The following is a 56,955-nucleotide window of genomic DNA, read 5'->3' as shown; positions in this document are numbered from 1 at the left end:
CACGTACATCGACATCGGTGACGAGAAGGCCAAGCAGCGGCTCGACCGCCTCGTCGCGCGCCGGGACTTCGACACCTTCTGCATCAACGACACGGTGGTGCCCGCGGACCCGGACGCCCAGGAGCGCATGGTCACCGCCTTCCTGGAGGCGTACTTCCCCGTCCCCAGCCCCTACGAGATCCCGGGCGCCACCGGCCTCCCGGTGCGCCGCCTCAACGAGTTGGGACGTGTACAGGCATGAGCGCCCTACGAGCCCGACTCGGCGCCGTGCGCAGGAGGCTCCGCAAGCTCGATGCCGCCCGCCGCGCCATGCGGATCATGGTGCCCGTCCTGGTGCCGATGAAGGCGAAGCGATCCGCGCACCTGCTGTACGCCGCCGTGCTCGACGGGCAGACCGTGAACCTGCACGCCGAGCTCCCGGCGTCGGCCGGCACCCCGCAGAGCGCCGAGATCGTCGTCGGGAGCGGCCGCAGCAGCCACGCCGTCCCCGCCCGCATCCGCACCGACCGCGACGGCCGCGTCCTGGTGGACGCCGCCGTGCTGCTCGGCTCCGAGGTGGGCGGGGTCCCGGTCACCCCGGGGCGCTGGAAGCTCCGGCTGCGCACGAACGCCGGCCGTTCCTCGCGCAGCCTGCCGCTGATGCTGGCCGACGTGCCCCCGGCGTACGAGGGCGGGGCGACCGGGCCGATGGCCTTCTCGCCCGTCACCGGCAGCCGCCACCGCATCGTCCGCAGCGCCACCGGCGAGGCACGTATCATCTGCAGTGCCCCCAAAGCGGGGGTGGAGGTCATCCAGCTGCATATCGGACATTCCGGCATTCAGGTGGAGTTCCGCGTCCTCGGCATGCAGGCCGGGGGCGCGTGGTGCGAGTTCGCCGCGTCGGGCCGCCGGATCACCGCCTGGCCCGCCGAGGTGGAGCCCGGTGTGTGGCGCGTGGCGGTGCCGCTTTCGGAGATGGCTCCGGGAGGGGACCGCAGCGAGCACTGGGACGTCCTCCTCTGCTCCGAGGGCCGGCGCTCCGTGCGCGTGGCCCGCAAGTTGCACGACGTGCGTGACCCGCAGCAGGTGTTCGCGGCGCGCAAGATCGTGGTGGCGCCCGGGCCAGAGAATTTGATCATGGTCGAATCGCGCTACACGGCGGCCGGGAACCTCCGGTTCACGTGCAGTACCGCGGCCGGGTGAGGAAAAGTATGAAGGTCACGTTCCTGCTGACCGCGGCAGACGCGATGAGCGACGCCGAACGCGCCGTCTTCAACCAGGCGGGGGAACTGGCCGCCCTCGGGTACGAGGTGTCCGTCCTCAGCGTCTTCAAGGTCCGCCGCCGCCGCTTCGCGGTACCCGACGACCGGGTCGGCTGCGGCTTCCTCATCGAGGCCGCGGGCGCGACCCACCGGCCCGTCCGTGAATCGGGCCTGGACGAGGCGCGCTCCGCCGCGCTGGCCTCCGTACCCAGCGCGATCGTCGAGCGCCGCTGCGACAACCGGTTCAACCGGCTCGCGGACGTCGAGCTCGAATACGCGCTCCAGAACCTCGACACCGACGTGCTCGTCACCACCTCGCCGGGGCTCATGGCGTACGCCGCGGCGTTCGTGCCCAGCGACGTGCTCACCGTCCACCACGAACAGCGGGCCTCCGAGCTCGGCGGCCCCGAGGGCGAGCCGCTGCTCAGGCACACCCCGCGGTTCGACGCCGTCACCTTCCCCAGCCCGCGCTCCTACGAATGGTTCATGGAGACCTTCGGCGCCGGCAACCCGCAGCTCGACGTGATCCCGCCGGCCCCGCTCGCGGGCTTCCGCCCCCGCTCCACGCTCCAGACCCGCATCGTCGTGCTCAGCGCCCCCCTGGTGGAGCGGGCCGGGGTCACCGACGCCCTCAAGGCCTGGGCGGCCATCGCCCCGAACCACCCCACCTGGTCGCTGCGCGTCATCGGCGAGGGCCCGCAGATCGGCCTCCTGCGCCGCCGCCGCGACCAGCTCGGCCTGCACGGCAGCGTGCACTTCATCAGCGAAGCCCCGTACCTCGCCGAGGAGTGGGCCAAGGCGAGCATCGCCCTGTGCACCTCCGAGTCCGAGGCGGGCGGCCTGTCCCTGATGGAGGCGCAGACGGCCGGCGTCCCCGTCGTCGCCTACGACTGCCCCAACGCCCCCCGCGACGTGGTCCAGGACGGCCGCACCGGCATCCTGGTCACCCCCGGCGACACCGACGCGCTCGTCGGCGTCCTCACCCGGCTCATCGAGGACGACCAGCTGCGCCACGCCCTGGGCGGCGCCGCCTTCGAGGCCGCCCACCGGTTCGAGGCCGCCGCCATCACCGCCCGCTGGGACGGCCTCTTCCGGCTGCTCGCCGAGGGCCGCGCCTCCGGCTCCCGCTCGCAGGCCAAGGCCGCCCGGCTCGCCGCCCACGCACTCCACGCCGGCAACGACGGCGCCGCCCGGGCCGCCGCGGCCGCTCCGGCCAGCACCTCCCGCACCAAGCGACTGCGCGCCACCGAGGAACGCATCCTCAAGCACGACCGCTCCCTGGTGCGCGACGGCGGCCAGATCTGCCGGATCATCGACTCCGAGTCGCCCTTCGAGATCTCCGCCACCAACCTCGCGCTGACGGCGGACGCGCTGGACCGGGCCCGCATACCGTATTTCGTGGTGCGCGACACCAAGGTGCGCCACTCGGTCGCCGTCCACACCGAGTACCGCGACGAAGTCCTCAAGGTGCTCGCCGAGACCTACCCCGGCGCGCCCGTCTACATCGCGCTGCTCAACGACTCCGACTCGCCGACCCTCACCACCCTCGCCGAACTGGCCGCCGACCACATCGGGGCGGCCTTCGCCGGAGTGCGGATCTACCAGAGCGCCGTCGCCGCCTCCCGCACCCTGCGCCTGAGCGCCGCGTACGGCTGCACCGTCTCCTTCTGGGAGGAGGACCCGGAGGACCCGGAGTTCTTCGTCTCCCCGACCCGTACGCTCATCGGCGCGCGCGTGCCCCGGCCCGCGCTGCGCCAGGCGTCCCTGCTCCTCGGCGGCCGGACCTACCCCTCCATCGAGCCGTACGCCCAGACGCTCCACCACGACTTCACCTTCCCCGTCGACGCCGTCTACACCTGGGTCGACGGCGCGGACATGGCCTGGCTGGAGCGGAAGAACGCCGCCCTGGGCGCGATGGGGATCGTCACCGAGGACGCCGCCACCAGCGCCGCGCGCTTCCGCAACCGCGACGAGCTGCGCTACTCCCTGCGCTCGATCGACATGTACGGGCCGTGGATCCGCAACATCTACCTGATCACCGACCAGCAGGTGCCGGCCTGGCTCGACACCAGCCACCCCCGGGTGCGCGTCGTGGACCACAGCGAGATCTTCGGAGCGTCGGGCAGCCTCCCGACCTACAACTCGCACGCCATCGAAAGCCGCATGCACCACATCGAGGGGCTCGCCGAGCACTTCCTCTACTTCAACGACGACATCTTCCTGGGCCGCCCGGTCCAGCCCAGCCTGTTCTACCTGAGCAACGGGCAGGCGAAGCACTTCACTTCGTCGAACGCCATTCCCATGAGCGCCATCACCGAAGGCGACGAGTTCAGCCGGATGGCGGCGAAGAACAACCGCGAGCTCATCCGCCAGATGTTCGGACGGACCCTGGTGAACTCCTTCGTCCACGCCCCGCACCCGCTGCGGCGCAGCATCATGTTCGACCTGGAGTCGCACTTCCCCGAGGCGATGCAGCGCACGGCCCACGCCCAGCTGCGCAGCCCCACGGACGTGTCGACCGCCTCCTCGCTGCACCACTACTTCGGGTACTACACCGAGCGCAGCGTGCCCGGCGGACTGAGCGCCGGATTCGTGAACGTGGGCCTCAGCGAACAGCTCCCGAAGCTGAACACGATGCTCACCGCGAGATCGAACGACACCTTCTGCCTGAACGACTTCCATGACGGCGACGTCTCGGAGGACGAGCAGGACGCGATCCTGGCCGGATTCCTGCCGAGCTACTTCCCGATCGCAAGCCAATTCGAATTCGGATCGCCAAGGAACCAGCGTTACCACGCCGGCCGGCTTCCCGGGTATCCGCTGTAGGAATCAGGATCAGACGATGAGCAAGATCTGCATACTCGGGAACTCCGTCGCGAAGTCCCGGAAGCCCGACGAAGCGCCGATGGCGGGCTGGGGCCAGTACGTACGCGAGTTCGTGGCGCCGTACCACGAGGTGCGCAACTACGCCCGCGACGCCATGACCGCCCGGAACTACTACGAGGACCGGCTGCCCACGCTCCTGAACCTCCTGGAGCCCGGCGACGTCGTCCTCGTCGCCTTCGGCGGGGTCGAGCAGCGCATCGACCACCCGCTGCGCTACCACGGCCACCGCGAGTTCAAGGAGTTCCTCCACCTCTACGTGGAGGGGATCCGGGGCGAGGGCGCGATTCCGGTCCTGGTCACCCCTCCCGACCGGTGTGCCTTCGAGGCCGACGGCAGCGTCGCGAACACCCGCGAGGAGTACCCCCAGCTGGTGCGCGAGGCCGCGGCCGAGACCGGCGCGGCCCTGGTGGACATGCACGCCTTCAGCGCGCAGATGCTCCGCGAACTCGGCCCCCACCGGGCCCGCCAGTACTTCCGCTGGATCGACGCGGGGGAGCACCCCAACCACCCCGCCGGCATGATCGACTCGACGCACTTCAACCAGGTCGGCGCCCGCGAGATGGCCCGTATGACGGCGATCGCCCTGCACAACTCCCCGGGCGTGCCGAGGGGCTTCATCAACGCCGAGGCCTGCGCGGTGGCCCCGGAATTCCCGCCGCCGGCCGCCGAGTTCACCGTGGAGAAGCCCGAGTTCGCCCTCTACGCCGACATGCGGTTCGGCGACGCGCCGGTCTTCGCGTCGCCCGCGCCGGGCAAGCTCGTCAGCGCCATGGGCAAGTTCTCCGGCACCGCGGCCCCGGGCACGAGCTACCTGCTGTTCTTCGACAACGGGACCTACGTCGGCGGCACGCGCGTCAGCCCGGAGGGCAAGTGGCAGTGGCGCAGGGTGGTCAACTGGGCCGCCGGCGAGCACCTCCTGCAAGCCGTCGGTCTCACGGAGCAGGGCCCGACCCCGGTCGCCCTGTTCTCCTTCACCGTCAAGACCTGGGTCGCCCCGCCGACCGTCACCTCCCCGAAGGAGGGGGCGTACACCACGGCCAAGCCCCGCTTCTCCGGCACCGCCGAGCCCGGCGTCGGCAAGGTCTCCGTGCTGGAGAACGAGCGGCTGATCGCCGTCGCGGTGGTGGGCGAGGACGGCGCGTGGAAGGTGAGCCACGCGCACACCTGGAAGCCCGGCACCTACACGCTGGACTTCGTCTCGGTCTTCAGCGCCATCCACTCCGTGTCCACCCGCGTCACGTTCCGGGTCCACGGCGTACCGGAGGGCAGCTGGATCAGGCAGTCCGCGCTGGCCGCGCGCCTGCCCTGCTCCGACGACCCGTGCGAGCACTACCCGTTCGGCGGCGGCCGCTGACACCTGGCCGCTGACACCGGGCCGCCGACACCGGGCCGCCGTACCGGACACGGCGAAGGCCCCGCACACCTCTCGGTGCGCGGGGCCTTCGCCGTATCGGTGCCGGCCGTGCGTCAGACCGGAACGCTCGCCAGGCCCGGGGCCAGGAACTTCTTGCCGTTCACCCGCTCGGAGACGCCCTCGCGGTCCAGGTACGGAGTGACGCCGCCCAGGTGGAAGGGCCAGCCCGCGCCCGTGATGAGGCAGAGGTCGATGTCCTGGGCCTCGGCCACGACACCCTCCTCCAGCATCAGGCCGATCTCCTGCGCCACCGCGTCCAGGACGCGGTCGCGGACCTGCTCCTCGGTCAGGACGACATCGCCCTGCACGAGGAGGGCGGCGACCTCGGGGTCCAGCTCCGGCTTGCCGGAGTCGTACGTGTAGAAGCCGCGCTTGCCGGCCTTGACGACCGCAGCGAGGTTCGGGGAGACGGTGAAGCGCTCCGGGAAGGCGCGGTTCAGGGTCTCGGAGACGTGCAGGCCGATCGCCGGGCCCACGAGCTCCAGCAGCACCAGCGGGGACATCGGCAGGCCGAGCGGCTCGATGGCCTTCTCGGCGGTGACCACCGGGGTGCCCTCGTCGATGACGTTCTGGATCTCGCCCATGAAGCGGGTCAGGATGCGGTTCACGACGAACGCCGGGGCGTCCTTGGTGAGGACCGCGGTCTTCTTCAGCTTCCGCGCGACACCGAAGGCCGTGGCCAGCGAGGCGTCGTCGGTCTGCTCACCGCGGACGATCTCCAGCAGCGGGAGGATCGCGACCGGGTTGAAGAAGTGGAAGCCGACCACGCGCTCCGGGTGCTGGAGCTTGGAAGCCATCTCCGAGACCGACAGCGAGGAGGTGTTGGTGGCGAGGATCGCGTGCGCCGGGGCGACCGCCTCGACCTCCGCGAACACCTTCTGCTTGACGGACATCTCCTCGAACACGGCCTCGATGATGAAGTCCGCGTCCGCGAAGCCCTCGGCCTTGTCCAGGACACCCGTCACCAGGGCGGTCAGGCGGTTGGCCTTGTCCTGGTTGATGCGGCCCTTGCCGAGCAGCTTCTGGATCTCGGCGTGGACGTAGCCCACACCCTTGTCCACGCGCTCCTGGTCGATGTCGGTGAGGACCACCGGCACCTCCAGGCGGCGCAGGAACAGCAGCGCCAGCTGCGAGGCCATCAGGCCCGCGCCGACGACGCCGACCTTGGTGACCTGGCGGGCCAGGTTCTTGTCCGGGGCGCCGGCCGGGCGCTTGGCGCGCTTCTGGACCAGGTTGAAGGCGTAGATGCCGGAGCGCAGTTCGCCGCCCATGATGAGGTCGGCCAGGGCCGCGTCCTCGGCGTCGAAGCCCTTCTGCAGGTCGCCGTCCTTGGCAGCCTCGATGATCTCCAGCGCGCGGTAGGCGGCCGGGGCCGCGCCGTGCACCTTGGAGTCGGCGATGAAGCGGCCGCGGGCGACCGCCGCGTCCCAGGCCTCGCCGCGGTCGATCTCGTCGCGGACGACCTCGGTCGTGCCGTTCAGCACGTTCGCGGTCCACAGGAGCGACTGCTCCAGGAAGTCCGCACCGTCGAACAGCGCGTCGGCGATGCCGAGCTCGAAGACCTGCTTGCCCTTGAGCTGGCGGTTCTGGTTCAGCGAGTTCTCGATGATGACCGAGACCGCGCGGTCCGCGCCGATCAGGTTCGGCAGCAGGGCGCAGCCGCCCCAGCCGGGAACCAGGCCGAGGAAGACCTCGGGCAGCGAGAAGGCCGGGATGGCCTTGGAGACGGTGCGGTAGGTGCAGTGCAGGCCGACCTCGACACCGCCGCCCATCGCCGCACCGTTGTAGTACGCGAAGGTGGGGACGGCCAGCGCCGCGAGGCGCTTGAAGACGTCGTGGCCGCCCTTGCCGATGGCGAGCGCCTCGTCGTGCTTCTTCAGCAGCTCGACGCCCTTGAGGTCGGCGCCGACCGCGAAGATGAACGGCTTGCCGGTCAGGCCCGCACCGACGATGGAGCCCGCGAGGGCCTCCTGCTCGACCTGGTCGATCGCCGCGTTCAGGTTGGCGAGGGACTGCGGGCCGAAGGTGGTCGGCTTGGTGTGGTCCAGGCCGTTGTCCAGCGTGACGAGCGCGAAGCGCCCGGCGCCGAAGGGCAGGTCGAGGTGGCGTACGAGCGCGCGCGTGACGACCTCGTCCGGGAACAGCTCGGCAGCGCCCTTCAGGAGCTCAGTGGTGGTGGTGCTCACTTGCTGTCTCCCTCGGCGGTGAAGTTCGGGTTCTCCCAGACGACCGTGGCGCCCATGCCGAAGCCGACGCACATGGTGGTCAGGCCGTAGCGGACCTCCGGCTGCTCCTCGAACTGGCGGGCCAGCTGGGTCATCAGGCGCACGCCCGAGGAGGCGAGCGGGTGGCCGAAGGCGATGGCGCCGCCGTACTGGTTGACGCGGGCGTCGTCGTCGGCGATGCCGTAGTGCTCCAGGAACGCGAGGACCTGGACCGCGAAGGCCTCGTTGACCTCGAAGAGGCCGATGTCGTCGATCGTCAGACCGGCCTGCGCCAGGGCCTTCTCGGTGGCCGGGATCGGGCCGTAGCCCATGACCTCCGGCTCGACACCCGCGAAGGAGTACGAGACCAGGCGCATCTTGACCGGGAGGTTGTTCGCGCGGGCGAAGTCCTCGGACGCGATGATCGCGGCCGTGGCGCCGTCGTTGAGACCGGCGGCGTTGCCCGCGGTGACGTTGCCGTGGACCCGGAACGGGGTCTTGAGGCCCGCCAGGTTCTCCAGGGTGGTCCCCGGACGCATCGGCTCGTCGGCGGTGACCAGGCCCCAGCCCGTCTCACCGGCCGCCTCGTTGTTGTTGCGCACCGAGATCGGCACCAGGTCCTGCTGGATCTTGCCGTCGGCGTACGCCTTGGCGGCCTTCTCCTGCGAGCGCACGGCGTACTCGTCGGCGCGGAGCTTGGTGATCGTCGGGTACCGGTCGTGCAGGTTCTCGGCGGTCATGCCCATGAACAGGGCGGACTCGTCGACCAGCTTCTCGGAGACGAAGCGCGGGTTCGGGTCCACGCCCTCGCCCATGGGGTGGCGGCCCATGTGCTCGACACCGCCGGCGAGGGCGACGTCGTACGCACCGAAGGCCACGCCGCCCGCGACGGCGGTCACGGCGGTGAGCGCGCCGGCGCACATGCGGTCGATCGAGTAGCCCGGGACGGACTGCGGGAGGCCCGCGAGAATGCCGGCCGTGCGGCCCAGCGTCAGGCCCTGGTCGCCGATCTGCGTGGTCGCGGCGATGGCGACCTCGTCGATCTTCGCGGGGTCCAGGTCCGGGTTGCGGCGCAGCAGCTCCCGGATCGCCTTGACGACGAGATCGTCGGCGCGGGTCTCGTTGTAGATGCCCTTCGGGCCCGCCTTGCCGAACGGGGTGCGGACGCCGTCGACGAAGACGACGTCCCTGACGGTACGAGGCACGTTGGCTCTCCTCCAGGTGCGGGTGTGCACTGCTGCGCGGGGGGCGTGCCCATTACTGAGCGCCCGCTCACCTCTCCATGCTACTTGTCGGTAACCGGCATGCACAGCCCCCACGGGAGGAGCGGCGAAGGTCACACTCCGCCGGGGTGCTGTCCGGCCAGGTCCGCCGCGAGCTCGTCGCGCCAGCGTACGGACAGGCGCAGGTTCAGGACCTTCTCCGCCGCGCCCGGCAGGGGCAGCAGCAGGAACGCGCGCACGGCCCTGGCAGCCGCGTCCCGTGCGGACCACGCGGCGAGGTCGGCCGCGGTGACGGGCGCCGGTTCCGGCTCGCAGCGGGCCGAGTCCAGCAGTCCCCGGGCCGCCCGGGCCTCCGCCGCCAAGGTCCTCATCCGCAGGTCCAGGTCCCCGTCGGCCGTCAGGTCCACCGGCTCATCCCGGCGGATCCGGTCCAGTGCCCGCGCGATCTCCGGGTGGCCGTCGATGCCGGTCTCGGACGCGAGCCGGGCGAGCTGGGCCGCCATCGCGGAGCGCAGCAGGTCCGGCGGAGTCCGGTCGACGAGGGCGCCGAGGTCGAAGTCGCGCACCGAGGAGACCGGGTACGGATCCGGCTCCAGGTCTTCGAGGACCGGCAGCAGCAGGGCGCTCGCCAGCTGCGCTTCGCCGTCGTCCGCCGGATCCCAGGTGATGCCGTACTCCGCCGCCAGGCCGGCCAGCAGCCGGGCGTACGCGGCCGTCGAGCCGGGCCAGGGATCGCCGCCGCTCAGCCGCCAGTACTGCCCAGCGGGCCCGAGCACGGGCTTCTCCTGGGGTCCGGCTGCGTAGTCCTCGCGGTCCGAATCGACCAGACGGGCCGCCGCCGGCCGCTCCACGCCGTCCTCCACGAGGGCGACGCGCACCTCGGACCCCTGCTTCGCCAGCAGCACGACCCGAGTCCCGCGCGACAGCCGGCGCAGCACCTCCGGACGGCCGAACTGGGCGTCACCGCCCTCGTGGGTGGCGTACGACCACCCGCCACCGCACGACCCGGCCCGGACCATCGGGCGGCACGCGGCCCAGGGCGAGGTGGCGGAGTGCCTCGCCTGCTCCCGGCCGCGCGGCGCGATGGTCGCGGGCACGGCGCCCAGCCTGTCCAGCAGCTCCCCGGGCTCGATGCCCGCCACGAAGACGACGTCGGGCTGCACGGGTGGCGCGGGCCCGTCCGGCGATCCGAAGCTCGTGAAGGTGACGACGGCGTACGCCCCGTCGTGCTGCGGGGATGGCGGGGCCGGCGGGATCGGCTCGGCCGCGGGGGCCGGGATCCGCGGTTCGGCGGCCCCGGCGGCCAGGCCGAGGGGAGAGAGGGGATCGGGGATGATCGTCCTGTCGTCGTCCCAGATCAGCCGGCCTTCGTGGGTGAGGGGCGTCCGTCCGTAGAAGGGCGTGCCGTTCTCCAGGGCCGCGGCGAAGTCGGCGAGGAGCTGCCACAGTCCCGGCCAGGCGGTGAAGGTCGAGCCCGTCTCGTCGAAGTACCGGCCGATGCGCCCGTGATGCGGGCCGGGGCGGGTGGCCAGGAAGAGGCCGTCGGAGGACTGCCAGCCGATGCCCAGGGTGATCAGCAGCCGCTCGCGCTGCCAGTACGCGCACTCGTCGCGCTCCTCCTCGTGGAGCTCGGCCTCGGCCTCGGCCTCGGTCTCGGCGAGATCCGCGTCCACGGCGATCTCGCGCAGCTGCTCGGTGCTCCGGACGATGTCCTCGACTCCGGACGGCGGCCCGTAGTAGTCGAGTAAGAGCGTGCCCTCCTGGAGCTCCACGCCGTCGTGCCGCAGCAGCGACTCCCGCAGGTCGGACGGGAACGTCACCCCGAGACGGAGTTCGGCCGCCGCGATGTCCTGCGGCAGGGCCGGCGGGCGCAGCAGCCCGTGGGTGACGGCGGCGTGCCGTGCGAGCCAGGCCTCGATACGGGCCCAGGACTGGTCTACAGACGGCCTTGTAGTCGGCTCTGGGGTCGGTTCTGCGGTCGGCGTGATCATGTCGGCACCCTAAGCGCGGCCACCGACAGCACCCGCGAGGTGCCGGCGATGCCGGCCGCCATGGCCGCCGAGGAGCGGACGGTGTCCGCCACGAAGGTGCGGCGGCGGACGCCCAGGGTGCGCAGGGCCGGTCCGTGGTCCGCCGCGACCACCACGGCCGCGGCGGCGAGCGCGGCCCGCCAGGCCTTGACCGCCGATCGGCGGACGGGGGCGGGCAGCGGCGCCAGGGCCTCGCGCAGGCGCAGGCAGTGGAAGGGGACGTGGCGCTCCTCGTCGGCGAGGATCAGCCCCGCCACCTCCGAGGCCAGCGGATCGGCGGCCCCGTCCCGCACGGCCCGGTAGTACCGCAGGGCCACGACCTCCGCCACCATCAGCACCAGCAGTTCGACCCGCAGCCCCAGCAGTCTGCGCAGCCGTACGAAGGCGGTGTCGCTCCAGTGGGCGTCCAGGGTCCCCGCGCCCCCCGCCTCCAGGAGCAGGGCCAGCATCCGCGCGTGGTTCTGCTCCTCCGCGACGAAGAGGCGTACGGCCCGTGCGTACACCGGATCACCGGCCCGGTCGGCCTTGCCGATCAGTGCGGAGCCGTCCCCGTCCTCGCCCACCTGGAACCGCTGCAGGCTCCGGACCAGCTCCGCGGGGAGCGTCGCGCCCCGGGTCCACTCCGGATCCCCCCGCCGGGCGCGCCGCTCCCGTTCGGTCTCGAAGTCGGTCACCCAGGTCTCGTATCCCCGCCCATGTTTGATCACGTTCAAAAGTTAGGCGTCTTTGAGCGTGTTCAAAAGGAGTCCGGGCCGGCTGTAGCGGAACCGGGACATGGGCGCGGACATGGGGAAGCCCCCGGCCTTTCGGCCGGGGGCTTCCCCATGTCGAGCGAGCCCGAGCGCGTCGGGCGACCGGTCAGTCTTCGGTCTCGGTCTCCGGTTCGGGCACGATCACCGGCGGGGTCGCGGCCAGGGCCGTGACCAGGGCGTCCGTCACCTGCTCGATCTGCCACGGGCGGGCTCCGTAGCCCGCCAGGGCCTCGGCCACCGCGTCCGCCTCCAGGCGCTCGGGCGGCTCCCAGCACAGCCGGCGGACCGTGTCGGGGGTGATCAGGTTCTCCTGCGGGAGGTTCAGCCCCTCCGCCAGCGCCGACACGGCCGTCCGGGCCGCGGCCAGCCGCGCCGCGGCCGCCGGGTCCTTGTCCGCCCAGGAGCGCGGCGGCGGCGGACCGGCCGGGGTCGCCCCCGGCTGCGGCAGCTCCGCCTCGGGCAGGGCCTTGGCCCGGTCCACGGCGGCCATCCACTGGTCCAGCTGGCGCCGGCCCATGCGCTGCCCGTAGCCGGGCAGGGCGGAGAGGGCCTGCACGTTCAGCGGCAAGGCGAGCGCGGCCTCGACGATCGCGGCGTCACCCAGCACCTTGCCCGGCGACACGTCACGGCGCTGCGCGATCCGGTCCCGGGACTCCCACAGCTCCCGGACGACGGCCATCTGCCGGCGCCGGCGCACCTTGTGCATGCCGGAGGTGCGGCGCCACGGGTCCTTGCGGGGCGGCGCGGGCGGTGCGGCGCAGATGGCGTCGAACTCCTGGTGGGCCCATTCCAGCTTGCCCTGCCGGTCCAGCTCCTTCTCCAGCGCGTCCCTCAGGTCCACGAGCAGCTCCACGTCGAGCGCGGCGTAGCGCAGCCACGGCTCGGGGAGCGGACGCGTCGACCAGTCGACGGCGGAGTGGCCCTTCTCCAGCACGTAGCCGAGGACCCCCTCGACCATCGCGCCGAGTCCGACCCGCGGGAAGCCGGCGAGGCGGCCGGCCAGCTCGGTGTCGAAGAGGGAGGTGGGCGCCATGCCTATTTCGCGCAGGCACGGCAGGTCCTGGGTGGCGGCGTGCAGGATCCACTCGGTGCCGGACAGGGCCTCGCCGAGCGAGGAGAGGTCGGGGCAGCCCACCGGGTCGATCAGTGCGGAGCCCGCACCCTCGCGGCGCAGCTGTACGAGGTAGGCGCGCTGGCCGTAGCGGTAGCCGGAGGCGCGCTCGGCGTCCACGGCGACGGGGCCGGTGCCCGCGGCGAAGGCCGCGACCACCTCGGCGAGCGCGGCGGCGTCGGCGACCACCGGGGGGATGCCCTCACGGGGTTCTAGCAAGGGAATCGGCAGCCCGTCGGACGAAACCTCGTCGTCCGGGGGGCCGCCCCCGGTGGTGGTGCGCAGGCCTGCTGCGGTTTCTTGGGCGTCGGTCACCGGTCAAGGGTATCCGTGGATACGACGCGCCCGTCGCCGGAACGTTCCGGCGACGGGCGCGAGGGGGGAGTACGGACGTTTCCCCGGGTTCTCCGGGAGTTTTCCCGGGGGACTTCGGGGGATATCGGCCGGGTCAGTGGATGATCCCGGTCCGCAGGGCGACGGCGACCATCCCGGCCCGGTCGCCGGTGCCCAGCTTGCGGGCGATCCGTGCGAGGTGGGACTTGACGGTCAGGGCGGACAGGCCCATCGAAACGCCGATGGCCTTGTTGGACTGGCCCTCCGCGACGAGGCGCAGGACCTCGACCTCGCGGCCGGAGAGCTCTCGGTAGCCGCCCGGGTGGCTCGGGGAACCCGGGGGGCGGCGGTGCATACGGGCCGCGGCGGCGCCGATGGGGGCGGCGCCGGGCCGGGACGGGAGCCCGATGTTGGTCCGGGTGCCGGTGACGACGTAGCCCTTCACTCCGCCCGCGAGGGCGTTGCGTACGGCGCCGATGTCGTCGGCGGCGGACAGGGCCAGGCCGTTCGGCCAACCGGCGGCGCGGGTCTCGGAGAGCAGGGTGAGACCGGAACCGTCGGGCAGGTGTACGTCGGCCACGCAGATGTCGCGCGGGCTGCCGATGCGTGGACGGGCCTCCGCGATGGACGAAGCCTCGATCACGTCGCGTACTCCGAGGGCCCACAAATGGCGGGTCACGGTGGAACGCACGCGCGGGTCGGCCACGACGACCATGGCCGTCGGCTTGTTCGGGCGGTAGGCGACCAGGCTTGCGGGCTGCTCGAGAAGAACGGACACCTAGGCCTCCTGGGGGGAGTGGCGGGACGGCCGGCTCGGGGAAGGAAGCCGGTGCGAACCGTGCGGATGGTCTATGACTCCTTCGGCACGTCACCCGCCCGGCTTTAGGGAATGATCACGATTTGGTTAGTAACAATTCGGGCAATTCGGACGCACGATCGATCATAGGGTGATCAGAAGCCCGCAAGGGGCGCCCCGTAACGACATCCGGCCCCGAAATCGGGGCACGGGTCGGCACGGATCGGTGCAGGTCGGCGCGGGCTGACGCGGGTCCGCGCCGCCCCCGGCCTTGCGGAATCACCCCTGGGGGTGATGGGGGCCGCGCCGCTGGGGCAGCGAGACCACCCCGGTGACCGTCTCGGTCGGTCCGACCGGCGGCAGCCCCGCGATCTGACACAGCAGTTCGCACCAGGCCGACAGGTGTGCGGCGGTGTCCGGCACCCCGCCCACCCCCTCGCGCGGCGTCCACGAGGCCCTGATCTCGATCTGTGTCGCCGGCCGCCGCTCTCCGAGCCCGCCGAAGTAGTGCGAGGCGGCCATGGTCACGGTCCCGCTCGCCTCCCCGTACGTCAGCCCGCGCGCGTCCAGCGCACCCGTCAGCCAGGACCAGCACACCTCCGGGAGGAGCGGGTCCACGGCCATCTCCGGCTCCAGTTCCGCCCGTACGAGCGTCACCAGCCGGAAGGTGCCCTGCCAGGCGTCGTGCCCGGCCGGGTCGTGCAGGAGGATCAGCCGGCCGTCGGCCAGGTCCTCGTCACCGTCCACGACGGCCGCTTCCAGCGCGTACGCGTGGGGTGCCAGTCTCTGTGGCGGTTTGGTGGGATCGATCTCGATCCCCTGCCGCAGCCTCGCCTTCTTCAAGCCGTCGACCGCCCGCCGGAACGGGAGTGGGACGGAGCTGTCCTTCGCGCTGTCCGTACCGTCAGCGCCATCTGAAAATCGTCCCTGAGCCGCAGCCATGCGGGGAAGACTAGGCGGAACGAGCGCCCGTACGGCGCAGGGACACCCGCGCCGGGCCGGGCACTTCTTCATACGTGCGAAGATTTGAGTCGTGAGCGCCAACACCCGCCCCACGGGCACGCCGAGCCAGACGTACGATTCCGCCTTCCTGAAGGCGTGCCGGCGCGAGCCGGTACCGCACACCCCCGTGTGGTTCATGCGGCAGGCGGGACGCTCGCTCCCGGAGTACCGGAAGGTGCGCGAGGGCACGCAGATGCTGGAATCCTGCATGCGGCCCGACCTGGTCACCGAGATCACCATGCAGCCGGTCCGGCGCCACAACGTGGACGCGGCCATCTTCTTCTCCGACATCGTGGTCCCGCTGAAGGCCATCGGCATCGACCTGGACATCAAGCCGGGCGTCGGCCCGGTCGTCGCCCAGCCGATCCGCCGCCGCGAGGACCTCGCACAGCTGCGCGACCTCACCCCGGAGGACGTCTCGTACGTCACCGAGGCGATCGGCATGCTCACGGGTGAACTGGGCTCCACGCCGTTGATCGGCTTCGCCGGCGCGCCCTTCACCCTCGCGAGCTACCTGGTCGAGGGCGGCCCGTCCAAGAACCACGAGCACACCAAGGCCCTCATGTACGGGGACCCGGAGCTCTGGGCCGACCTGCTGGACCGCCTCGCCGAGATCACCTCCTCTTTCCTGAAGGTCCAGATCGAGGCCGGCGCCTCCGCGATCCAGCTCTTCGACTCCTGGGTCGGCGCGCTCGCCCCGGCGGACTACCGCCGCTCGGTGATGCCCGCCTCCGCGAAGGTCCTGGAGTCCGTGGCCTCCTACGGTGTCCCGCGCATCCACTTCGGCGTGGGCACGGGTGAGCTGCTCGGCCTCATGGGCGAGGCCGGCGCGGACGTCATGGGCGTCGACTACCGGGTCTCCCTGAACGAGGCCGTCAAGCGGGTCGGCCCCGGCAAGGCGCTCCAGGGCAACCTGGACCCGGCCGTCCTCTTCTCCACCACCGAGGCCGTCGAGACCAAGACCCGCGAGGTCCTGGACGCCGCGGCGGACCTGGAGGGCCACATCTTCAACCTGGGCCACGGCGTCCTCCCGACGACGAACCCGGACGCCCTGACCCGCCTGGTGGACTACGTCCACACGCAGACGGCGGTCTAGGACCGGGACTGCGCCAACGTCGGTACCGTGCCGTGCATGACATGGCACGGGCCGACGTTTCGCATATCCGACGGAGAAACCATCGACGGGGCCTGGCGCCTCGTGTGGTGGAAGTACGAACGGCAGGACGACTACTACCCCGGGGAGCTTTTCGTCTACGCGGACGGAAGGATCAGCCGCGGGCGCTACGGGGCGACCGATCTCGCCGGGCTGGCGGGACTCCTGGCTTCGGGGAAGGTGGCGCTCGCCCGGCCGGACGGCCGGGAGTGGACTCCGGAGCCTTCGAAGTGGCTCGCCCGCTACCCCGAGCCGCTGACCGAGGAGAGCTTCCTCGGGGAAGTGGCCGACGAGATCTCCCGGCTGGCGGGCCGGCCCACGACCGAAGACCTGCTGATGGAGGCCGTCCGGGCCTACCGCCGCGAGACGACGGAGGCCAACCGGTCCCTGCTCCGGGACGCGTACCTGGCCGTCCCGGCCCACCTGCGGGTCTATGTCCTGGGGGACATGGACCGCCAGGACCGGCCGCTGCGGATCCTGGTGACCGACCTCGGCTCGCCCGTGGACGGGGACGGACCCGTGGCCACGCCGGAGATGCACCAGGACGCCCTCGACTACTTCGCCAACGGGGACAAGGGCGTCGAGCGGGCCGAGCGGGAGCGGGCCGTCCTCTACGCGGACGCGCCCGCCGGTGACCCGCAGCCCCCGGTCGTCCTCCACGAGTCCGTGCATCCCCGGGGATGGCCGGCCGAGCTCGGAGACTTCGCGCTGCGCAACGACTACGACGCCCCCTTCACGTACGCGGGGGAGACCTACTCCAGCGTGGTGCACGGCTATTGGGCCCTCTACGCCGCAGAGCGGGCCGACCACGACCGGATCCGCTCCGCCGCCAGCGCCCGCGAGGCGCGGGAACTGGGCGGAGCGGCCGAGGGGCGCGCGGACTGGGCCGCCCGGAGGGTCGCCGTCATGGCGGCGCTGCTGCGGGCCAAGTTCGGACAGCACCCGCGCCTCGCGGAGCTGCTGGTCGCCACCGGGGAGGGCGCGATCCTCTACACCGGCATCTCCGACGCCCCCTTCTGGCGCGACGGCGGCTCCCGCGGCGGCCGGAACTGGACGGGCCGCCTGCTGGAGCTGATCCGCTCTGAACTCGCCGCCGCCGGCGCGGCCCCGACCGGCTAGACCCCCGCCGCCCGCACCGCGGAGACCGCCTTGCGGGCGGCGACCAGCACCGGGTCCCACACCGGGGAGAACGGCGGGGCGTAGCCCAGGTCCAGGGAGACGATCTGGTCCACCGTCATGCCGGCCGTCAGGGCCACCGCGGTGATGTCCACCCGCTTCGCGGAGCCGGCGCCGCCGACGATCTGGCAGCCCAGGAGCCGGCCCGTGCGGCGTTCCGCGAGCATCTTGACCGTCATCTCCGCCGCCTCCGGCATGTAGCCCGCCGTGTTCGTCGAGCGGATCGTCGCCGTGACGAAGCGGAGCCCGACGGCCAGGGCGTCCCGCTCGCGCAGCCCCGTACGCGCGATCTCCAGGTCGCAGACCTTGCTCACGGCCGTGCCGACCACGCCCGGGAAGGTCGCGTAGCCGCCGCCCACGCCCGAGCCGATGACCTGGCCGTGCTTGTTCGCGTGCGTGCCCAGCGCGATGTGCCGCATGCGGCCCGCCACCAGGTCCAGGACCTCCACGCAGTCGCCGCCCGACCAGATGTTCTCGTGGCCGCGCACCCGCATGGACAGGTCGGTCAGCAGACCGCCCGACTCGCCCAGCGGCAGACCCGCCGCGCGGGCCAGGGCCGTGCGCGGCTCGACGCCGATGCCGAGGACGACCACGTCCGCGGGGTACTCGTCCCCGGCCGCGGTGGCCACCGCGCGGGCCCGGCCCTCCGCGTCGGTGAGGATCTCCGTCACCTCGGCGCGGGCGACCGTACGGATGCCCATGCCGTTCATCGCGCTGTGGACGAGGCCGCCCATGTCCGGGTCCAGCGTGGACATCGGCTGCTCGCCCCGGTGCAGCACGGTGACCTCGAAGCCCCGCCCGAGCAGGGCTTCCGCCATCTCCACGCCGATGTAGCCGGCGCCCACGACCACCGCCCGGCGGCCCGCCGTCCGTTCCAGGTCCGTCATCAGCCGCTGACCGTCGTCCAGCGTCTGGACGCCGTGCACCCCGTGCGCGCCGATGCCGGGCAGCCGGGGGCGGACCGGCCGGGCGCCGGTGGCGAGGACGAGCTTGTCGTACCCCGTCCAGTACTCGGCGCCCGATTCCAGATCCCGGGCGCGCACCCGCGCTCCCGCGAGGTCCAGCTCCACGACCTCCGTCCGCGTCCGCAGGTCGATGTCCCGCGCACGGTGCTCCTCGGGTGTCCGGGCGATCAGCTCGTCCCGGCCGTCGACCAGGCCGCCGATCCAGTACGGGATCCCGCACGCGGAGTACGAGGTGAAGTGCCCCCGCTCGAAGGCGGTGATCTCCAGCTCCGCCGGGCCCTTGAGCCGCCGGGCCTGCGACGCGGCGGACATCCCCGCCGCGTCACCGCCGACCACCACCAGCCGTTCCGTGCCGTTCCCCATGTGCCCGTACCGTCCTTCCCCGCCGTCCGTGCCTGCGGGCCCCACGCTACGGGCGCACGGGTGATCAGTCCTGGACCGGCGGCGGCGGCGTAGCGTTCTGATGCGTCGGATCCGCCGGAGTGGCGGCCGTGTGCCCCGGCCAGGCCGGCCCGCCCTGTGCGGGCAGGCGCCGCGCGGCGCCGGGCTTCGCCTTCGCCGGCCGCCACTTGCGGTACAGCCGGAAGGCGAGCAGCAGGAACGCGCCGCTGAGCAGGAACGGCGAGGCCGCGGCGAGCGCCATCAGCAGGTACAGGACCGCGGCGGCGAAGACCTTCCAGCCGCCGATCAGGGCGTCGGAGAAGCCCGGATCCGGCTTCTCCTTCTCCTTGACGGGCTGCTTCCCCGGCTCCGTGAACGTCAGCGTGATCGTGCCGAGCGAGGTCTGGTCCTTCAGCGCCGTCTGCTGCGCGAGCAGCGACTCCAGATCGGCCTGGCGCTTGCTGAGTTCGGCCTCCAGCGTGACCACCTCGGACAGCCCCGAGGCCTTCTCCATCATCTCGCGCACCCGCACCACGCTCGCCTGCTGGGACTTGACCCGGCTGTCGACGTCCGCGACCTTCTGCGTCACGTCCTGCGCCTCGACCTTGCGCTCGAGCAGCTTTCCGGCGCCCTCCATCGCGGCCAGCACCGCGTCGAAGCGCTCGCCCGGCACCCGCAGGGTCACCGTCGAGGTCATCGACCCGTCGGGTGCGCGGGTGGTGCCCTCGTTGCCGACGTACCCGCCTGCGTTCTCCGCCGCCGTCCGGGCGCCGGCCGTCGCCTTCTGGACGTCGGCCGTCTCCACGCCGAGCGACGCCGTCCGGATGATCTGCGTGCGGGCGGCGGGAGCCTGAGGCTGGCTCTTGTCGGCGCCCGGGGCCGGAGCGCCCGACGCGGCCGGGGCCGGAGCCGCCGCCCCGCCCTGTCCGGCCTCCAACTGCTGGGTGGACGCCGCGTCCGCCTTGCCCATCGACTTGTCGTCGGCACTGGAGCCGCAGCCCGTGAGGACGAGCGCCCCGGTCAGGGAGATCGCCGCCAGGACCGTCGCCGAACGCCGTCCGTACCGCCCGTAACGTCTGTGCTGGGTATGCATCGTTGGGTCCCCCTGGTCAGTGTCCGAATCGCCGGATGCGCATCTGTCAGTGCCTCGACGTTCTGACGTTCTGACGTCCAGGGTCCCCTTCCGGGTTTCGTACGCGCGGTTCCGAGGTGATCCCGAAGCGGTCACGGTCAGGCCTCGGCGATCGCCCGATGAGCGGTCTGAGACGATGTGTCCATGCACGAAGCGGACACGCGTACGGACCGGCCGGCCCCCGCCGGGCACGTCGTCGTCATCGGCGGCGGGATCGCGGGCCTCGCGGCGGCCCACCGGCTGCTCGCCGAGGGCCTTCGCGTCACCCTCCTGGAAGCCGGCCCGCGCCCCGGCGGCAAGCTGCGCTCGGGCGAACTGGCCGGCCTGCGCGTGGACCTCGGCGCCGAATCCGTACTCGCCCGCCGCCCCGAAGCGCTCGAACTGGCCCGCGCCGTGGGCCTCGGCGAGGCCCTGCAGCCGCCCGCCACCGCCACCGCCCGCCTCTGGACCCGCGGCGTGCTGCGCCCCCTGCCGGGCGGTCACGTCATGGGCGTCCCGGGCGACCTGGGCCCGCTCGCCGCCTCCGGGGTGCTCTCCGCCGAGGGCCTGGCCCGCGCCGGAGCCGAACACACCCTGGCACCCGAGGAGATCGGCGAGGACGTGGCCCTCGGCGAGTACGTCGCCGCCCGCCTGGGCCACGAGGTCGTCGACCGGCTCGTGGAACCCCTCCTCGGCGGGGTCTACGCCGGCAACTCCTACCGCATCTCCATGCGCGCCGCCGTCCCCCAGCTCTTCGAGGCCGCCCGCAGCCACGCCTCCCTCGGCGAGGGCGTACGGGAACTGCAGGCCCGGGCGGCCCGCGCGGGGCAGACCGGTCCCGTCTTCTCCGGCATCGACGGCGGCATCGGCAGGCTCCCGCTCGCCGTCGCCGAGGCCTGCCGGGCGGCCGGAGCCCGCATCCTCCTCGACACCCCCGCGCGCGAGCTGACCCGTACTGCCACCGGCTGGCGCGTGGTCGCCGACGCACCGGGCGGCGCCGAGGTCATCGAGGCCGACGGAGTGGTCGTGGCCGTCCAGGCCGGACCCGCCGCCCGGCTGCTCGACCGGATCGCGCCCGCGGCCGCCACCGAACTGCGCGGGGTCGAGTACGCCTCCATGGCCCTGGTCACGATGGCGCTGCGCCGCTCCGACCTGCCGGCCGGTATCGCCGACGGCGGCGCGAGCGGGTTCCTCGTACCGCCCGTCGACGGCCGGACGATCAAGGCCTCGACCTTCTCCAGCAACAAGTGGTCCTGGGCCGGAACCGACCCCGACCTCTTCCTGCTCCGCACCTCCGTCGGCCGCCACGGCGACGAGGGCGACCTGAAGCGCTCCGACGGGGAACTGGTCGAGGTCTCCCTCGCCGACCTCGGAGCGGCCGTGGGCCTCGCGCCCACCGCCCGCCCGGTGGCCTCCACCGTCACCCGCTGGGACGGCGGCCTGCCCCAGTACCCCGTCGGCCACCTCGGCCGGGTCGCCCGGATCCGCTCCGCCGTCGCGGCCCTGCCGGGCCTCGCGGTGTGCGGAGCCGTGTACGACGGGGTCGGCATCCCGGCCTGCATCGCGAGCGCGGGCAAGGCCGCCGACGTGGTGATCGCCACGTTGGGGACCGCTGGGGCACCCCTGGCACCGACCACTGATCAGCACACGGGACAATAGACACATGACTGCACCAGAGAAGATTCCCAACGCGGGGAAGAAGGCGAAGGACCTCAACGAGGTCATCCGCTACACCCTGTGGTCCGTCTTCAAGCTGAAGGACGTGCTCCCCGAGAACCGCGCCGGCTTCGCCGACGAGGTCCAGGAGCTGTTCGACCAGCTGGCCGCCAAGGACATCACCGTCCGCGGCACCTATGACGTCTCCGGCCTGCGCGCCGACGCGGACATCATGATCTGGTGGCACGCGGAGACCTCCGACGAGCTGCAGACCGCGTACAACCTGTTCCGCCGCACCAAGCTGGGCCGCGCGCTGGAGCCGGTCTGGTCGAACATGGCCCTGCACCGCCCGGCCGAGTTCAACAAGTCCCACATCCCGGCCTTCCTGGCCGACGAGACGCCGCGCGACTACGTCAGCGTCTACCCCTTCGTGCGCAGCTACGACTGGTACCTGCTGCCCGACGAGGACCGCCGCCGCATGCTCAAGGACCACGGCATGATGGCCCGCGGCTACCCCGACGTGCGCGCCAACACCGTCGCCTCCTTCTCGCTCGGCGACTACGAGTGGCTGCTGGCCTTCGAGGCCGACGAGCTGTACCGCATCGTCGACCTCATGCGTCTCCTGCGCGCTTCCGAGGCCCGCATGCACGTCCGTGAAGAGGTGCCCTTCTACACCGGACGCCGCAAGTCCGTCGCCGATCTGGTGGCCGGACTCGCCTGATACCTCCCCTGGGGGGAAGGACCGGAGGACCGCCTGACCGGCGTCCTCCGGTGATCGGGAGGCCCTGCCCCCGAATCGACGCAGCCGGAGATCCCGCCCGGAAGTTCAGACGACTGGCGGCAGCAGTGCCCTGGGGTGCCCCGGGGCGGTCGCTGCCCGGTCGTCCAGCGACACCGGTGCGGGCTCCGGATGCGGCGCACACGTGACACGCCACCCCGAGGTGTCACCCGTCAGCAAGTACCGCTCCACGTGAGCGTCCACGCAGCCATTGCGTCCGCCGACCACCCCGTGGGTGCCGGCCCCCTCCTCCGTCACCAGCCCGGCCCGCGGCCCGAGCCGCCGCTGGAGCTCCAGGGCGCCCCCGTACGGGGTGGCGCCGTCCCGCTCGGCCGCGACGATCAGCGTGCCGGGGAGCGGGGATCCCGGCCGGAGCCCCACGTCCACCGGCCGCTGCCGCTCGCGCACCGGCCAGAAGGCGCAGGGCAGGTTCAGGAAGGCGTTGGTCCAGGTCTCGAAGGGGGCCGTGCGGGCCAGTTCGGTGTTGTCGCGGTCCCAGGTCTCCCAGTCGGCGGGCCACGGGGCGTCGTTGCACAGCGTCGCCGTGTAGACGGCCGTCGCGTTCTCGCCCTCGACGGCCGCCGCCGGATCCGGGGCGGCCAGCGAGACCAGCGGGCGCGGATCGCCGCGCAGGAACGCCGCCAGGGCCGCCGCACGGCCCGGCCAGACCTCGTCGTAGTACGCCGCCCGCAAGTACGCGGAGTGCAGCTGCCCCGTGCCGACCACCCCGCCCGCCGGTTCGCGGGCCAGCGCCGCCCGCACCCGGTCGTAACTCGCCTGCACCGCCTCGGCGGTGGAGCCGAGCCCGTACGCGGCGTGGTGGCGGGCCGCCCAGGCGCGGAAGTCGGCCCAGCGGCGCTCGAAGCCGGGGGCCTGGGCGAGGTTGTTGCCGTACCAGACCTTGCGCGGATCGGGGTCGACGGCCGAGTCGAAGACCATCCGGCGGACGTGCCCGGGGTACAGGGTGGCGTAGACCGCACCGAGGTACGTGCCGTACGAGGCCCCCATGAAGGTCAGCCGGCCCTCGCCGAGCGCGGCGCGCAGCACGTGCAGGTCGCGGACGTTGTTCAGGGTCGTGTACGAGCCGAGGTCCGCCCCGGCCCGCTCCGCGCAGCCGCGGGCGTAGGCCCGCGCGGCGGTGATCCGGGCCTCCTTGGCGGCGGCGTCCGGCCGTGCGCCGGCGGCCTCGGCCGGAGCCCGGTCGTACCGCTCCGGGTCCTGGCAGGACAGCGGGTGCCCCGAGCGGCCCACGCCGCGCGGGGCGTAGCCGACGAGGTCGTAGGCGGCCCCGACGCGGCGCCACTCGGGCAGGTCGGCGACGAGCGGGAAGAACAGCCCGTTCCCGCCCGGCCCGCCGGGGTTGTACACGAGCGCACCCTGCCGCGGGGCCCCGCCCGCGCCGGAGGCGGCGACCCGGCTGACGAGGATCGAGGTCTGCGGCCCGTGGGGCCGGGCGTAGTCGACTGGGACGCGGAGCGCGGCGCACCGCACCTCCGGCCCGAGCCCCTCGGCGACGGGACACGGCCCGAACTCCAGCCCGTCGCGGGCACGCTGACGGTCCGGGGGCGAAGCCCCGGCCGGGCCCGGGAGCCCCGCGAGCGCGGCGGCGGCAGCGGCCCGCCGGGCCACGAGCTCGGCCCCGGCGGTCTCGGCGGCCGCCCGGGCGGTGGCGGGGCCCGGGGGAGCGGTCCCGGCGGCGGCTTCGGCGCCGGAGGTCACCGGCAGGGAGGCGGCCAGCGCCAAGGCGGCCAGCGCGACCGTGGCGGACACCCGGGGCATGCGCATGGCGGGCCTCCCATCTCAACGGACCTTCCGATGAGATCCGGCGGGCGGCCCCCTGTACAGGACCGGCGGCCGGTGTCGCGCTCAATGCCCCCGTTGCCGCGGAATCCGTCCCCGCTTGCCGTACGTGAGCGCCGCCCGCAGCTCGGGATCGGTGACCGCGCGCAGCCCCCGCAGCGCCACCGCGGTGAGCGAGCCCCGCACGCCCCGCTCCCGGCCCAGCTCCACGAGGAGCCGCCGGCCGGCGGGGGAGGCCCACTCGGACTGCGCGTGCCCCTCGACGCGGGCTATGGCCAGGCAGCCCAGCGCGAGGATCAGCGGCAGCGCGAACCAGCACAGGATCATGGTGGTCGTGGTCCCCGGCTCGGGTACGCACAGCGCGGCCCCCAGCATGCCGAGGACCAGCAAGGTGGCCTGCCGGACCGCCCGGACCCCCGCGTAGACCTCCTGCTGGACCCCCTCGCGCAGCGCGAGCCCGGCCTCCGAGAGCCGGTCCGCGAGGGCCCGTACGGCCGGATCCCGCGCCGCGACCGCCCGTACGGAGGTCACCGGCTCCTGCCCGTCCGGCCCGAACGCGCCGAGCACCGAGCACTCGTGCGGATCGCGGCCCACCGGGTCGACCACCGTCGCCCAGCCGGTGTACGCGAGCAGCAGCCGCCGCTGGCGCTGCATCGACAGCAGCGTCAGCTCGGCCACCCGCTCGGGGCCGCCGGCGAGGTAGGCGGCCTCGTACAGGTTCAGCTCGTCGTGGTGGTGGTCGTGGCGCACGGCGCTGCCCGGGGGCTCCGCCAGTTCGGCGGCGGCCCTCAGGAGGCGGGTGCACGCGATCAGCAGCCCTGCCCAGGCAAGGAGGAGGAACAGGACCCAGAACATGTCCGAGTTCTACAAGATGTGGAACCGGCCGGTACAGGGCTCTGCCGAGGTGTGAGCAGCTCGTGACGGGGCCGTGATGGACGGTCAGGAACTGCTGCCACAGCTCGAACTGGACGAACTGCTACAACTCGAACCGCTGGAGCCGCTGGAGCCGCTGGAGCAACTCGAGCCGCCGGAGCTGCCGGCACAGCTCGAACCGCTGGACCCGCCACCCCCGCAACCGCTCCCGGAGGACCCGCAGACCGACCCCGAGGATCCGCAGCCCGATCCACCGGACCCGCCGGACCCACCGGACCCGCCACCGTCGGAACCCGCGCACCAGACGATCGGGATCACCTCGGCCCCGGACGCCCAGGACGAATCGGAGCCGCCGGTACGCCCGCGGGACTGGGCCGCCGCCAGCCGGGTCCCGCGGGCCGCCGGCACCAACTGCTCGCGCAGGTACGGGTCCCGCAGGCCCCGCAGCCCGAACAGCGAGGTCTGGACGTACGGGTTCTGGTCGGCCCCGTAGTGCGCGCGGATGGCGCGCAGCGCCGCGGCCCCCGCCGGGGTGATCCGCTGCCGGGCCCGGGAGGCGCCGACGGTGCCCACGACGATTCCGCCCAGCAGGACGGGCAACACCTCGGCGATGAACGGCACGCGGACGGATCCGGCCCCCTCCTGGAGCACGAAGGCGACGAAGGACAGCGGAAGCGAGAGGAACAGTGCCACCCCGCACACCACGGCCTGGATCACCCCGTGGCGCAGCCAGCGGTGCCGGCCGCCGGGGGTGGCGATCAGGCCGCGGGCGGCCAGCGCGTCACCGGTCTCCTGCACGGCCGGATCCCGCATGGCGGCGTAGCGGATCTGGTACAGCCACCCGGACGGGGCGCCCTGACAGGCCTGGAGCACGGCCCGCTGCGCGGGGTCGCCGCCCCGCACCCCGGGCCGTACCTGGACGATGCCCGGCCCGCCGACCAGCATCCGGCCGTCGCAGAGCAGCGAGACGAGCGCGGCGTCCACCACCGCCCCCGGCCCGCCGGCCATGAAGGCGGCCTCGGACAGGTCGTGCAGGCGCGGGGCGGGGCCGAGGGTGGGCGGCCGCGACTGCCGCAGGCCGCGCACGAGGACGACGCCGGAGGCGATGACGCCGATCCAGACGGCCACGGCGAGGAAGTCGAAGAAGTTCATGCCGCCCTCCCCACCAGGGCACGGGCCCAGCGCGCGGCGCGGCCAGGTGGCCTGGCCCCGGCCCGGTCCCGCCACCAGAGCGTGAGCCGGCGCCGGGCGGCGGGGTCGGCGGGCAGGTCCCGGACCAGCAGGTGCTCGGCGAAGTCCAGCGCGTCGCGGCGGTATCCGGCGGTCATGGGCCGCTGCCGGGCATAGCCGAGGAAGGCCTCCCGGTACGCGTCCTCCCCGCCCAGGATCCCGGTCAGCTCGGGCGCGACCTTGGCCACGACCCCGGCCCGCTTGGCCGCGAGCGCCCGCGCCTGTACGCGGACCCGCTGCCGGTCGAACCCCTCGGGCACGGGCGTCCCGGCAACGAGCGCCGACAACAAGGCGGCCTGCCCGATCCCGACCCGCGTCCGCACGGAGTCCGGCACACCCCCGTCACCGGCTCCGCCGGCGTCCGTGGCGCGGTCCGGGCCCGAGCCCGTCCCCGCCCCGTCGGCGCCGGAGGCGAGGTCCGGGCCGGACCCCGATCCAGCCCCGCCGGCGTTTGAGGCGCGGGTCCGGGCAGCGCCCGGCTGGGGGTCCCCCCGGACGGAGTCTGGGGGATGGTGGAAGGGCGGGTAGGGGAACTCCGCCCCCGCAGGGCCGCCCAGCACCCCGCGGATCGCGGCCAGCTCACCCGCCAGCTCGGCGTCGGCCGGAAAGTCGTCGTCCCGCTCCAGCAGCACCCCGGGCGGGTCCACGCGGGCCCGGAGCTCGGCGAGAACCTCCAGCACCACCGCCGGCACGGGATGCGCATGCGTGTCGTGCCACACCCCACCCCGCTCCACGCCCCCGGCGACGTGCACGTACGCCAGCGCCTCCAGCGGGATCCCGTCCAGTACGGCGAGCGGGTCCTCCCCCCGGTTGACCCGGTTGGTGTGCAGGTTGGCCACGTCGATGAGCAGCCGCACCCCGGTCCGCTCCACGAGCTCCGTCAGGAACTGCCCCTCGGTGAGTTCCTCCCCGGGCCACGACACCAGCGCCGCGATGTTCTCCAGCGCGAGCGGCACCGGCAGCGCGTCCTGCGCGATCCGCACGTTCTCGCAGAGCACGTCCAGCGCGTCCCGGGTCCGCGCCACGGGCAGCAGGTGCCCGGCTTCGAGCACCGGTCCCGGCGCCACCGAGGAGGTCCGTACGAAGGCGATGTGCTCGGTGACCAGCGGAGCCCCCAGGGCCACCGCCCGCTCCCCGAGCGCGGCCAGCTTGGCCGGGTCCGGCCGGTCGGCGCCGCCGATGCCCAGCGAGACCCCGTGCGGCACCACGCGGACCCCGCGTGCGAGCAGCCGCTCCAGCGACTCGGGCAGGTGGCCGGGGCAGATGTTCTCCGCGACGACCTCGACCCAGTCCAGGCCCGGAAGCCCTTCCACCGCCCCCGCGATCTCCGGCCGCCAGCCGATGCCCACCCCCAGGTGTGCCATGGGCTTCATGTCCCCTCGCCCCCTCTCATCGGTCCGTGTGCCGATGTCATGACCCCGACGGAGCCGGGCCAACCCGCCCAGAGGGACGTTCAGAGCAACATTTGAGGTTCCCGGCCCGGACCACCTTCCGGACCACCGTCCGGACCGCTTTCCCGACCCCTCCCAGATGCCGGGACGGCTACAGCCGCGCCCGCAGCGCCGGATGGTCGGCGACCACCGTGCACGACCCGGGCGCGATCTCGGTGAACCCCGCGTCCCGCACCACCGGCAGCCCGCTCCCCGACAGCTCCGCCCACCGCTCGCGCGCGGCCGTCCGTACGGCCAGCCGGAAGCCCGACTCCCGCCACGCGGCCCGCTCCGGGCCGGTCAGCTCCCACCACGCGAGCTGCGCCGCGTGTCCGGCCTGGGCCATGGCCTTGCCCGCCGACATGTCCAGAGCGGGGTTGAGCCAGAGGACCGGCAGCCCGGCCTCCGCCGGAGCGACCGGCTCCGGGTCGTCCAGGTCGGTGCCCGACACCTGGAGCTTGGCCAGCTCCTTGGGCCAGCCGTCGAGCGGCACCGGCGGGAAGACCCGTACCTCCGAGTCCGCACCGTGCACCGTGAGGCCCGGCAGGCTCCCGGCCTTGCGCCACTCCGCCCCGCGCGCCCTGCGCACCACCTTGCGGATCCGCGCGTCCTGCCAGTCCCGGACCGCCGCCGCCCACTCGCCCTCGCCGGCCGACCGCTCGTCGGTGAGCAGGACGAGCACCGCGCGGGCGGCCGTCTCCAGGGCGTCGGTGCGGGCCGGCGGCTCGGCCTTCTCGATCCGCACGACCAGCGGGAGGACGTACTGCGGTGCGTCGTCGCGGGCGATCCGCTCCTGCCGGAAGGGGCTGTCGGACCCGACGGCGGGTACCCGGGTGTCGTGGCGCGTGTCCTCGGTGCTCATCCGGCCAAGGATGCCAGCGTCCGCCTCCAGGCTGATGCCCGAGGGGTCCGGGACGGGCGAGGATCGACGGCATGAAGAGTGACCTATTCGCGTCCGGGAACCTGGCCGAGGCGTCCGCCGTGCCCGGGATGACCCTGCAGAACGCCAAGTCCGTGAAGTACACCGTCGACGGTGAGATGTTCGCCCGGCAGGGCTCCATGGTCGCCTTCCGCGGGAACCTGCGGTTCGAACGGAAGGGGGAGGGCGTCGGCCGCCTGCTCAGGCGCGCCGTCACGGGTGAGGGGCTCCCGCTGATGTCCGTACGCGGGCAGGGCGAGGCCTGGTTCGCGCACCGGGCGGGCCACTGCTTCGTCATCGAGTTCGAGCCCGGTGACGCGCTCACCGTCAACGGCCGCAACGTCCTGTGCTTCGACCCCTCCCTCGGTTACGAGATCAAGATGCTGAAGGGCGCCGGCATGGTCGGCGGCGGCCTCTTCAACAGCCTCTTCACCGGCACCGGAAAGCTCGCCGTCGTCTGTGACGGGAACCCGATCGTCATCCCGGTCACCCCGCAGGCCCCGGTCTACGTGGACACCGACGCGGTGGTCGGCTGGAGCGCCCGCCTGGAGGCGGCGCTGCACCGTTCCCAGTCCTTCGGCTCGATGATCCGGGGTGGCTCCGGGGAGGCGGTCCAGCTGGGGCTCAGCGGCGAGGGCTTCGTCATCGTCCGCCCGAGCGAGGCCGTCGAGTCGGCCGCTGCCCACTGACCGCGCACCGACCACCTGCTGACCGCCCACGCCGCGGGCGCGGCGCGGGTGAGTAGGCTCGTACGCATGGACCAGACGGAGCAGCACGCCACCGACTCCTCGTACTGCCCCGCCCCCGCGGCCCCCGCCGGGCGGGTGGCCGGGCCGCCCTATGCCGACTGCGTGGAGTGCGGGAAGCCCACCGAGTACGGGGTCGCGACACCGGGCGTGGTGCTGTGTCCGGTGTGCGAGTGGCAGGACGCGCAGCGCACGGCCTGCTCCGGCTGAGGCCGGAGCGGGGGCAGTAGCCGGGGCAGGGGGGCCGCGGGCCGCGGGCTACTTTCCGATCAGGTCGGAGACCTTGACGAAGCGGTAGCCGCGCTTGCGCAGCTCCGGGACGATCTTCCGGATGGCCTGCTCGGTGACCGGGGCGGCGCTGCGCGTGCAGTGCATGACCACGACCGAGCCGGGCTTCACCCCGGCCAGCACCTGCTCGGCCACGGCGTCGGGATCCGTCGCGAACGCGTCCCCGCTGACCACGTCCCACTGGACGGCCGTGACCTTGGCCGTGGAGATGGCCCGCAGCGCCTGGTCGTCGTAGCAGCCGCCGGGGAAGCGGAAGTACGGGACGGTGTTGACCGCGCCCGCCTTGCGGAAGGCCTCGAAGGCCCGGTCCACGTCGGCGCGGGCGGCGGCCCCGTCGAGGGTGGGGAGTCCGTAGCAGGGGGACTTGAAGGCGTGGTGGCTGTAGGAGTGGTTCGCGATCTCGAAGTTCGGGTCGGTGCCGATGGACTTCGCCTGGTCCGGGTATTCCTCGGCCCAGCGGCCCGTCATGAACACCGTCGAGGGCACCTTGAGGGTGCGCAGCGCGGAGATCAGCTGCGGGTTGTCGAAGCGCTCGCCGCCCGCCGCGCGCGGCCCCTGATCGGAGGTCATGTCGGCGTCGAAGGTCAGTGCCACCGTCTTGTCGGTCGCCTGCTTCGCGCGGTCGAAGACGGGGGTCAGACCGCCCGGACCAGGTGCCATGGTCGGTGCCTTGCCCGGGGCGCCGGGCTGCGGGGTCACCGGCGGACTGCTCCGGGGGCTCGCCGGCGGGGCGGCGGACCCCGCGGTGGAGGGGGAGGCCGAGGCCGGAGCGGAGGGGGCCGCGGAGGCTCCCATCCGGGCCCGGCCGCCGGCGTCCGGCGTACTGGTGCCGCCCCCGCACGCGGCGAGGGCGGCACTGAGAGCTGCTACGGCCGCGACGGCAGCCGTCCTGCGCACTGAGATGGTCACATACGCAAAATATATGACTATGTGGCAAGCAAGCGGGTGCGGCACTCCTCCACGTCGAAGTCACCCTTCGGGTACTGCGGCGCGATGCCCTCCAGGTGCTCCAGCAGCAGTTTGCTGATCGCCCAGTTGCGGTACCACTTGCGGTCCGAGGGGACCACGTACCAGGGCGCGGCGTCCGTGGAGCAGCGCTCCAGGGCCAGCTCGTACGCCTGCTGGTACGCGGGCCACATGGAGCGCTCCTCGATGTCGCCCGCGTTGAACTTCCAGTGCTTGTCCGGGTTGTCGAGCCGCTCCAGGAGCCGCTTGCGCTGCTCCTCGTAGCCGATGTGGAGGAAGACCTTCACCACGGTGACGCCGTCGTCGGCGAGGGACTTCTCGAACCGGTTGATCTGCGCGTAGCGGCGGCCCAGCTGACTGCGCGGCACCAGGTCGCGGACGCGGGCGATGAGGACGTCCTCGTAGTGCGAACGGTCGAAGATGCCGATCTCGCCGGGCTGGGGGAGCGCCTTCATGATGCGCCAGAGGAAGGGGTGGTTCTGCTCCTCGGACGTGGGCGCCTTGAAGGCCTTGATCCGGCAGCCGGAGGGGTTGAACAGGCCGATCACGTGCTTGACGGTGCCGCCCTTGCCGCTGGTGTCCATGCCCTGGAGCACGAGCAGGACGCGGCGGCGGTCGCCCGCGGTGCTGGCGGCGTAGAGCCGTTCCTGGAGGGAGGCGAGCCGTTCACCCATCTGGGCGGTGGCCGCCACGCCGGCCGTCTTGTCGGTGGGACCGGCCGGGGTCGCTCCGGTGTGGAAGGCTCCGAGGTCGACGCGCTCGCCGGAGGGGACGCGGAGCAGGGGGCTCAGGGGGGTGTCGTAGCCGTACTCGAAGCCGAGTCCGTGACCGTGTCCGTGGCCTCCGGCCTTGCGGGTGCCGCCCTTGGAGCCCTTGGAGTTCTCGGCGGAGATGCGGAGCAGCTCGCGGAGGGAGAGGGGCTTGGACTTCGGCTTCCCGCCGGTGGAGGCAGAGGCGGAGGCGCCGGCATCGGGCTCGGCCTTCTTCTCGCCCTTGGCGGGCGCGGCCGGCTCCGCGGGCTTCTCGGGGGCGGACTTGGTGGCCTTGGCCGCCTTGGCCGCCTTGGTGTCCTTGGGGGCCTTGCGTGCCTTCGGTACCTTGGCGGGCTTCTCGGAGTCGGCGGCCTTGGCCCTTGCCTTGGCCTCGGCCTTCTCCGCCTTCTCCGTCTTCTCCGCCTTGGCCGACACGCCGGCCTTCGCCTTCTCGCCCTTGCCGGGCTCGGTGCCCTTCCCGGACTTCGCCGTCTCCGTCGGCTCGGCCGACCCCTTCGGCTTCCCGCTGTCCTTCTTGGCCACCGCTACCTACCTCGATCCGTCGACTCCATACGATCCTCCACCACAACGCAGTGGACCGCGACGTGGCGAAAGACCGGGCCGGGCGGGCCGGAAGGCGGTACGGACGGGCCGTAAGGCAGTACGGATCAGTGCCATGGACCCGTCACCGCGAAGGTGGTCCCGGGCATGTACGCGTTCACGTACATGGTCCGGGCGTCCGGGGAGAAGGTGACTCCGGCGAACTCGCCCCACTCCGGCGCCCCCGGTTTCCCGATGTCGGCCGCGTTGCGGGCCACCGGGTAGACCTCGCCGCCGGGGGTCACGCCGAAGACGTACTGCGCGCCGCCGCCGTCCTCGCACACCATCAGGCCGCCGTCGGGGGCCAGGCAGATGTTGTCGGGGGAGTCGCCGGGCAGCTGGATGTCGGCGGCCGGGCCGAAGACCACGTCCAGCCGGAGCCGCGCGCGCAGCGGGTCGTAGAACCACACCTGGCCGTGGTGGTCGGCGGGGGAGCCCTCGCGGGTGCGGGAGTAGCTGGAGACGAAGTGGACGCCGCCGTCGCCCCAGTAGCAGCCCTCCAGCTTCTGGGCGTGGGTGATCCCGCCGGGGCCGAAGTCCTGGAGCCGGATCGGGGTCCCGGACGCGGACGGGTCCGGCACGGGCACCCACTCCACCGGGAACTCGGACCCGGGCTCGTCCACCACCGCCAGGTTCGCCAGCCCCGGGACGCGCAGGGCCTCCAGCTCGCCGCCGGCGCGCAGGGAGCCGGGGCCGCCGAGGGGGCGGGCGGGCAGGAACCGGTAGAAGAGCCCGAAGGGTTCGGTGAAGGCGTCCTCGGTCTCGTAGACCACACCGAGGTACGGGTCCACGGCGACGGCCTCGTGTGCGAAGCGGCCCATCGCGGTGAGCGGGACGGCGCCGGAGCGGTGGGGGTCGGCGGGGTCGACCTCGAAGACGTAGCCGTGGTCGCGGGTGTAACCGGCGGTGCCCGCGCGGTCCTCGGTCTCCTCGCAGGACAGCCAGGTGTTCCAGGGGGTACGGCCGCCCGCGCAGTTGACGGCGGTGCCGGCGAGGGCGACGCGCTCGGCGGTGACCCGGCCGGCCGGGTCGAGGCCGAGGAGGGTGCAGCCGCCGAGGGCGTACGGGTCGTAGGTGAGCCCCTCGACGGGAGGGACCCGCAGGGCGGCGGTGGTGCGGTTCTCGTGGTTGCGCACCAGCCGGACGCGGCCCTGCCCGGCGTCGAAGGCGGCCATGCCGTCGAAGTTGCCCGGGATGCTGCCCTCGCCCGAACGCAGGGGGGCGCCGGCGCGGGAGAGGACGCGGTACGTGAACCCGGCGGGCAGATCGAGCAGTCCGGCGGGGTCGGGCACGAGCGGGCCGTAGCTGCGGGTGGAGGCGGCCGCCGTACCCCCTGTGCTGTTGCTGCGCGCGGTCGGGCCCGCGCCCGCTCCCGGTGCGGCTCCGGCGAAGAGGGCGCCGAGCGATCCGGCGAAGGAGATGGTGGCGGCCGCCATCAGACTGCGTCGGCTGAGGTTCATCGGCAACTCCGGGTGCGGGGCGGTCTTCGACGGGCCCGTGGTACCACGCCGGCCTGCCGTCCTCGCCGCGCCGCGCGGGCACCGGTCCCGGCCGGGGTGCGGGGCCCGCTGCGCGGGGCGAAGTCCCCGCGGCGACCGTTGCCGCTGCGCGGGGCGAAGTCCCCTACCCGCCCTTCGCCCGTTCCCCGGGGCTGCGCCCGGACCCCCTGGGGCTCCGCCCCGGACCCCGCGCCTCAAACGCCGGCGGGGCTGGATTTGCCCGCGGGGCTCGATGTGGCCGCGCGGAGCTGCTGGGGCTTCGCCCCGGACCCCGCGCCTCAAACGCCGGCGGGGCTGGATTTGCCCGCGGGGCTCGATGTGGCCGCGCGGAGCTGCTGGGGCTCCGCCCCGGACCCCGCGCCTCAAACGCCGGCGGGGCTGGATATGGCCGGGCGAGGCTGGAAGGGGCCGGGCGGGCCTGGTTCGCCCGCCCGGCGGCAGCAGCTAGGCCAGCTTCGCGCTGAGGGTGATGGTCGTGCCCGTCAGGGCCTGGCTGACCGGGCAGTTCTTCTTGGCGTCCTCGGCCGCGGCGACGAACGCGTCGTTGTCCAGGCCCGGCACCTCGCCCTCGACGGTGAGGTGGATCCCGGTGATGCCCTTGCCCGGCACGAAGGTGACGGCGGCCGAGGTGGTCAGCTTGGCCGGCGGGTTGCCCGCCTTCGCGAGACCGTTCGAGAAGGCCATGTTGAAGCAGCTCGAGTGCGCGGCGGCGATGAGCTCCTCCGGGCTGGTCCGCCCGTTCGCCGCCTCGTCGGTGCGCGCGGGCCAGGAGACGGGGTAGCTGCCGAGGCCGGAGGAGTCGAGGGTGACCTCGCCCTTGCCCTCGAACAGGTCGCCTTCCCAGACGGCGTGTGCATTGCGGGTGGCGCCAGCCATGGTGGATCCCTTCGCAGAAGTGGAAACGGCCGGCCCGCGGAACGGGCCGGCGTCTCCAAACCTACTGGGACACCAGGGGCTTCGCGTCGCGTGCCAGCGCGGTGAGCCGCGAGATGGCCCGGAAGTACTTCTTGCGGTAGCCGCCGTTCAGCATCTCGTCACTGAACAGCTTGTCGAAGGGGACGCCCGCCGCCAGGACCGGGACCTCGCGGTCGTACAGCCGGTCGGCGAGGACCACGAGGCGCAGCGCCGTCGACTGGTCCGGGACCGGGCCGACGTCGGTGAGGCAGACGGCCGTTATGCCGTCGGTCAGGGCCCCGTACCGGCTGGGGTGGACCTTGGCCAGGTGCTCCAGCAGCCCCGGGAAATCGTCGAGGCTCGCGGCCTCGGTGGCGTACGCGGCCTTCGCCACCTGCTCGTCGGAGAACGGCGCGGGGGCCTCGGGCAGGCCGCGGTGGCGGTAGTCCTGGCCGTCGATGCGCAGCGGACGGAAGTGCGCGGAGAGCCCCTGGATCTCCCGCAGGAAGTCGGCGGCGGCGAAGCGGCCCTCGCCGAGCTTGCCGGGCAGGGTGTTGGAGCTGGCGGCCAGCGCCACGCCCTGCTCGACCAGGCGGCTGAGCAGGGAGGAGACGAGGACGGTGTCGCCCGGGTCGTCGAGCTCGAACTCGTCGATGCAGAGCAGGCGGTGCCCGCCGAGGGTCTGCACGGTCTGCTGGAAGCCGAGCGCGCCGACGAGGTTGGTCAGCTCCACGAAGGTGCCGAAGGCCTTGAGGGCCGGCTCGGCCGGGGTGGCGTGCCAGAGGGAGGCGAGCAGGTGGGTTTTGCCCACGCCGTAGCCGCCGTCGAGGTAGACACCGCGCGGGCCGGTGGGGGCGACAGGCTTCTTCGAGAACCAGCGCTTCTTGCCCGAGCCGCTCGCGTGCGCCCCGCCGAGGCCCGCGGCGAAGTCCGCGAGGACGGTGACGGCCTCGGACTGGCTGGGCTGGGCCGGGTCGGGGTCGTAGGTGTCGAAGCGCACCGAGTCGAAGCGCGGCGGCGGCACCATCTCGGCCACGAGCCGCTCTGCGGGCACCCGCGGCTCGCGGGCACACAGGGACTGCGGTCCCGCGTCGGCTATCGGGGGCCGCCCGGAGGCTGACGCTGAGGGCGAGAGTGATGTTGACACAGCTCTTAACTCTACGGGGCGTGGCACACTGCACCGATGCGACGCCTGTTCCCTGTGACCGATCAGACATCAGCGGACCAGAACGACCGTGAGTGGTCGCTGGACGAACTCGCCGAGGCGTACGAGTACCCGGAACTCGGCCCGGACGGCCACTGGCTGCGGGCCAACATGGTCTCCACCCTGGACGGCGCGGCCCAGCACGACGGGCGCTCCCAGCCCATCTCCAACGAGACCGACATGCGGATCTTCGGCACCCTGCGGGCCCTGGCCGATGTGGTGGTCGTCGGTGCGGAAACGGTTCGCCAGGAGGGCTACCGCCCGGCGCGGGCCCGGGAGGCCTTCGCCGCCCGCCGCGCGGCGGCGGGGCAGGGGCCCGCCGCCGTCATCGCGGTGGTCTCTGCCAGCCTTGACCTGGACTTCTCGCTGCCGCTGTTCACCTCCCCGCTGGAGCCCACGCTGGTGCTCACGGGGGCCGCCGCCCCCGCCGACCGGGTCGCCGAGGCAGCCAAGGCCGGGGCGCAGGTGGTGGTGGCCGGCGACGGGGCGGGCGTGGATCCGGCCCGGGCCGTACGGGAACTCGCGGACCGGGGGCTGCGCCGCCAGCTCACCGAGGGCGGGCCCCGGCTGCTGGGCCAGTTCGTGGCCGCGGACGCGCTGGACGAGCTGTGCCTGACGATCTCGCCGATGCTCACGGCGGGTGACGCCCAGCGGATCTCCGGGGGGCCGTCCGTCACGGTTCCGCACCGGCTCGCAGCGGCCTGCCTGCTGGAAGAGGCCGGGTTTCTCTTCACGCGTTACCGTCGGATCTGAAGAGAGGCGGAATTAGTCGTTCCGCTTAGCTTCCGCTGGGCACATTAGTGGGCAGGTATAACCGCACAGGCCCCGTGCCACAGCGGGGCAGGATGGTTTCCGCAGGGGCCGGCCGGCCGGTCTCGGCCCACGAAGGAGAGGGCGTCCGTGTTCACGAGCGTATTGATGATCGAGCAGCCGCTGACCCCCGTCGACGTGGACTTCGTCACGACCCTCCACGGAGACGAGCAGGTCTCCTTCATCGTCCTCATGCAGCCCCGCGGCGACCGGGACCGGCTGCTGCGCGCCATCGACGACGTAGCGCTGGGTGAGCTTCCCGAGGCCATTCACGAGGGCGACGAACCGGAGGGCGAGGCCGCCCGCGGCCCGGCCGAACTGGCGATCGAGCACTCCCTCGCGTCGCTGCGGGCCAAGGGGGCCAAGGCCGTCGGGCAGATCGTCGAAGACCATCCGCTCGACAAGCTGAAGGCGGTGGTGGCCGAGACCAACGCCGACGAGGTGATCGTGCTGACCGCCCCGCACTACGTCGAGGAGTTCTTCCACCGGGACTGGGCCTCACGGGCGCGCCACAAGGTGGGCGTTCCGGTGCTCAAGCTCTTCGCCCACAAGGAATAGGGTGGAGGCGGCCGGACCGCGCATCCGTGCAACCCGCATCCGCGCATCCGGCTGCCGTACGTACGCACTCGATCCTGGAGCTACCTGAATGAAGCCCGGCCTGCCGACCGCCATGGAACGGCCCCACTTCATCGGCATCGGCGGCGCCGGCATGTCCGGCATCGCGAAGATCCTGGCCCAGCGCGGCGCCCAGGTGGCCGGCAGCGACGCCCGTGACTCCGAGACCGCCCAGGCGCTGCGCGCCCACGGCGCCACGGTCCACATCGGGCACGCCGCCGGTCACCTCGCCGACGACGCCACCTGCGTGGTCGTCTCCAGCGCCATCCGCGCCGACAACCCGGAGCTGGCCCGCGCCGCCGAGCTCGGCATCCCCGTGGTGCACCGCTCCGACGCCCTGGCCGGGCTGATGGACGGCCTGCGGCCGATCGCCGTCGCCGGCACCCACGGCAAGACCACCACCACCTCGATGCTGGCCGTCTCCCTCTCGGCGCTGGGCCTGGACCCCTCGTACGCCATCGGCGGCGACCTGGACGCCCCCGGCTCCAACGCTCACCACGGCGAGGGCGACATCTTCGTGGCCGAGGCCGACGAGAGCGACCGCAGCTTCCACAAGTACACCCCGCAGGTCGCGATCATCCTCAACGCCGAGCTCGACCACCACGCGAACTACGCGTCGATGGACGAGATCTACGAGTCCTTCGAGACCTTCGTCGGCAAGATCCCGGCCGGCGGCACCCTGGTCATCGCCAACGGCCAGGCCGGCGCGGTCGAGATCGCCGGGCGGGTCAGCGGCAACCCCGACCTGGAGATCGTCACGTACGGCGAGGAGGACTCCGCCGACGTCCAGATCACCAAGATCACCCCGCGTGGCCTGACCAGCGAGGTCACCGTCGTCATCTGCGGCCGGATGCTCACCTTCACCGTGTCGGTGCCCGGCCGCCACTACGCGCACAACGCCGTCGCGGCCCTCGCCGCGGGCGTCGCGCTCGGCATCCCGGCGCACAACCTGGCCTCTGCCCTCGGCAAGTACACCGGGGTCAAGCGCCGCCTCCAGCTCAAGGGCGAGGCTGCCGGAGTGCAGGTCATCGACTCCTACGCGCACCACCCCACCGAGATGACCGCCGACCTGGAGGCCATCCGCGGCGCCGCCGGGGACTCCCGCATCCTGGTCGTCTTCCAGCCGCACCTCTTCTCGCGCACCCAGGAGCTCGGCAAGGAGATGGGCCAGGCCCTCGCCCTCGCCGACGCCTCGGTCGTCCTCGACATCTACCCGGCCCGCGAGGACCCGATCCCGGGGATCACCAGCGAGATCATCGTGGCCGCCGCCCGCGCCGCCGGGGCCGACGTCACCCCCGAGCACTCCAAGGAAGCCGTCGCGGACGTCATCGCGGGAATGGCCAAGCCCGGCGATCTCGTTCTCACCATGGGTGCGGGCGACGTCACGGACCTGGGGCCGGCCATCCTGGCCCGTCTGTCGAACTGACGGCTCTGGGAAGAGCGGGAAAACGGGAGATCAGTCATGTCGTACGAGGTAGAGAAGACGGACGAGCAGTGGCAGGCGGAGCTGACCCCGTCCGAGTACCAGGTACTGCGCCTCGCCGGGACCGAGCCCGCCTTCCGCGGTGAGTACACGGACACCAAGACCGAGGGCGTCTACAGCTGTCGCGGCTGCGGCTCCGAGCTGTTCCGTTCCACGGAGAAGTTCGAATCGCACTGCGGCTGGCCGTCCTTCTACGACCCGAAGGACTCCGACGCGGTCGAGCTGAAGGCGGACGTCGCCCACGGCATGGTCCGCACCGAGGTCCTGTGCGCGAAGTGCGGCTCCCACCTGGGCCACGTCTTCGAAGGCGAGGGCTACCCGACCCCCACGGACCAGCGCTACTGCATCAACAGCATTTCCCTGCGCCTGACGCCGGACCCGGCCCGGGACTGAACCGGCGCCCGCCGACGGGGCGGCCACGCCGAGCCACGGCGTGGCCGCCCGGGCGCGCCTACGCGTACGCGGGCAGCGCGGGGAACACGACCAGCGAGCCGTCCTTGTCGCGGGCGATCTCGATCGCCACGTCGGTCGCGGGGCTGTTGACCACGACGCCGTCACCCAGCTTGTGCAGCCCGTTCGCCGCGCGCAGCAGGCGATCGACGTCACCGACGTGCATCACGGGCACCAGACCGGAAGTGCGTGCCAACTCCAGCGCCGACAGGCGCTCCAGGACCCCGGCGATGCCCGACTCCAGTGTGCCGAGGCGCTGTTGGTCAGCCTTGAGCGCACGGGTGAAGTTCGCGAACACGTTGCCGCGGTCGATCTGGGCGTGCTCGACGGCCTGCAGGACGATGACCCGCCGCTTCAGCGCGATGGCCAGGGCGGCGAGTTCGAGGTGGGTGCGGAACTCGCCGCCGTGGTCGTCGACGCCGGGGAACGACTTGTTCAGCGTGCCGATCTGGACGGGCTTGCCCTCGGGCAGCTTGTCGAGTTCGCTCTGCCACTTGGCAAGGCGGCGGTCAGCGGCGGCCAGCGCCTTGCTGATGGCATGCACCGCCGAGTCCAGTCCCAGCGAGACACCGAGCTTGCCTTGGTCGAGCAGGACGGCGGTGGCCTTCTCGATGGCATCGCGGCAGCCGTCGAGTTCGTTGCGCTCGTCGGCGAGCTTCTCTTCGTGCAGTTGCTCCAGCAGTTCCGTGATGCGTTCGACAGCCTGCCTGCGTGCCTGGTCGGCATGCGCGCTCACCCCCACCGCTATGGCCATGAGCACGAGCGGCGCGGCCACGGTGAGCGCCGCGCTGCCGGCCGCCGCGATGCCGGCCGTCGCACCCGCTCCACCGGCCGCGCCTGCTGCCGCCGCTTTGCCGACCGGCACGAACGTCGCCTGGGCGGCGATGCCCGTCGAGTTCATGAGCGCTCCGTGGATGCCACCGGCCGCCGCCTTCGACGCCATCGGGCGGACGATGCCCTGACCGAGCTGGGCGACGACCTTCGCCGGAACCACCATGCGGTACAGGCCGCCGCCGGCAGCGGTCGCCGTGGCCGCCGCGGAGGAATCTCGCGCCGACTGCGTGATGAGCTTCGACAGGTGCTCCGCCAGGGGACTCGCGGCGTCGAGCGGGATGCCCCGGCCGCGGTCGAGCTTGTCGGGCAGCGGATGCGCCTCCAGTGTGGAGATCGGCTCGTCGGCCAGGCCGGCCAGCACACTGCGCAGTTCAGCCAGGCGCGCAGCCGTCATCGGCTCGTCCCCGGCCAAGAACGCGGGCACCTGGACGTCCCCGGTCGCCAGCGTCCACACCGGAATTACTGCCTCGCGGTCGTCAGTCATCGTCTCCCCTTGTATTCGGACAGCAGCCTACGGCTGCCGTCCGACGAGAACGGCACGAACCCCGTGTGCCCGGCGACGGCGATATCCGGTGGAGCTCCCGCGGGCCCGGTGGCAGGGTGTGGCGCATGCCGACGCTCCACGCCGAGCAGCTCCTGCGGGAGCTGCATGCCTCCCTCGGGCTCCGCAAACGTCCCGAGGACGTGGCCCAGCTGGTCCAGGACCTGTTCGCCGCCCAGCACACCGACCTCGATCCCGTCACCGCCACCGCTCTCGGCAAGGCCGTCGAGCACTCGCTGCGCAGCATGTGGCACGGCTACACCTCGATGAGCGAGGAGTTCGCGCGGCCCGTCGGCGCACAGCGCCAACTCGCGCGCACCGCCGCCCTGTTCCCGAACCTGCCGGAGCCCCCGGCGGACGCTGGGGACGATCCCGCCCGCATCGAAGAGGTGATCCGCCGGGCCGGCGAGGAGATAGGCCGGGAGTACGGGCAGAACGACTTCGGCATGGATCGCCTCGACCGGGACGAGCGGGCCGAGGCGGGACTCGGCGGGCTCTCCAAGCGCCAGTACAACAAGCGCTTCCGGCTGCTCCGCCGCATGGAGGCCAAACTGGCCCGGATCGTGCACGAGCAGCGCCGCCGCGAGATCACCATGACCGGCAAGGGGGCGCTCGCGCACACCCTGCCGTACGAGGCGTTCGCCGCCGACCCGGCCACCGCGGCCTTCGTCGCGTACTTCACCGCGCGCGGCGGCATGCGCAGCGTCTTCACCAACGGCAAGCAGCGGCGGCCGTACGACGAGGTGGCCGACGCCCTGTTCCAGCGGCTGTGCGCGGAGCCCGACCGGACGAACTGGTACGTCGTCGCCCACGCGTACCCGACCGCCGAGGTGCTCGGGCACCTCTCCGACGCGGAGGTCGCCCGGCTCCTCGTGCGCTGGAACCGTTTCCTGCGGGAGGTGGCCGTGATGCTGGAGGACGCCTGGAACCGGTGCCGGCTGGAGCGGCACACCATGATCGTGCGGCCCGGCAACGACTCCTCGACCTGGAACCAGGCCGCCCAGGCCTGGAGCACGGCGCGGACGCACTGGTTCGCGCTGGTCGGCGAACTGGGCGAGCAGGACCTGCTGGACCGCTTCTGCCCGGGCAAGGTGCCCCGGCTGATGGCGGCCGACGTGGCCTACTGGCACCGCAGGAGCGGTGGCGGGCTGCACCCCGACACGTACGTGTGGGCGGAACTCCCCTTGCCCTGGGAGGTGTTGCGCGGTGAGGCGGAGTGCCCCCGTTCGCTGGTCGAGGCGGTCTGCCGGCGCCACGGTGTGGACCCCGTCGCGGGCGGCTGGACCGCACAGAGGCCCGTCGCCGAGCCGGCCCCCTACAGCCGGACGCCGGAACTCGTGCACGGCGTCAAGGTCGCCGATCCGCTGATGGCGAGCGCCCTGCGGTCCGCGGGGGTGTTCTCGGGCAAGGGGAAGCGGGCCGCCGCGCAGGAGTGGCTGTGAGCTGCCGGCCGCCGCGGAACCGCTCTCCGCGGTAAATGAGTTGCCCCGTCCGGCCGTTGCGGAAGAGGATCGCAGCGGCGGCGGGGAAGCTCTGCGGAGGAGCGCCCGGCTCGCTTTCCGGGTGGACGTAGGTTCGAATCCTGCCCCCGTCGCCGCCTTCTTCTTTCCCTTCTTCTTCCCGTGGCTCACCCGCGCAGGTCGCCGAGGTGGTCCGACAGGGTCCGGGACGGGGTCCAGCCCTGGGCGCGGGCCCGGGTCAGGTCCAGGACCACGGGGTGCGCCAGCTGGTCCACCGCGTAGCGGCTGAGGGCCGGTTCGCCGCAGGACAGGGATTCCGAGATCCTCGCCGCGGCCCGCGCCAGGGCCGGCGGGAGGTGCCGTACGCGGGCGCGGACCCCGTGGGCGTGCAGGACCTCGGCGACGGCCGCGTCGCGCCGGTACGGGAGGGCGTCGGCGATGTTGTACGCGCCTGCGGGCCAGGCGGGAGCCGCCAGGCAGGCCCCGGCGAGGTTCTCCACCGCCGTCAGGCTCAGCGGGACGTCCGGGCCCGGCAGGAACAGGGTCCCGCCGCGGACCCGGGAGAGCAGCCGGGGCAGGAGCTGGGTGTCGCCGGGGCCGTACACGGCGCGCGGGCGCAGCACCACCGCGCCCGCGGCCAGCGCCAGGGCCTCGCCGGCCGCCTTCGTACGGCCGTAGGCGTTCAGGTGCCCCGTGCGCGGGTGGTCCTCGCGGACGAGCGTGCGGTCGGGGCGCGGGTCGTAGACGCTGGCGCTGCTCACCCAGACCACCGGTCGGGCGCCCGCAGCGCGCAACAGCCGTTCGGTGCCGGTCACGTTGACCGCGTGCATGACGGCCTCCGCGGGGGAGCCCGGCGCCGGATCACCGACCGCCGCCGCGCAGTGCACGACGAGGTCCACGCCCGAGAGATCCGGCTCCCCGAGGGACGCGTCCCAGAAGCGGTGTTCCCCGAGCGGTCCGGGCCTGCGGCCCACGCACACCACCCGGGCCCCGGCCGCCGCCGCGGCGCGGGCGACGTGCCCGCCGCAGAAGCCGCTCGCGCCCGTGACGGCGATCCGGACCCCGGCGGCGCTACGGGACCTCATGCTGCTGCCCGTACGACCAGCGAACGCCATCCGGGCAGAGCGGCCCGGCGGTCCACCCGGGCCCGGGTCACGACCGGCCGGTGCGGAGCCAGCGCCGCCAGTACGCCGACCAGTTGCTCCCGCGCCAGGCGGGCTCCGGGGCAGGCGTGCGGCCCGGCGCCGAAGACCAGGCGGGCGACGCCGGGCTCGGCGGGGCTGCGCCCGTCGGGGTCCCGCAGGTGGGCTCCGGCCGCGTGCCGGGCCACCAGGAGCAGCCGGTCCCCGGCCCGGACCGGGCAGCCCCCGACCGAGCCGCCGGCCGCGGCCACCCGGGGGAGGAGCGGGGAGGCGGCCGTCACGCGCAGCAGTTCGTCGGCCAGGGCGGGGCACAGCGCCGGGTCCGCCGCCTGGTCCCACAGGCCCGCGTCGGCGCACCAGGCCACGGCCCGGGGCAGCGCCGCGACGGTGGTGTTGACGGCCGCGACCGCCAGCATCGCGGCCCGGTCGTCCGCCCCGGGGCCCAGGAGCCCGCGGAGCCGTTCGGAGGTGCGGATCGCCGCGGCCCCGGCGCCGGGGCGGGGCGGGCCGGGGAGGTGGCTGCGCACGGAGGCGGCCGCGGCCTCGGCGGCGGCCTCCGCGAGGGCGAGGGGGGAGGCGCAGGCGTCGGCCCCGGAGCCGGGGCGCAGCAGCGCGTGCACCACCGAGCCGGCCAGTTCCCGGGCCAGCGGGACCAGGTCCACCGTGCCCCCGAGCGGCAGCGGCGCGAGCCGTCGTAGGAGCAACGGATGCCATACGGCGCGCAGTTCCCGGGTCCCGGCCGCGCCGAGCAGCTCGGCGAGCTCCCGCCGGGCCGTCCGGTGGCCGGAGCCCTCCTGATCGAAGAGCACGCCCTCCACCCGGGCGGCCCGGGCCGCGCCGCCCGTGGTGCCGGGCGCGGTGCGGTCCAGTGGCAGCCGGGTCAGCGCCTCCCGGTAGGCCGCCGTGCCGTGGACGAGCAGCGTGCCGCGGCCGAGCCGGCGCACGGGCCGCCCGCGGGTGGCGGCGAGCAGGGCGAACAGGAGCGGGTGGGCGCGCAGGTAGACCCGCCGGTCCCGGCGGCGGGCCTTCGCGCCGGCCTCGGCGCGGGCTTTGGGACGGGCATCCGTGGGGGCTTTCGGGAGGGAAGTCGTGGGGGCTTGGGCACGGGCCTCCGTGCGGGCTTCGGCGCGCGCCTTCGTGCGGGCATCCGTGCGGGCCTCGGCACGGGCCTGGGCGCGGGCCTGGGTGCGGATCTTCGGGTCGGTGGTCATCGGACGTGTGCCTCCGCGGTGTCGGCGGGCCGGTAGCGCCGGTCCCAGTACCAGAGCAGGGTGCGGCGGGGTCCCCAACTCCGCAGCCTGCGCAAGCTGTTCTGCACCACCAGGTGCTCCGCGCGCACGATCCGCTCGCTGTGCTCGCGGGCCCGGTTCAGCAGGGCCACGTCCTCGGAGCGCTCGTGCAGCGGCACCCGCAGGGCGCCTCCGCAGCGCAGGTAGAGGCCGGCGGTGATGCCCAGGTTGTGGCCGTGGCACAGGACGTACGGGGTGCGGTAGCGCGGGTGGCGGTGGGCCCGCCGGTAGCGGCCGTAGAGCGAGGTGAGCCGGATCAGCGCGGGCAGCAGCCGGGCTTCGAGGAGGGTGGGCCGCTCGTCGCGGCGCGGCACGCTGCGGCCGCACAGCATCTCGGCGCCCCGCCCGAACTCCGCCTTCGCGACGGCCGTCCAGTCCGGGGCGGGCAGGCAGTCGGCGTCGGTGCGCAGCAGGTGGGTGGCGCCGGCGGCGATGGCGTACCGGAAGCCCGTGTCGGCGGCGGTCCCGGCGCCGGGCCGCTCCTCCCGGGCCAGCTCGACGGGAAAGGGCGCCGAGCGCGCGAAGTCCCGTACGGTCTCGGCCGTCCGGTCGGTGGAGGCGTTGTCGACGACCGCGAGCGTGAATCCGGTGTCGTGCTGGGCGGCGAGCGCGGCCAGGGTGGCCCCGATGGCCGCCGCCTCGTTGTAGGCGGGGACGACCACCCACAGGTTCGGCTTCGTCAACTCCTCGCTCCTTCAAGTTGGTTGGCGGTGGCGGCCCAGGAGGCCGCGCGGAGCAGTACCCGGGCGCACAGGCTGCCCCAGACGAGCAGTCCGATCAGCGGCCCGGCCCCGCGGTAGAGGTCGCCGTGCAGTTCGGCGGTCGCGGCGAGGTAGGGGCCCGCGGCGAGGGCGAGCAGCCGGCAGGCCAGCGCGGCCGTCAGCGCCGGACCCGCGACGGCGGCCGGCCGGGGCCTGCCGGGGGCCCGGCGCGGGGCGAGCCACAGGACGGCCGCGAACAGCGCCCACAGCGCCGGGACCGCGCAGAGCGGACCGCCCGCCGTCACCGCGGCGGCGACGGCGGCGCCCGCGAGGCAGAGCACGGCCGCGCCCGCGATGTCCCGGGCCGCGTCGCGCACGGGGTTCCCGCTGCCCGCGTTCTGCCCGCACATGGCCCGGATGCCCGTACGCAGCGCCCGGGTCAGCCGCACCACCGACCAGCCGAGGGCCAGGACGAGCAGCGGCCGCCAGTGCGGGGCCGCCGTGGGCAGCCGACCGGCCAGCGGAGCCGCGGCGGCGGGCAGCAGGGCCGCGGCCAGCCCGTCCACGGCCCTCCCGGCCCCGCCGGGGCCCGCCCCGGCCCGGCCGGCCAGCGAGCCGAGCAGCAGCACGGCCGGGGCCGTCCCGACCAGCAGGGCGTACGTGAGCGAGCCCGCGAGTGCGTCGCCGTTGGCCCGGGTGTAGCGGCGGTGGGAGGCCATGACCCGCTCCCGGACGGCCCGCCACGGGGCGGTGGCGGCCCGGTGGGCGCGGGGCCCCGCCCCGGAGCGGGGCCGGGCGGCCGTGACCCGCTGCCGGACGGCGCGGGCGCGGGCCCGCCATGCGGGTGCGGCCGTCCCCGGGGGCGCTGTCGCCGCGCGCGGGCGGTCATGGCCGGGGTGGCGGCTCACGGTCGGGGCGCACCGTTCGGCGCGGTGCCGGTGCCGGTGCCGGTGCCGGGGCCGGAGGCGGTGCCGGTGCCGGTGCCAGGGCCGGAGCCCAGCCGGTGCGCCGCCAGGGCCGCCGTTGCCGCGCGGTCCGGTTTGCGGGAGCGTCCCGACAGCGGGATCCGCGCGAACAGCAGGGCGTCGGGCGCGGCCGTGCCCATGCGGCGCAGCGGGCCCGCCAGCGCGGACCGCAGCGCGGCCCCGTCGGCGCCGTGGCAGGGCTGGACGACCGCCACGAGCCGCTCGTCGCCGTAGCCGTGCCGGTCGCCGGGATCCGCCGGGACCCCGACGAGCAGGGCCAGTTCCACCCCGGGCACGTGCAGGGCCGGTTCGTACAGGCCCGGGTAGATGTTCTCGGCCCGGCGCAGCACCATGTCCTTGGCCCTGCCCTCCAGCACGATCCGGCCCGAGCCGTCCAGGCGCGCCCGGTCGCCCGTACGCACCCACGGATCGGGGTCCTCGCCGAGGTAGCGGCGGCGGGCCCCGGGACCGCCCAGCAGCAGCTGCCCGTCCGCGTCGCACTCGGCGCGCACACCGGGCAGCGGGGCGCCGACCAGGTCGCCCGGTCCCTCGTGGGCGGCCTTCTCCCGGGATTCCACCGCGGCGGCCGGGAACAACTCGGTCAGCGCGTACACCCCCCAGGCCTCATCGGCCCCTGACTCCCGTACGCGCCCCAGCAGTTCGGCACTCACCGGAGCCGATCCGGTCCACACCCGGCCCCGGAAGCGGGCCCCCGCGCGCAGCGCGTCCCGCAGCTGCGGCGGGGTGAGGTAGGTGTCCCGCGGTGCCAGCCGGGCCAGTTGGCGGGCCAGCACCCGGGGCGAACGCGCCGGGAGGGCCACGGGGGCGCCGCGCACGAGGGCGGGCACGAGCACGAAGAAGGTGCCGCCGAGCACGGGCTCGGCAGCCGCCGGGGAAGCCCAGGTCTTCCCCGGGGCGGGGGAGAACGCGGGGGAGGCCGCGGGGGAGAACAGCGCCGACACCGTCTCCATCCCGGCGGCCAGGCTCGCCCGCGTGTGCACCACCGCCCGGGGCCGCGCGGTGGTCCCGGAGGTGAACACGATGACCGCGTCGGCGTCCTCGTCACTGGTGAACCGCGCGGGAACACCGAGCCGCCCCGCATGCCGGTCCAGTCCGGGCGCGCACCCCGGCAGCCGCCGCCCGACCGTGGCCACCGGCGCACCCAGCCCGGCCAGCTCCGGCAGCTCCAGCCCGGCCGCCCGCCGGGCCAGCGGCCGTGCCCACCCGGCGACCGCCTGCGCGGCGGCGTCGGCCAGCACCAGAGCGGGCCGCGCCGAAGCCAGCCGGGCGCGCAGCACGTCGGGTCCGGCCCCCGGGTCGAGGACGGCCCCGCGCAGACCGAGCCGCCACAGTGCGAGCAGGACGGCGAGCGCGCGCGGCCCGGGGCGTACGGCGACCCCGACGGTGTCCCCGGCGCGCAGTCCGCGCGCGTACAGCGCGGCGGCGAACGCGTCGGCCATGTCGGCGAGTTCCCCGCGCGTGGCGGCGGTCCGGGTGGCTCCCGTACGGGTGGCGGTGAGGACTGCGGGCCGCTCGGGGTGGGCGCGCAGTGCGTGGTCGAGGCGGTCCAGCATCAGCGGGGGTCGTCCGTTCCGTGCGGGCCGCTGCCGCGGCCGAGGTACCAGCGGGCCGTGCCGGTGATCCCGTACGCCCGCAGCCGGCGCGTGGAGTTCTCCACGACCATCGCCCGGCAGCGCGTGATCCGGTCGGTGTGGCGGCGCACCGCGTTGAGGAAGAGCCGGTCGGTGGGGGAGGGGCGCCGGGGCATCCCGCCGACGGCCAGGTACAGCTCGGCGGTGATGGCCATGTTGTTCCCGGCGTGCATCCGGTACGGGGCGCGGTACCCGCGGCGCCGCGCGTGCTCGGGCCGCAGCCGGCCGAAGAGCCAGGCGAGCCGTACGAGCACCCCGAACCCGGCCCGGCCCAGCGGGCCGTGCTCGTCCCGGCGGGCCACGATCCGCCCGCACACCAGCCCGGGGCTGCGGACCAGCGCCGCCCGCGCCGCGCCCGTCCATCCCGGGTGGGGCAGGCAGTCGGCGTCGGTCCGGGCGAGCAGGGTCGCGCCGCGCCCGATCGCGTACCGGAAGCCGGTGTCCACGGCCGAGCCGACGCCCTTCTCCGGCTCCTCGATGACCTCCACCAAGAAGGGGGCGCCCGCCGCGAACTCCCGCGCCACGGCGCCCGTCCGGTCGGCCGAGGCGTTGTCGACGACCAACAGGGTGAAGTCCCGGTCCCGTTGGCGGGCGAGCGCGGCGAGGGTCCCGGCGAGCCGGGCCTCCTCCTCGTGCGCGGGCACCACCACCCACAGCCGCCCGGCCGCGCTCACGACTTCTCCCAGACCATCGTCATGATGCTGATCCCGCCGCCGAGTCCCACGAACAACACCCGGTCTCCAGAGGCAAGTTCGCCGAATATTCGGTCCAGCTGCACCCCGATCGTCGCGCTCGCGATGTTGCCGAGCTCGGGCACGGTCACCACCAGCTTCCCGGCCGGCACCCCGGTCAGCTCGGCGAACCGCTCCAGATAGGGCACCGTCACCTGGTGCACCAGCACCTTCGAGAAGTCGTTCCAGCCCATGCCCGTACGGTGCAGGGTCCGGTCGATGACGGCGGTCCCCACCTTCTCGAAGACCCCGCGCAGTTCGTGCCCGTCGCCGCGGAAGTAGGTGTACGCGTCCCCGCGCGGGTGGCGCGAACCGCCGCCCGGGATGCCCCCGACCTCCCAGTGCTCGGAGTGGGTCTCGGTGTCCACGTCGAGGATCCCGCCGCGCTCCACCGGCTCCACGATCACGGCTGCCCCCGCGTCGCCGAAGGTGTAGCCGGCGAAGCCCGCGCGGAACTCCGCGAAGTCGGCGGGAGCCGTCCGCACGGCCCGGCTCGGGGTCTCCCCGGTGACCACCAGGGCCCGCCGGGCCCGGCCGGCGAGGATCATGGCGCGGGCGAGGTCGATGCCGTTGACGAAGCTGTTGCACGCGTTGGTGACGTCCAGGGCGTGTGCCTTCGTACCGAGTTCGGCCTGCACGATGTGCGCGGTGGCGGGCTCGGCGACATCGCGGGAGGCGGAGGCGAAGAGCAGCAGGTCAATGTCGGCGGGCCCGAGCCCGGCGCTGTCCAGCACCCGGCGGGCCGCGCCCACCGCGAGCGTGGACGCGTACACCCCGTCGCCCGCGACCCGGCGGCTGAGGATCCCGGTGGCCTGGGTCAACAGCCTTGGCGGCAGGGTGAGTCCGGCCCGGTCGGCGATCTCGCGCTGGAGCCGGTCGGAGGTGAGGACGTCCCCGGGCAGGATGCCGGCTACGGCGGTGATCCCGGCGCGGAGCCGCGGCTGCTCCCGTGGCAGTGACGGCGACGACGGCGACTCCGACGGCGACTCCGACGGAGACTGCGACAGCGACTGCCGCACGGGCGGGTGCGGGCCGGGCGCGTGCGGGCCGGGCGGAGGCGGGCCGGGCGGGCGCGGTGCGGATGGCTGATTCGGCATGTCCTCACCATGACGCGCGAGCGGTGCCCGGTCCTGAGTACGGATGCTCATCCCGCCCGCCGGCCGGATGAGTACCAGGAACCCCCGTTCCGCCGACCGGAGTCGCCGCCCGCGAAGACATGTGGCGCGTGGGGCATGAACCGTCTGACGAGGTATTCCGTTCTCCAGGTGTACGGCCCACTGTCATGAAAGCAACGCCGACCGGTACCCCGGGACCGCTGTTCTTGGGGCGCCCCTCGACACCCCCCGCACCCGTCTCACCCGCAGAGGTCGTCCTCCATGACTGAATTCAACCGGCGCCGGTTCTTGCAGATCGCCGGTGGCGCCGCCGCCATGACGATGCTGAACGACAGCATCGCGCGGGCCGCCGCCATCTCGGCCGAGGGAAGTACCGGCACGATCCAGGACATCGAGCACATCGTCGTCCTCATGCAGGAGAACCGTTCCTTCGACCACTACTTCGGTGCGATGAAGGGGGTCCGGGGCTTCGGAGACCCGAGGCCGGTCCTGCAGGACAACGGCAAGTCCGTCTTCCACCAGTCCAACGGCACGAAGGACATCCTGCCCTTCAACCCGCAGATCAACGACCTGGGCATGCAGTTCCTGACGGGTCTGAACCACGACTGGGCGGGCGGCCAGCAGGCCTACAACAAGGGCAAGTACGACAAGTGGGTCCCGGCCAAGACGGCCACGACCATGGCGTACATGACCCGGAACGACATCCCGTTCCACTATGCGCTCGCCGACGCCTTCACGGTGTGCGACGCCTACCACTGCTCCTTCATCGGCGCCACCGACCCCAACCGCTACTACATGTGGACGGGTTACACGGGCAACGACGGAGTGGGCGGCGGCCCGGTCCTCGGCAACCAGGAAGCCGGCTACGGCTGGAAGACCTACCCCGAGCGCCTGGAGACGGCCGGAGTCTCCTGGAAGGTCTACCAGGACATCGGCGACGGCCTGAACGCCGCCGGATCCTGGGGCTGGATCAACGACGCCTTCCGCGGCAACTACGGCGACAACTCGCTGCTCTACTTCAACACCTACCGCAACGCCCAGCCCGGCAGCGCCCTGTACGAGAAGGCCCGTACCGGCACCAACGTCAAGGCGGGCGGCGGCTACTTCGACAAGCTGCGCGCGGACGTGGTGAACGGCACCCTCCCGCAGGTCTCCTGGATCGCCGCCCCCGAGGCCTTCAGTGAGCACTCCAACTGGCCGACGAACTTCGGCGCCTGGTACATCTCGCAGGTCCTGGACTCGCTGACCGCGAACCCGGCCGTGTGGGCGAAGACGGCCCTCTTCATCACCTACGACGAGAACGACGGCTTCTTCGACCACGTCGTCCCGCCGTACCCGCCGGCCTCCTCCACCTGGGGCCTGTCCACGGCGAGCGTCACCGGCGACCTGTACACCGGCGGCGTCTCCGGCTACGCGGCCGGCCCGTACGGCCTCGGCCCCCGCGTCCCGATGATCGTGGTCTCCCCGTGGAGCAAGGGCGGCTACGTCTGCTCCGAGACCTTCGACCACACCTCGGTGATCCGCTTCATGGAGAAGCGCTTCGGCGTGCAGGAGCCCAACATCTCCCCGTGGCGCCGCGCGGTCTGCGGAGACCTGACCTCGGCCTTCGACTTCACGCAGGCCGACGCCGCGCCCGCCGCCCTGCCGTCCACGGCCGCGTACGTACCGCCGGACAAGAACCGTCACTCGTCCTACAACCCGACCCCGCCGGCCACGGGCACCCTGCCCAAGCAGGAGGCGGGCTCCAAGCCGACCCGCGCACTGGGCTACGCCCCGTACGTGGACGGCAAGGCCACGGTCTCCACGGGCAAGTTCACCCTGACCTTCTCCTCGGGTCCCACGCTCGGCGCCCATTTCCACAGCACCTCGGGCAACCGTACGGACGGCCCGTGGCCCTACACGGTCGAGGCGGGCAAGACCCTCTCGGACACCTGGAGCACGAGCGCCTCCACCGGCAACCAGATCAACCTCACGGTCTGGGGCCCGAACGGCTTCCTGCGCACCTGGAAGGGCCCGGCGAAGAAGGCCGGCCCCGAGGCCACGGCCCGCCACGACAAGGCCACCGGCAACCTGGTGCTGTCCCTGACCAACGGGGGCACGGCGGCCGTCAACCTGACCGTCACCAACGCCTACGGCGGCACGGCCCAGGTCGTGCGCGTCGCGGCGGGCGCCACCGTCGCGCACACCGTGACCCTGTCCGGCACGGCCCGCTGGTACGACGTCGGCGTCGTCTCCGACACCGACGCCACCTTCCTGCGCCGCTTCGCCGGCCACGTGGAAACCGGCGCGGCCGGAGTCTCGGACCCGGCGATCAAGACCGTCTGACCGTTCCCGTACGGGTGAACCCGCCGCCTCCGCCGCCCACGAAGTTAATGCTTGCGTTAACTTCGTGGGCGTGGCTCAGCGATGGTGCGAGGTCACCATCCTGCTCGCGGAGAAGCGCTGACCGGGCCGACATCGCGGAGCTGGACGCCAGGGAGTACGAGTAACGGGATCCCCCCTCCTGAAGGAGGGGGCCTTCGGCCGTTCTGGCTGAGGGCCGCCGTTACCAGCACCAGCCGACACGCATGTGTGGAGGTGAACGAAGTTGGCTACGTATCGCATAGGGCAGAAGACCCACCCACCTGTGCTTCCTCAGCAGGTGGCTCTGGAATTCGAGTCAGCAGACACCCCCCGGATCGGGGACGAAACGGGACTCGAAGGCCGTAAGGCACCCGGCGCGGTACATGTGCGAGGGGAGATGCCCGGCGCTTCACCTGGCGCCGGGCGCGTCACCCCCAACCGCAAGGTCGGGGAGAAGGCCCGTGAGGGCCACCCTGTCGTGTTCGTCCTGGACAAGCGCGGCATACCACTGCAACCGACCAGCCCTGCCAGGGCCCGCAAGCTTCTCCAACAAGGCCGGGCCGTCGTTGCCCGGCACACCCCGTTCGTGATCCGGCTGAAGGACCGCACGGTCTCCGGATCGCAGGTGGACGGTGTGGAACTCGGGATCGACCCCGGCTCGAAGCGCACCGGCATCGCTGTCTTCACCGCGAAGGACGGCAACCGCTGCGGCCTATACGCGGTCGAACTAGCCCACCGTGGCGGAGCCATCCGGGACAAGCTGACCGCGCGTGCCGCCTACCGGCGTGGCAGGCGCACCCGCAACCTTCGCTACCGTGCGCCCCGGTTCTCCAACCGCACCCGTCCCAAGGGGTGGCTGGCCCCGTCGCTGCGTCACCGCGTGGACACCACCATGTCGTGGACCGCCCGGCTCGCACGCTGGGCACCCGTCCGTACGGTGCATGTGGAACGGGTCGCGTTCGACACTCACGCCATGTCCCACGGCGGGCCGCTGGAGTGGGCCGAGTACCAGCACGGCACTTTGCACGGCGCAGAAGTCCGCGAGTACCTCCTCGCCCAGTGGGGGAGGGCCTGCGCCTACTGCGGTGCCACCGGAGTGCCGCTCAACATCGACCACATTCACCCCCGCAGCCGGGGTGGCTCCGACCGCATCTCCAACCTGTGTACCGCCTGCATCCCTTGCAACCAGAAGAAAGGCAACGCGCCGGTAGAAGTGTTCCTGGCCAAATCTCCCAAGCGGTTGGCCCGCATCCTCGCCCAGGCCAAAGCGCCCCTGCGGGATGCGGCAGCCGTCAACGCCACCCGCTGGGCACTGTGGAGCGCCCTCGATGCCACTTTCCCCACGGGGCGCACCGGATCCGGGGGCCGCACCAAATGGAACCGGCAGCGGACCGGTACGCCGAAGACCCACACGTTGGACGCCCTGTGCGTCGGCCACCTCGACGCTGTCACCCGTACCCCGGCCCGCGTCCTTGCCGTCGCCGCGACCGGGCGTGGCACCTACAGCCGCACCCGCCCCGACAAGTACGGCTTCCCCCGGCTGCGTCTGCCCAGACAGAAGACGTTCTTCGGCTACCAGACCGGAGACCTCGCGCGCGCCGTCGCCCTCACCGGCAAGAAGACCGGCACGCACACAGGCCGCATCGCCGTCCGTGCCACCGGCAGCTTCAACATCAAAACCGCCCACGGCCTCATCCAAGGCATCGGCCACAAACACTTCCGCCTCCTCCAACGAGCCGACGGCTACGCCTACACCACCCGACCCGAAGGCCCCACCGTTGCCATCTGACCGGCACCGGCAGAGCGAAGAGGCCATCGGCGCTCCGCGCCTCCACCCCCAGGATTCGCTTCCTACCCCGGCTAAATCAGGGGCATACACGAAAGAAGTCCGATGAGCGCTGTCGGTTGGGAGGAGGCCAAGCGCCAGGCGCGGGAGCGCCGGGTGGCTGCCGGGCTGTCAGTACGGTCCCCGGCGGAGAAGCGGGCCGCGATGGACCGGCTCATGGCTGAGGTGCGGGCCTATCGGCTGGCCGAGATCCGCCAGGAGCAGGCCCTGACCCAGAAGGATGTGGCCGACAGCATGGGCGTCTCGGCCCCGCGGGTCTCCGCCATCGAGAATGGCGAGACCGATCGCACCGAGGTCGCGACCCTGCGCTCGTATGTCGAGGCGCTCGGCGGGCGGTTGCGAGTGGTGGCCGACTTCGGGGACACGGAGTACACCGTGGCGTGATCCCGGAGCCGGATCGCGGAGCGCGGTGTGATCGTACGGGCGGTGGGCAGAACGGAGGCGTCCGGGTACGCAACCCCCGCCACCGAGGGAGAACGCATGGCCATCGCCCGCCGCAGGATCGGTACCGGCCCCGTCCGCGTCATCGTGCTGCACGACTGGTTCGGCACGTCCGCCAACTGGGGTTCCGTACTGGACCACCTGGACCCGGGGGAGTTCTCGTACGCCTTCCTCGACTACCGCGGCTACGGCGACCGCAGGGACGTCCCCGGCCGCTACACCCTCCCCGAGATCGCCGACGACGTCCTCGCGCTCGCCGACGAGCTCGGCTGGGACACCTTCTCCCTCCTCGGTCACTCCATGGGCGGCAAGGCCATTCAGCAGGTCCTGGTGCGCGCCCCCGAGCGCGTCGAGAAGCTGATCGGCATCAACCCGGTCCCCGCCGGCCCCTACGAGATGGACGACGCCACCCATGGGCTCTTCTACGGGGCCGCCGGCAGCGCGGAGAACCGCCGCGCCATCCTCGACATCGTCACCGGCCGCCGCGCGAGCCCGTACTGGCTGGACCGGATGGTCGCGCACTCGCTCGCCGTGTCCCGGCCGGAGGCCTTCGCCGCGTACCTCGCGAGCTGGCAGCCGCTCGACCTGTCCGCCGCCGTGAAGGGCAGCACCGTCCCGGTACTGGTCCTCGTCGGCGAGTACGACCTCGCGCTCACCGCGGACTTCATGCGGGCCACCTGGCAGGTCTCGTACCCGAACTGCCGCATCCAGCCCCTGCCCGGCGCGGGCCACTACCCGCCGCACGAGACCCCGGTGGCCTTCGCCACCGAGGTGGAGGCCTTCCTGCGCGGGTGACGGCATGCGGGCAAGCAACGGCACGACGCGGCGTCAGCGGCCGTCGCGGCGCAACTCGTAGCGCAACACCTCGTCGAGGTCGTACTCGTACGGGGTTCCGGGCGGCGCCGGGGGAAGGCGGCGCTTCGCTTCCACGCAGCGCTCGTCGTCGTGCAGCGCCAGCCCGCACACGGCCTTGACCCGGACCTGGCGGTCCGCGTCGTCCACCAGGGCGGCCATGGCATCGGCGAGGGCGGGGTGACGGTCCCCGCCCTCGGCCACCGTGAGGCACGCGGCCCGCCGGACCTCCGCGTCCACGTCCGCCATCAGCGCCAGCAGTGCCGCGCGGACGTCATCGGGGAAGGCGGGCGGCTTGGGCCATGTGCGGCACCCGCCGGCCACCGCGCACCGGACCCCGGAGTCGTGGTGGGCGGCGAGGGGCAGGAGGGCCGCGACGGTCCGGGGATCGCAGTGTTCCCCGAGTGCGACCAGCACCTCGGTGAGCACGGCGACATCCTCCTCCCGGGTCGACCAGTCGATGAAGAGCTCCCGGGCGGGGTCGGTGAACACCTCCTCGTCGCTGTCGTCGAAGAGGTGGGTCAGCCGGAGCACCTCGGCGCCGAACAGACGGTGGGACGGCTCCGCATGCGTGCGCAGCGCCGCGGCGGCCGCCCAGGTCTCCGGGTCGCGACGGTTCGCCAGCAGGATGGTGGCGGTCCCCCACGAGACGTGCTGCTGGTCGTGGCCCAACGCGCGCGCCATCAGCTCCTCGAACGAGGTGCGCTCGCCGAGCAGGTACTCCAGGTCCGTGAGGATCGCCGCGTACCCGTCGCGCACGGTCATCCCGCCGAGTGAGTACGCGTCGACGCTGTCCCACTCGCCGTTCTGGACCCGGGCGCGGACGAGGTCGTCCCGGGAGCCCGTGAGGCGTCGCAGCCGGGTTTCGACCCCCGTCTCGTGCAGTTGGCGGGCGAGGTCCCGCATCGCCGGGAGCTCAGACTCGTCGTACCTGTCCCGGATCCCCGGACCCAGGAGCACCTCGACCAGCACGGGCGATCCCGATTCCACGGCCTCGCGCAGCGACGGGAGCTCGTCCGGCCGGCACCTGCCGGGGTCGGCGCCGGAGTGGAGCAGCAGTTGGGCGATGGTTCCCGAGCGCGTGGCGAGGGCGAGGCGGAACGCGTCGTCCACCCAGTCGCTGTCGATGCGTTGGCCGACCAGGATCCTCTTCACCAGGGAGGCGTCACCTGTCCGGACCGCGGCGAGCAGCGGAGCAGAGCCGTCCGCCCCACCGTTCGCACCACTGCCCATGTCCGCGCTCGCGCCTATGTCCGTGCCCATGCTCCCCCGTCGTGTTCTCGCAGCCCGTGTTCGCGGGTGGCGTCAGTGCGGGCTCAGTCGGCCCACCAGCCACTCCAGGGCCGACGGTACCTCGCGCGCCCACGTCTCGTAGTTGTGCCCGCCGCCCGGCAGGAGGATCGAGGACACCCGCGCGGGCGGCCGTACCGCGTCGATGAACTCCAGCGTCGCCGGGTACTGGTGCTCGCCCCTGCGGCTGCTCGCCACCAGCAGGGACACCGGCGGCTGGGGCAGGTTCCGCAGCCGCCACAGCAGGTCGTTCTCCTGGCGGCGGGCCGGGTCCCCGCCGAACAGGTCGCCGGTGTCCGCGTCCCGCGCCGCCGCGTACGGGGCCGACAGCGCCGCAGCCGCCCGGTAGGCGTCCGGCGTGCGCAGGGCCAGCTTCAGCGCGCAGTAGCCGCCCACCGAATTGCCCATCACGCCCCACCCCCGGGCATCCCGGGCGAGGCCGTAGTAGGAGGAGACCGCCGCCCGCAGGTCCCGGGCGAAGAAGGTCTCCGTCCGCGGCCCGCCCGGCACGTCCACGCACTGCGTGTCCCGGGGCGGCGCCACCGTCGGCGTCATCAGGATCAGCACCGCCGGCCGCATCCGCCCCGCCCGTACCGCGTCCAGCGCCAGCTGCGGATACCGCAGCCGGTCGATCAGCACCCCCGGCGTGCTCGGGAACCCGCTCAGCGCCAGCACCACCGGGAACTCCGCCCGCCGCCCGGCCGACGCGTGCACGTACTGCGGCGGCAGGTACACGTACCCCTGCCCCGACAGCCCGCTGCGCGCCCCGCGCACGGTCACCGCCTCGATCCGGCCGATCACCGCCGGGTCGTCGGAGCCCGCGTGCCGCCAGGAGTGGATCCCCCGCACCAGCAGCGCCTCCGGCCCGGGGGCCTCCGCGCCCGCCGGCGCCGGGTCCTCGCGGCGCAGGGACAGCAGGTCGCGCCAGGAGCCGTAGAAGCCGTACGAGGAGTTCACCGCGAGCAGCAGCGCCGACCCGGCC

Annotated in this window: 48 protein-coding genes and 1 tRNA gene (2 of these 49 cut by a window edge); 20 read left to right on the top strand and 29 right to left on the bottom strand. The window is 73.2% G+C overall.

Going from position 1 to position 56,955, the window contains the following annotated elements; all coding sequences use genetic code 11:
- The 4 genes in view from ACODT5_RS12100 to ACODT5_RS12085 are tightly spaced (at most 16 nt apart) and all read left to right on the top strand, a layout consistent with a single transcriptional unit that may run on beyond the window.
- On the top strand, window positions 1–241 hold the 3' portion of the coding sequence (locus ACODT5_RS12100) for a stealth family protein (RefSeq protein ID WP_422519636.1). It extends 1,442 nt beyond the left edge of the window; the window shows 241 of its 1,683 coding nt (coding positions 1,443–1,683); its start codon lies off the left edge, out of view; its stop codon occupies window positions 239–241.
- Complete coding sequence (locus tag ACODT5_RS12095; RefSeq protein WP_422519165.1) at window positions 238–1,182, top strand: hypothetical protein; 945 nt, start codon at window positions 238–240, stop codon at window positions 1,180–1,182. Before ACODT5_RS12100 ends, ACODT5_RS12095 begins: the two co-directional genes overlap by 4 nt.
- Window positions 1,183–1,190: 8 nt before the next feature.
- Window positions 1,191–4,067 carry a stealth conserved region 3 domain-containing protein gene (locus ACODT5_RS12090; protein WP_422519164.1) on the top strand — a complete coding sequence of 959 codons (2,877 nt, stop codon included), beginning with the start codon at window positions 1,191–1,193 and terminating at the stop codon, window positions 4,065–4,067.
- A gap of 16 nt (window positions 4,068–4,083) precedes the next feature.
- Complete coding sequence (locus tag ACODT5_RS12085) at window positions 4,084–5,481, top strand: hypothetical protein (RefSeq protein ID WP_422519163.1); 1,398 nt, start codon at window positions 4,084–4,086, stop codon at window positions 5,479–5,481.
- A 113-nt stretch (window positions 5,482–5,594) separates the two neighbouring features.
- On the opposite strand, the gene ACODT5_RS12080 is transcribed toward ACODT5_RS12085, so the two are convergent.
- From ACODT5_RS12080 to ACODT5_RS12050, 7 genes are all read right to left on the bottom strand, one after another.
- On the bottom strand, window positions 5,595–7,727 hold the full coding sequence (locus ACODT5_RS12080) for a 3-hydroxyacyl-CoA dehydrogenase NAD-binding domain-containing protein (protein WP_385379980.1): 2,133 nt from the start codon (window positions 7,725–7,727) through the stop codon (window positions 5,595–5,597).
- Window positions 7,724–8,950, bottom strand: coding sequence for a thiolase family protein (locus ACODT5_RS12075; protein ID WP_266885747.1), 1,227 nt, complete (start codon window positions 8,948–8,950; stop codon window positions 7,724–7,726). The genes ACODT5_RS12080 and ACODT5_RS12075 overlap by 4 nt, the downstream gene beginning before the upstream one ends.
- A gap of 131 nt (window positions 8,951–9,081) precedes the next feature.
- Window positions 9,082–10,959: an SMI1/KNR4 family protein gene (locus ACODT5_RS12070; RefSeq protein ID WP_422519162.1), complete on the bottom strand. Its 1,878-nt coding sequence runs from the start codon at window positions 10,957–10,959 to the stop codon at window positions 9,082–9,084.
- On the bottom strand, window positions 10,956–11,705 hold the full coding sequence (locus ACODT5_RS12065) for a ferritin-like domain-containing protein (protein WP_422519161.1): 750 nt from the start codon (window positions 11,703–11,705) through the stop codon (window positions 10,956–10,958). The genes ACODT5_RS12070 and ACODT5_RS12065 overlap by 4 nt, the downstream gene beginning before the upstream one ends.
- Before the next feature lie 151 nt (window positions 11,706–11,856).
- A complete protein-coding gene (locus ACODT5_RS12060; protein ID WP_422519160.1) occupies window positions 11,857–13,176 on the bottom strand; it encodes an HRDC domain-containing protein in 1,320 nt (439 codons plus the stop codon).
- Window positions 13,177–13,309: 133 nt separating this feature from the next.
- Entirely contained in the window at window positions 13,310–13,972 is a 663-nt protein-coding gene (locus ACODT5_RS12055) for a helix-turn-helix transcriptional regulator (RefSeq protein WP_422519159.1), read from the bottom strand.
- A gap of 297 nt (window positions 13,973–14,269) precedes the next feature.
- Window positions 14,270–14,932 (bottom strand): DUF3000 domain-containing protein, encoded by a 663-nt coding sequence (locus ACODT5_RS12050; RefSeq protein WP_243331447.1) that lies wholly within the window; start codon window positions 14,930–14,932, stop codon window positions 14,270–14,272.
- A gap of 91 nt (window positions 14,933–15,023) precedes the next feature.
- On the opposite strand from ACODT5_RS12050, the gene hemE reads away from it, so the two are divergent.
- Window positions 15,024–16,088, top strand: a complete 1,065-nt coding sequence (hemE, locus tag ACODT5_RS12045; protein ID WP_422519158.1) for a uroporphyrinogen decarboxylase — start codon at window positions 15,024–15,026, stop codon at window positions 16,086–16,088.
- 36 nt (window positions 16,089–16,124) lie between these two features.
- Window positions 16,125–17,264, top strand: coding sequence for an NADAR family protein (locus tag ACODT5_RS12040; RefSeq protein WP_422519157.1), 1,140 nt, complete (start codon window positions 16,125–16,127; stop codon window positions 17,262–17,264).
- Here ACODT5_RS12040 and ACODT5_RS12035 read toward each other — a convergent pair.
- Window positions 17,261–18,649: an FAD-dependent oxidoreductase gene (locus ACODT5_RS12035; RefSeq protein ID WP_422519156.1), complete on the bottom strand. Its 1,389-nt coding sequence runs from the start codon at window positions 18,647–18,649 to the stop codon at window positions 17,261–17,263. The two genes, ACODT5_RS12040 and ACODT5_RS12035, sit on opposite strands and share 4 nt — an antisense overlap.
- Before the next feature lie 64 nt (window positions 18,650–18,713).
- Entirely contained in the window at window positions 18,714–19,760 is a 1,047-nt protein-coding gene (locus ACODT5_RS12030) for a DUF4349 domain-containing protein (protein ID WP_422519155.1), read from the bottom strand.
- Window positions 19,761–19,943: 183 nt separating this feature from the next.
- On the opposite strand from ACODT5_RS12030, the gene hemG reads away from it, so the two are divergent.
- Window positions 19,944–21,437: a protoporphyrinogen oxidase gene (gene hemG / locus ACODT5_RS12025; RefSeq protein WP_422519154.1), complete on the top strand. Its 1,494-nt coding sequence runs from the start codon at window positions 19,944–19,946 to the stop codon at window positions 21,435–21,437.
- Window positions 21,438–21,441: 4 nt separating this feature from the next.
- Window positions 21,442–22,155, top strand: coding sequence for a hydrogen peroxide-dependent heme synthase (gene hemQ / locus ACODT5_RS12020; RefSeq protein WP_422519153.1), 714 nt, complete (start codon window positions 21,442–21,444; stop codon window positions 22,153–22,155).
- 105 nt (window positions 22,156–22,260) lie between these two features.
- On the opposite strand, the gene ACODT5_RS12015 is transcribed toward hemQ, so the two are convergent.
- From ACODT5_RS12015 to ACODT5_RS11995, 5 genes are all read right to left on the bottom strand, one after another.
- Window positions 22,261–23,997 carry an alpha/beta hydrolase gene (locus ACODT5_RS12015; RefSeq protein ID WP_422519152.1) on the bottom strand — a complete coding sequence of 579 codons (1,737 nt, stop codon included), beginning with the start codon at window positions 23,995–23,997 and terminating at the stop codon, window positions 22,261–22,263.
- Window positions 23,998–24,078: 81 nt separating this feature from the next.
- Window positions 24,079–24,867, bottom strand: a complete 789-nt coding sequence (locus tag ACODT5_RS12010) for a TIGR04222 domain-containing membrane protein (RefSeq protein ID WP_422519151.1) — start codon at window positions 24,865–24,867, stop codon at window positions 24,079–24,081.
- Window positions 24,868–24,951: 84 nt separating this feature from the next.
- Window positions 24,952–26,037 carry a TIGR04222 domain-containing membrane protein gene (locus tag ACODT5_RS12005; protein WP_422519150.1) on the bottom strand — a complete coding sequence of 362 codons (1,086 nt, stop codon included), beginning with the start codon at window positions 26,035–26,037 and terminating at the stop codon, window positions 24,952–24,954.
- Window positions 26,034–27,488 carry an MbnB/TglH/ChrH family RiPP precursor modification enzyme gene (locus ACODT5_RS12000; protein WP_422519149.1) on the bottom strand — a complete coding sequence of 485 codons (1,455 nt, stop codon included), beginning with the start codon at window positions 27,486–27,488 and terminating at the stop codon, window positions 26,034–26,036. The genes ACODT5_RS12005 and ACODT5_RS12000 overlap by 4 nt, the downstream gene beginning before the upstream one ends.
- A 169-nt stretch (window positions 27,489–27,657) precedes the next feature.
- Window positions 27,658–28,407, bottom strand: coding sequence for an aminoacyl-tRNA hydrolase (locus tag ACODT5_RS11995; protein WP_422519148.1), 750 nt, complete (start codon window positions 28,405–28,407; stop codon window positions 27,658–27,660).
- A 71-nt stretch (window positions 28,408–28,478) separates the two neighbouring features.
- On the opposite strand from ACODT5_RS11995, the gene ACODT5_RS11990 reads away from it, so the two are divergent.
- Both ACODT5_RS11990 and ACODT5_RS11985 read left to right on the top strand, forming a co-directional pair.
- Entirely contained in the window at window positions 28,479–29,153 is a 675-nt protein-coding gene (locus ACODT5_RS11990; protein WP_422519147.1) for an AIM24 family protein, read from the top strand.
- 66 nt (window positions 29,154–29,219) lie between these two features.
- Window positions 29,220–29,420: a hypothetical protein gene (locus tag ACODT5_RS11985; protein ID WP_356515534.1), complete on the top strand. Its 201-nt coding sequence runs from the start codon at window positions 29,220–29,222 to the stop codon at window positions 29,418–29,420.
- Between the two features lie 48 nt (window positions 29,421–29,468).
- On the opposite strand, the gene ACODT5_RS11980 is transcribed toward ACODT5_RS11985, so the two are convergent.
- The 5 genes from ACODT5_RS11980 to zapE form a co-directional block, all read right to left on the bottom strand.
- Complete coding sequence (locus ACODT5_RS11980; protein ID WP_422519146.1) at window positions 29,469–30,407, bottom strand: polysaccharide deacetylase family protein; 939 nt, start codon at window positions 30,405–30,407, stop codon at window positions 29,469–29,471.
- Between the two features lie 17 nt (window positions 30,408–30,424).
- Window positions 30,425–31,255, bottom strand: coding sequence for a PPK2 family polyphosphate kinase (locus tag ACODT5_RS11975; protein ID WP_422519635.1), 831 nt, complete (start codon window positions 31,253–31,255; stop codon window positions 30,425–30,427).
- Window positions 31,256–31,884: 629 nt separating this feature from the next.
- The gene (locus ACODT5_RS11970; protein WP_422519145.1) at window positions 31,885–33,276 is read right to left on the bottom strand and encodes an alkaline phosphatase PhoX; all 1,392 of its coding nucleotides are present in this window, start codon (window positions 33,274–33,276) and stop codon (window positions 31,885–31,887) included.
- Window positions 33,277–33,759: 483 nt separating this feature from the next.
- Complete coding sequence (locus ACODT5_RS11965) at window positions 33,760–34,191, bottom strand: OsmC family protein (RefSeq protein WP_422519144.1); 432 nt, start codon at window positions 34,189–34,191, stop codon at window positions 33,760–33,762.
- Between the two features lie 61 nt (window positions 34,192–34,252).
- Entirely contained in the window at window positions 34,253–35,356 is a 1,104-nt protein-coding gene (gene zapE, locus ACODT5_RS11960) for a cell division protein ZapE (protein ID WP_422519143.1), read from the bottom strand.
- Between the two features lie 36 nt (window positions 35,357–35,392).
- Here zapE and ACODT5_RS11955 point away from each other — a divergent pair, with 36 nt between their 5' ends.
- The 4 genes from ACODT5_RS11955 (at window position 35,393) to msrB (ending at window position 38,714) form a co-directional block, all read left to right on the top strand.
- Window positions 35,393–36,166: a pyrimidine reductase family protein gene (locus ACODT5_RS11955; protein ID WP_422519142.1), complete on the top strand. Its 774-nt coding sequence runs from the start codon at window positions 35,393–35,395 to the stop codon at window positions 36,164–36,166.
- A 147-nt stretch (window positions 36,167–36,313) separates the two neighbouring features.
- On the top strand, window positions 36,314–36,781 hold the full coding sequence (locus tag ACODT5_RS11950) for an indole-3-glycerol phosphate synthase (protein ID WP_422519141.1): 468 nt from the start codon (window positions 36,314–36,316) through the stop codon (window positions 36,779–36,781).
- Between the two features lie 88 nt (window positions 36,782–36,869).
- Window positions 36,870–38,264, top strand: a complete 1,395-nt coding sequence (gene murC, locus ACODT5_RS11945; protein ID WP_422519140.1) for a UDP-N-acetylmuramate--L-alanine ligase — start codon at window positions 36,870–36,872, stop codon at window positions 38,262–38,264.
- Window positions 38,265–38,300: 36 nt separating this feature from the next.
- Window positions 38,301–38,714, top strand: coding sequence for a peptide-methionine (R)-S-oxide reductase MsrB (gene msrB, locus ACODT5_RS11940; protein WP_422519139.1), 414 nt, complete (start codon window positions 38,301–38,303; stop codon window positions 38,712–38,714).
- A gap of 58 nt (window positions 38,715–38,772) precedes the next feature.
- On the opposite strand, the gene ACODT5_RS11935 is transcribed toward msrB, so the two are convergent.
- Window positions 38,773–40,089: a hypothetical protein gene (locus ACODT5_RS11935; protein WP_422519138.1), complete on the bottom strand. Its 1,317-nt coding sequence runs from the start codon at window positions 40,087–40,089 to the stop codon at window positions 38,773–38,775.
- A gap of 125 nt (window positions 40,090–40,214) precedes the next feature.
- Between ACODT5_RS11935 and ACODT5_RS11930 the strand changes: the two genes are divergently transcribed.
- On the top strand, window positions 40,215–41,588 hold the full coding sequence (locus tag ACODT5_RS11930; RefSeq protein ID WP_422519137.1) for a hypothetical protein: 1,374 nt from the start codon (window positions 40,215–40,217) through the stop codon (window positions 41,586–41,588).
- A 79-nt stretch (window positions 41,589–41,667) separates the two neighbouring features.
- Window positions 41,668–41,740: transfer RNA gene (locus ACODT5_RS11925), tRNA-OTHER, on the top strand.
- A 33-nt stretch (window positions 41,741–41,773) separates the two neighbouring features.
- Here the strand turns inward: ACODT5_RS11925 and ACODT5_RS11920 are convergent.
- The 7 genes from ACODT5_RS11920 to ACODT5_RS11890 are packed head-to-tail and all read right to left on the bottom strand — an operon-like array spanning window position 41,774 to window position 49,183.
- Complete coding sequence (locus ACODT5_RS11920) at window positions 41,774–42,691, bottom strand: NAD-dependent epimerase/dehydratase family protein (protein WP_422519136.1); 918 nt, start codon at window positions 42,689–42,691, stop codon at window positions 41,774–41,776.
- Window positions 42,688–43,959: a cytochrome P450 gene (locus tag ACODT5_RS11915; RefSeq protein ID WP_422519135.1), complete on the bottom strand. Its 1,272-nt coding sequence runs from the start codon at window positions 43,957–43,959 to the stop codon at window positions 42,688–42,690. Before ACODT5_RS11915 ends, ACODT5_RS11920 begins: the two co-directional genes overlap by 4 nt.
- Window positions 43,956–44,720, bottom strand: coding sequence for a glycosyltransferase family 2 protein (locus ACODT5_RS11910; RefSeq protein ID WP_422519134.1), 765 nt, complete (start codon window positions 44,718–44,720; stop codon window positions 43,956–43,958). Before ACODT5_RS11910 ends, ACODT5_RS11915 begins: the two co-directional genes overlap by 4 nt.
- Entirely contained in the window at window positions 44,717–45,646 is a 930-nt protein-coding gene (locus ACODT5_RS11905) for a YhjD/YihY/BrkB family envelope integrity protein (protein ID WP_422519133.1), read from the bottom strand. Before ACODT5_RS11905 ends, ACODT5_RS11910 begins: the two co-directional genes overlap by 4 nt.
- Window positions 45,643–47,277, bottom strand: a complete 1,635-nt coding sequence (locus ACODT5_RS11900) for an AMP-binding protein (protein WP_422519132.1) — start codon at window positions 47,275–47,277, stop codon at window positions 45,643–45,645. Before ACODT5_RS11900 ends, ACODT5_RS11905 begins: the two co-directional genes overlap by 4 nt.
- Window positions 47,277–48,029, bottom strand: a complete 753-nt coding sequence (locus ACODT5_RS11895) for a glycosyltransferase family A protein (RefSeq protein WP_422519131.1) — start codon at window positions 48,027–48,029, stop codon at window positions 47,277–47,279. Before ACODT5_RS11895 ends, ACODT5_RS11900 begins: the two co-directional genes overlap by 1 nt.
- The gene (locus ACODT5_RS11890; protein ID WP_422519130.1) at window positions 48,026–49,183 is read right to left on the bottom strand and encodes a 3-oxoacyl-ACP synthase III family protein; all 1,158 of its coding nucleotides are present in this window, start codon (window positions 49,181–49,183) and stop codon (window positions 48,026–48,028) included. Before ACODT5_RS11890 ends, ACODT5_RS11895 begins: the two co-directional genes overlap by 4 nt.
- A gap of 279 nt (window positions 49,184–49,462) precedes the next feature.
- Between ACODT5_RS11890 and ACODT5_RS11885 the strand changes: the two genes are divergently transcribed.
- The 4 genes from ACODT5_RS11885 (at window position 49,463) to ACODT5_RS11870 (ending at window position 54,626) form a co-directional block, all read left to right on the top strand.
- Window positions 49,463–51,526, top strand: a complete 2,064-nt coding sequence (locus ACODT5_RS11885; RefSeq protein ID WP_422519129.1) for a phosphocholine-specific phospholipase C — start codon at window positions 49,463–49,465, stop codon at window positions 51,524–51,526.
- A 415-nt stretch (window positions 51,527–51,941) separates the two neighbouring features.
- Window positions 51,942–53,333: an RNA-guided endonuclease IscB gene (gene iscB, locus ACODT5_RS11880; RefSeq protein WP_422519128.1), complete on the top strand. Its 1,392-nt coding sequence runs from the start codon at window positions 51,942–51,944 to the stop codon at window positions 53,331–53,333.
- Between the two features lie 102 nt (window positions 53,334–53,435).
- Window positions 53,436–53,774, top strand: coding sequence for an XRE family transcriptional regulator (locus tag ACODT5_RS11875; protein WP_422519127.1), 339 nt, complete (start codon window positions 53,436–53,438; stop codon window positions 53,772–53,774).
- Between the two features lie 96 nt (window positions 53,775–53,870).
- Window positions 53,871–54,626 (top strand): alpha/beta fold hydrolase, encoded by a 756-nt coding sequence (locus ACODT5_RS11870; RefSeq protein WP_422519126.1) that lies wholly within the window; start codon window positions 53,871–53,873, stop codon window positions 54,624–54,626.
- 33 nt (window positions 54,627–54,659) lie between these two features.
- Here the strand turns inward: ACODT5_RS11870 and ACODT5_RS11865 are convergent, their stop codons facing one another.
- On the bottom strand, window positions 54,660–55,946 hold the full coding sequence (locus ACODT5_RS11865; RefSeq protein WP_422519125.1) for a hypothetical protein: 1,287 nt from the start codon (window positions 55,944–55,946) through the stop codon (window positions 54,660–54,662).
- 42 nt (window positions 55,947–55,988) lie between these two features.
- On the bottom strand, window positions 55,989–56,955 hold the 3' portion of the coding sequence (locus ACODT5_RS11860) for an alpha/beta hydrolase (protein WP_422519124.1). Its footprint extends 158 nt past the window's final position; the window shows 967 of its 1,125 coding nt (coding positions 159–1,125); its start codon lies off the right edge, out of view; the stop codon is at window positions 55,989–55,991.

Source organism: Streptomyces tatrensis, from assembly GCF_049310065.1.
Lineage (GTDB): Bacteria > Actinomycetota > Actinomycetes > Streptomycetales > Streptomycetaceae > Streptomyces.
This window is presented reverse-complemented; position numbering and strand designations above follow the sequence as displayed.

Coding starts and splice junctions, on each gene's coding strand:
- msrB (WP_422519139.1), top strand. CDS start 38,301: ATGTCGTACGAGGTAGAGAAGACGGACGAGCAGTGGCAGGCGGAGCTG.
- ACODT5_RS11890 (WP_422519130.1), bottom strand. CDS start 49,183: ATGCCGAATCAGCCATCCGCACCGCGCCCGCCCGGCCCGCCTCCGCCC.
- ACODT5_RS12085 (WP_422519163.1), top strand. CDS start 4,084: ATGAGCAAGATCTGCATACTCGGGAACTCCGTCGCGAAGTCCCGGAAG.
- ACODT5_RS12010 (WP_422519151.1), bottom strand. CDS start 24,867: ATGTTCTGGGTCCTGTTCCTCCTCCTTGCCTGGGCAGGGCTGCTGATC.
- ACODT5_RS11885 (WP_422519129.1), top strand. CDS start 49,463: ATGACTGAATTCAACCGGCGCCGGTTCTTGCAGATCGCCGGTGGCGCC.
- ACODT5_RS11995 (WP_422519148.1), bottom strand. CDS start 28,407: ATGAGCACCGAGGACACGCGCCACGACACCCGGGTACCCGCCGTCGGG.
- ACODT5_RS11870 (WP_422519126.1), top strand. CDS start 53,871: ATGGCCATCGCCCGCCGCAGGATCGGTACCGGCCCCGTCCGCGTCATC.
- ACODT5_RS11935 (WP_422519138.1), bottom strand. CDS start 40,089: ATGACTGACGACCGCGAGGCAGTAATTCCGGTGTGGACGCTGGCGACC.
- ACODT5_RS11970 (WP_422519145.1), bottom strand. CDS start 33,276: ATGAACCTCAGCCGACGCAGTCTGATGGCGGCCGCCACCATCTCCTTC.
- ACODT5_RS11965 (WP_422519144.1), bottom strand. CDS start 34,191: ATGGCTGGCGCCACCCGCAATGCACACGCCGTCTGGGAAGGCGACCTG.
- ACODT5_RS12050 (WP_243331447.1), bottom strand. CDS start 14,932: ATGGCTGCGGCTCAGGGACGATTTTCAGATGGCGCTGACGGTACGGAC.
- ACODT5_RS12035 (WP_422519156.1), bottom strand. CDS start 18,649: ATGGGGAACGGCACGGAACGGCTGGTGGTGGTCGGCGGTGACGCGGCG.
- ACODT5_RS12095 (WP_422519165.1), top strand. CDS start 238: ATGAGCGCCCTACGAGCCCGACTCGGCGCCGTGCGCAGGAGGCTCCGC.
- ACODT5_RS12015 (WP_422519152.1), bottom strand. CDS start 23,997: ATGCGCATGCCCCGGGTGTCCGCCACGGTCGCGCTGGCCGCCTTGGCG.
- ACODT5_RS11875 (WP_422519127.1), top strand. CDS start 53,436: ATGAGCGCTGTCGGTTGGGAGGAGGCCAAGCGCCAGGCGCGGGAGCGC.
- ACODT5_RS11955 (WP_422519142.1), top strand. CDS start 35,393: ATGCGACGCCTGTTCCCTGTGACCGATCAGACATCAGCGGACCAGAAC.
- ACODT5_RS11990 (WP_422519147.1), top strand. CDS start 28,479: ATGAAGAGTGACCTATTCGCGTCCGGGAACCTGGCCGAGGCGTCCGCC.
- ACODT5_RS12070 (WP_422519162.1), bottom strand. CDS start 10,959: ATGATCACGCCGACCGCAGAACCGACCCCAGAGCCGACTACAAGGCCG.
- hemG (WP_422519154.1), top strand. CDS start 19,944: ATGCACGAAGCGGACACGCGTACGGACCGGCCGGCCCCCGCCGGGCAC.
- ACODT5_RS12000 (WP_422519149.1), bottom strand. CDS start 27,488: ATGAAGCCCATGGCACACCTGGGGGTGGGCATCGGCTGGCGGCCGGAG.
- ACODT5_RS12005 (WP_422519150.1), bottom strand. CDS start 26,037: ATGAACTTCTTCGACTTCCTCGCCGTGGCCGTCTGGATCGGCGTCATC.
- ACODT5_RS11930 (WP_422519137.1), top strand. CDS start 40,215: ATGCCGACGCTCCACGCCGAGCAGCTCCTGCGGGAGCTGCATGCCTCC.
- ACODT5_RS12040 (WP_422519157.1), top strand. CDS start 16,125: ATGACATGGCACGGGCCGACGTTTCGCATATCCGACGGAGAAACCATC.
- ACODT5_RS12090 (WP_422519164.1), top strand. CDS start 1,191: ATGAAGGTCACGTTCCTGCTGACCGCGGCAGACGCGATGAGCGACGCC.
- iscB (WP_422519128.1), top strand. CDS start 51,942: ATGCCCGGCGCTTCACCTGGCGCCGGGCGCGTCACCCCCAACCGCAAG.
- ACODT5_RS12030 (WP_422519155.1), bottom strand. CDS start 19,760: ATGCATACCCAGCACAGACGTTACGGGCGGTACGGACGGCGTTCGGCG.
- hemQ (WP_422519153.1), top strand. CDS start 21,442: ATGACTGCACCAGAGAAGATTCCCAACGCGGGGAAGAAGGCGAAGGAC.
- ACODT5_RS11985 (WP_356515534.1), top strand. CDS start 29,220: ATGGACCAGACGGAGCAGCACGCCACCGACTCCTCGTACTGCCCCGCC.
- murC (WP_422519140.1), top strand. CDS start 36,870: ATGAAGCCCGGCCTGCCGACCGCCATGGAACGGCCCCACTTCATCGGC.
- ACODT5_RS11920 (WP_422519136.1), bottom strand. CDS start 42,691: ATGAGGTCCCGTAGCGCCGCCGGGGTCCGGATCGCCGTCACGGGCGCG.
- ACODT5_RS11915 (WP_422519135.1), bottom strand. CDS start 43,959: ATGACCACCGACCCGAAGATCCGCACCCAGGCCCGCGCCCAGGCCCGT.
- ACODT5_RS11900 (WP_422519132.1), bottom strand. CDS start 47,277: ATGCTGGACCGCCTCGACCACGCACTGCGCGCCCACCCCGAGCGGCCC.
- ACODT5_RS11865 (WP_422519125.1), bottom strand. CDS start 55,946: ATGGGCACGGACATAGGCGCGAGCGCGGACATGGGCAGTGGTGCGAAC.